Raw genomic sequence first — 57,671 nt, 5'->3', positions numbered from 1 at the left:
CCCGCTCCCACAGGGAGGGGTATGGTTCCAGGGAGCGAGGTCTCAGACGCTGAGCATCAGAAATTCCCGCTCCCAGGAACTGATCACCCGCTTGAAGTTCTCGTGCTCGGCGCGCTTGACCGCGACATACCCACGTACAAACTTGCTGCCCAGGTAGCGCCCGATGGTTGCGCATTCCTCCATCTGCGTCAGGGCGTCTTCGATGGTGATCGGCAGGCGCAGATTGCGCCGTTCGTAGGCACGGCCCTGGACCGCAGCGCTGGGTTCAATGCCTTCGACCATGCCGAGGTACCCGCACAACAAACTCGCCGCAATCGCCAGATAAGGGTTGGCATCGGCGCCCGGCAAGCGGTTCTCCACCCGCATCGAATCCGGCGTGGAGGTCGGTACGCGCAGGCCGACGGTGCGGTTTTCTTCGCCCCATTCGACGTTGACCGGGGCCGAAGTGTCCGGCAGGAACCGGCGGAAGGAGTTCACGTTGGGCGCGAACATCGGCAGCACTTTAGGGATGTACTTCTGCAGACCGCCGATATGGCGCAGGAACAGCTCGCTCATGCTGCCGTCGGCATTGGCAAAGATCGGTTGCCCGCTGGCGATATCGACCACGCTCTGGTGTATGTGCATGGCGCTGCCGGGCTCGTCGCCGATAGGCTTGGCCATGAAGGTCGCCGCTACATTGTGCTTGAGCGCTGCCTCACGCATGGTGCGTTTGAACACGGTGATCTGATCCGCCAGATCCAGTGCGTCGCCATGACGGAAGTTGATTTCCATCTGCGCCGGGCCGTCTTCGTGGATCAAGGTGTCGAGGTCCAGGCCCTGCAGTTCGCACCAGTCGTAGACGTCTTCGAACAGCGGATCGAATTCGTTGGCGGCGTCGATGGAAAACGACTGCCGGCCACTTTCCGCACGCCCCGAACGGCCCAGCGGCGCCTTGAGCGGCAAGTCCGGGTCTTCGCAGCGCTGGGTCAGGTAGAACTCCATTTCCGGCGCGACGATCGGCTTCCAGCCTTTGTCGGTGTACAGCTGCAACACTTTCTTCAACACGTTGCGCGGCGACAGTTCGATGGGGTTGCCGAACTTGTCGAACGTATCGTGGATCACGATCGCCGTCGGCTCGATGGCCCACGGGATCACGTAAACCGCGTCAGAAACCGGCTTGCACACCATGTCGATGTCGGCCGGATCGAGCAGGTCGTAGTAGATGTCATCGTCGACAAAGTCCCCGGTTACCGTTTGCAGCAGCACACTTTCCGGCAGGCGCATGCCTCGCTCATGCAGGAACTTGTTGGTCGGTGCGATTTTGCCGCGTGCAATGCCGGTCAGGTCGCTGACGACGCACTCGACTTCGGTAATCTTGTGATCTTTCAGCCAAGTGAACAGCTGATCGAAAGGGGCATTCATAAAGACCTCGTTATTGGTTTTGTAAACGCCGGGGAGGGTGGTTTCATCCACCACACACTTCCCCTGTGGCGCGTTGACGACTATCTTGGGCGAGCCTTGCAGTTCCATCTATCCACTTTCAGCAGCACCAAAGCGCACCAAACGAGTGCGTAAGGTCACCCATGACAGCGTGCAATCCGTTACAAGTCCAAGCCTTCAACACCGCCGACGTGGCCGAACAGATCCGCGCCACACCCGGTTGGGTCCAGCACTACCAGCAGATGTCCCCGGGACATTTCACCGGGCGCGTGCGCTATCTGGACCTGCAAGGCGTGGAGATCTACGAGGAACACATGAACACCCGGGTCGAGCAGAATTTCAGTGCGCCCAAGGGCTCGCTGGCATTCTGTTTCGATCGCAGCGACAACGCGCTGTATGTGTTGAATGAAGAGAGCCGCAACATCTGGATCACCCCGGAGAACTACCAGGAAATCGCCGTGGTGTTCGGCCCGGCGTTCGTTCAGCGTCACGGCCTGAATGTTGCCCGGCTCGAAGGGCTGTTCATGGCGCCGCTGAACTCGGGGCAGAACGCGCTGTTCAGCCGCTGGCTGAGCGGGACCCTGACCCGGCTGACACAGACACTCGATCCGCCGAGCAAGGAGGCATTGACCCAGCAGTTGCTGGAGGACTGCCTGTACATCCTCGACAACGCCTGCGTCTGCCTCGATCGCGGAGGCCTGCGGCGCCGCGCCGAAGAACGCGCAGTCATGAAGCGTATCGGTGAATGGGCCGCCGACGTTCCCGAAGAAACCCTCAACCTGCTGGAGCTTTCCCAGGTGGCCGGGGTGTCCCTGCGTCAGTTGCAGCAGGCGTTCAAGGCCTACACCGGCATGACGCCCACCCATTGGCTACGCTTGCGCCGGCTCAACAGCGCACACCGTGAACTGCTCAAGCGCTCGCCCATGGAGACCACGGTGGCCGAAGTAGCGATGCAGTGGTCGTTCTGGCATCTGGGCAGGTTTTCCAGCAGCTATCGGGCGTTGTTTCAAGAGTTGCCAAGTGAGACGCTCAAGCGTAGCTGCCGCTAAAATAAAGCTAACCAAGGTGAGCCTTATCCAAAATAATACTCACCGTGGTCGCTATTAATACCTGAGACTCAAACTTAATACGTGCTATGGTGAACCTTATGAAGGATAACGCTCATCATGGTGCGCATTATGAAAGACTTTTTCCCGGTTGCCTGTGCCGACACCCTCAGCAAAATCGGGCTTCTGGTCAAAGCCAGGCGCTTGACGTCGGGCATGCGCCAAGCGGATTTCAAGTCGACGCTCGGCATCTCCGAGCACACGCTGCGCAAAATCGAGAACGGCTCGGAATCCGTCGACCTGCGATCTTTTATGCTGGTCCTGTGGCGCCTTGGGCTCAACGAGTCGATTTTCGCCTCATTGGACGGGATCGAAACCACCTCGCAGATCACCCGGTATGTCACTGATGAGGACGCACACCAGAGCATTGCCTCCAAACGGGTGCGGTTGCGCAAATCCAAAGCGGAGGACTTCTGATGTCCCGTGCCTATATCTACATGGAGCATCCGGACAGCGGAGAGATCCTGACCCTTGGCAGACTGACCTTGCAGGGGCGGTTCGGCGAATTCATTTATGCGCCTGACTATGTAGAGCGTGGCACCTGGGTGCCCGACCCGATCAACTATCCGTTACGCGCAGAAGCCTATACCGGCATTGCCAAGAACCGAGGCATACCGGGCTTTATCAACGACGCCATGCCGGACGGTTGGGGAGAGCGCCTGCTCCAACGCGCCTTCGGCCAGGTGCTGGCACCCATCGAATTCTTGCTCAAGTCGCCGAACAACGACCGCGTCGGCAATCTCATGGCAGGGACTGCCACTGTTCCTGCCCATGGCCTGGGAGACAGTTCGGTCCCGACTTTAAAAGGTTTGGCCAAATTCATCGAAGCCTGCGAAGCGGTCTATGACGGACAACTGGATGAACAGTCTGTCGCGATGCTGAACATCCGCCAGCAACGCTCTTCGCTAGGCGGTGCGCGACCAAAACGAACACTGCAGGACCACGGGATGCTGATTCTGGCCAAGCCCCGAGACCGCTTTGACCAGTATGATTTCCCTGCCATCGAATATGCCTGCATGACCTTCGCCGCCTCCAAGGGTTTGAACGTGGCCAAGACCGCCTTGCATGCCGAAACGCCCTCGACGTTATTGATCGAACGCTTCGACCGCACCCCCTTGGCCGAAGGCGCCAGGCGCATCCCGATGCTCAGTGCACTGACCTTGCTCGATGCGGAATGGAACGAGCAATACCACCGTGACTGGCGCTACGCGGCGGTCGCCGATGAGATGCGCCGGCGCGGAGTGCCGGACGTGGACCTGCAAGAGCTGTTCAAACGCATGTGCTACAACGCCTTGGCGGGCAACAGCGACGACCACCCGCGCAACCACTCGATCATCTGGCTCGCAGGGCAGTGGCGCCTATCGCCGATGTACGACGTGCTGCCGATTGTCGATGAAGGTCCGGCCCAGACCCTGGCCATGGCAGTGGGCCGGGACGGCAATCAAATCAGCCGGGGCAATATGCTCAGTCATCACAGCCACTTTGCGCTGACCCGCGAACACGCCGAGCACTTGCTGGATGAAGTGATTGGCTGGGAGGAGGAACTGAAAGACTATTACGCCCTGTGGTTGCAAGGCGAAGAATTGCAGATGGCGCGCGCCGCGGTGAGTAGTGCGCGTATGCGTAAGTAGAAGTTCCGGGGCCTGGATCAGTCAGTCGATGCACTACATTCAACGTGAAACGAGTGCTCGGATTGGGTAGGGGAGTTGACTCTGATACAGGAGAATAAATGGGTGGATATATAACTCAACTAAATAGATGTTTAGTTTAATTATAATTACTGGTTATATTTCTGATCACTGAGAGGCGGCTTGTCCCATGGCGCAAAACAGACGCGACAACCAAAACCCCAACGCTCAAGCCGTGGTCGCCGCACTCAACCTGGAGCCCCACATGGAAGGTGGATTCTACCGCAGAACCTTCCAGACCGATCATTCGACACTCGAGACTGCTGCCGGTCAACGTTATTTGATGAGCTCCATCTATTATCTGCTGACCCGCGATGCGCCGATCGGACACTTTCATCTGAACCGGTCCGACATCGTGCATTTCTACCATCTGGGCGACGCGATTCAGTACAGCCTGATCTATCCGGACGGCACGTTGAAAACTGTGGTGATGGGCAGCGACATTATCGCAGGCGAATGTCTGCAGCTGCACGTGCCTGGCGGAATCTGGAAAGCTTCGCAGCTGCTGGATGGGCCGACGGGATACGGATTGATCAGTGAAGCGGTTTCACCAGGGTTTGATTATGCGGATATGGAGATGGGTAGTCGGCGCAAGCTTGGCGAACAGTTTCCGGAGCATTTGATGGTGTTCGAGAAGCTGGCACGTGATTGAGTGATTGAAGGTTTAGGGTTGAGGGTTGAGGGTTGAGGGTTGAGGGTTGAGGGTTGAGGGTTGAGGGTTGAGGGTTGAGGGTGAATCATCTCCTCGAAATGTGCGTGCAACCGGGCTGATCCTGAAATACAGCATTACGTGTAATGTATATTATGTTAAATCATGTACTAGTCATAGACGCTCATAAGCTGCCTAAGCCACTGAATCAACAAATCCGTTTCTGACGTCCACTCTCTCAACGGGCCATGTCCTTCGAGTTCATGGCAAGTCAATCAATGATGTGGCTGCCGATGAAACTGATTCAGAGCCGTTTCTCTTCAGGTCTGCGTGTGCAAGCTGAGACGTTGCCCATACTCGTTCCGTTCATCTACGAACAACTCAAACTCAGACACCTCGCATACGACACTGCCGCAGCGCACCTGCGCGCGATCCCCGCGCGATCGTCAACACTCAACCAACCTGGCTAACATCGAGGGGGTATTTGCAGATGTCGCCGACGTCATTTTAACGACGCTTTGAGCGTCATATCATCAATGTACGTCCCGACCACGCTCGTTACCGCAGTCTGACAGATACGATCATTCGCACACTGATTCGCCCGGGCGCTGCGGAGAATCCGTTTCTGGAACGATTGCAGTTACGCAATTGGCTAATGATTGAATTGCTGCTGGAGACCGGTATCGTCGCGGAGAGCTTCTGAAGCTCTACACCACGGATATCAATCAGGGATCTCAGCATGCCTATGTCAGCATCAATGATCGCGAACATGATCCCGGCGACCCGCGTGCTGAAGAGCCCGCGCTGAAAACGCATGTACGGACCGTTGGTATCTCAGCGCAGTTGTATGAGGTCTACGAGCGTTATATCCAAGGCTAGCGACGCCCTCTGCGTAATGGCAAACCAATGAAATTGCTGTACCGCTATCTGTTCATCTCTGACCGAGGCCGTCCGCTGTCGATCCGCGCGTTGTCGAACGTCCTTGATCGGCTGTTTCTGACCATTGAACTGGCTCATCCGGGGTTGTTGCCTACACTTTCCGCGCATGACTTTCGCCACACCTTTGCCGACCGGTTTTTGGCTTACTTGGTCGAGAAGCTTGGGTATGACCTCGAACAGGCCACGGACGAACTCCGACGAGTTTGCGGTTGGTCTGACACTTCGACGATGCCACGCCGTTATGCAAGTCGTTATCTAGCCGAGTCGGCCAACCTCCACAACGCCCAGCGTGCCTCGGCAGCCTGGAGCTGACTTGACAGTTAAGAAGGTTCGCCGTGACCAAATCAGCCGATCAAGAACAAGCTTCACCCTCCTCCTCTTTTCCGGCCTACGTGTTCGAGGGCCCGGCTCAGGTTGCGATTCGAACTCGCACTAATGACCAGCCAAGGTACGTCGATAATCGATTGAGCGTTTGGACGTGGTACGACGGCGGAACGGCTATGAAAATAGATTGGGCTTCGCTCCACCTGAATACTAAGCGGCGTTGTTCAAGCAGAGCGAGCTACGGCGGGCATACTTGTAACCACGTCGTCCTTCACTCGGGGAGCGCGAGAGCTTGAGAAGCAGCTGTCCCATCAGATTAGTTTAAAGGATTACATGGATATTCAAGATTGGCTCAAACACGCCTTACGGATCTGAGTGTAGAAGAACAAGCCTCAGGGCAATCGCTGAAATCTTGCGTTCTGACAGCTAAGGATTTTGGCCAAAGATGGGTACGAGAAACTCTGCCGTTTTCGCACAGCTACATCATGGGGTCACTTTACCCTGCACACTGCAGGTCGAGTCGTGAGGACGATGCTTCTGCCGGCTAGCGCCTGAGCAATTGATGCATACAATCAACCGTTGATTGTTGTCCGTCGTGTGCCGTCCATGGGTTTTGAGATAGGAGAGGTCTCAAACGGCTGGCAAGCCACGTCACAGCTGGCTGCGACAGCTTTAATTCTCAGAGTTCAAATGATACGTGTTACGCTCCTATGAGCTTTTCGTAAATTTTGTATTTTTCGAACCAGTGTCAAGCGTAGAAAAAATATTTGAAAAAGAAGTATTTTGCGAGCTGAATGCTTTAGCTTCCGGCCCCTAACTCGCGCTCCGTCGCTGTAACAGCCATAGGTACGCCCAAGGAAAGGATATGTATAGACCATGGATCAAGGGTGCAGGCATGGTTGCACAATGGGCTATGGGAGAGAGTGGAGCAGATAAACTGATCGGAGATAAATTAAAAGAAATGATTAAAGATAATGATTAATTCCGAGACAATAAAGACAGGTGGTTGGGCAGTTTTTTTTCTGCTGGCGTTATTCATGGCTTTTGGCACCCTCATGCTGGGCAATAATTGGTATGTTTACTTTTCTTTGTTGGCTTTCATGCTCTCATGGACATTGTATATAGTCTACATATGTGAGAGCTATATTACCTATATATGGTCGCTCTTGATCTCATGCGTCGGAGGATTTACATTGCCTGCGTGTGTTGTTGCATACGGTTTGGCTGCAGATGCGTCGTTCGATTTAAGTCTATACCGTTTTCTGATTGGTCTCGCGCCAGCTGCTCTAGTTGGTATTGTTTACATAGTGGTGACTAACACTAGGCCAGTATACCAACCCTTTGAATATAACGGAAATAGGATCCAGACTCGCCAAGACGTTAATTCGAAGCCGTCTATGAATTACAGTATTCCTCTGATTGGTGGGGTGACTACTCTTGCCGCTAGCATTTTTTTAAAATGGGCAGGAATGTTAACAGGCGCGCTCGTAGGTATGACAGTTATGACCGGTGGCAGCATCTTTATACTGCTCTACGGCCGTCATGTCCTCCGCGGTTTGCGAGCACTCCGTATTCAAGAGCGGAGCATGCCCGTCCCATATACCTTCATGCAGCTAGACGAAATTCGCGAAGCACGCAGCCGTTGGTGGCTTGGCAGGTTATTCAAATGGATAGCATCTTGGCGCAAGTCGTCGGGGGCTTGATTTACTGAAGAAATTACAGGCAGACCGTCCCTGACGATCTGTTAACAGCGAAGGAGTATTTGAAGCAATGGATCTTTCCTTTTTGTTTACAGCGCAAAATAGATGTCTTTTCTAGCTTACGATGGCTCTCTCAGGCGAACAGGCGTTATTGCGCGTCCCCAGTAAGCCGGCTAGTGTGCGCCTACCCTAGCCGATCACTTATTGCCGTTACCACTGAATCAATTTTTGAGGCGCGCCCAAATGCCATGCGCCTGAGGCGTTGCTTCTTCCTGTTTAATACCAGATTTGGCTTGGATACTCACCGATTCGGCTTACCGCTCATACCTCATCCCAAACCTGGAGTGCATATCACCAATCTCTGTCCTGGATTGCTGGCATGGCTGGGCCGCCTGTCCCACCCCAAATATTTTCACCACACCAGCACTGGAATCCCTACAGTGATGCACCTTTAATTAGCGGTAAATTTGTTGTTGGTTTTATTTGTCATGCTATCAACAAACCAAATTGTGCTGCCGTCACTCAGTACTTTATTGCATTCCTTACCGTATTTTTGGTAAGTAATGCAGATTATGTCCTCTGTGATAACCCAATTACCTGATTGCATGGGCTCGCTGGAAATCTGTATCTTTGCAGTTCCATCGGCGCTTAATGTTTCAGAAAAAGGATACCCGGTCGACGTTACGCTGGAGTGTTTTCGACCTATGACCGTTGAACTTATTTCGCTGCCACTTAGTTGTTTTGCGTTTGCAGGCGCATCGGCATGGGCGTCAATGGCAGCTTTGTTACCAGAAGATGAGCAACCAACCATACATAGCATGACCGCTGCGGAAAGGATCAGCTTATTCATAACCTTCACCTTTTTTATCGTGAAAAACAATATGATTGCAGGTCTGATACTAGTCAGGCGACAGGCCGACATTATAATAAATCACGATAACCTTAATAGCACCGCACGACTCAACCTAATTATGTTTTAACGCAGAGAATGGTTAGAGGCCTCCAGTCTGGAAGCCATTTTTTTAACCTCGTTGATATCGACAGGACTCAACGTGGTATAGGCGCTGCCGACGCGGAAAGTTGCGGGGACGCCCACCTTATAAAATTCGAGGCGTTTTTCATTACCTACTGCGAACCATCCATCGGAGAGCAACGCTTTCTCCAGAGCCTCCCGCTCTTCAGGTTCAAATTCCATGCGAATGGATCGGTAGGTCAGTTTCTCCAGTGCCACACCCGCGATCTTGCCGCCTCCCATAGGATCTGCTTCGCTGGAAAAGTTATCTGTGACATCCAGTGTTATTTCCGCGCTACTGGCCGTTGCGCCAAAAATGTCCATTGGCTTGTTGCGCGTGCAGGACAGGTAGTTAAAGAAATCAACGCACTCTGTGAATCCTAGCGATTTCCCCAGAGTTTGGGTACCGGGGACAAAGAGCCCCGAAACCTGGACGGTGGTCAGGCGTTCAGCAGATTGGACAGTACCTGCTACCAGTAGAAGAAAGATCGCTGCCAGCTTGTTCATAACACGACTCCCTCACATTTATTGAGTTTGAAATGAGTCATGGATCGCCTGCCCCGACCTCTAGTGCTCTACTCGCTTTACCGTGCTGGCAATTCCCTCACGAGGGGATGTTAGCTGTTGAAGTTACCTACCGGGGTTACGTGACACATTAGTTCAGAATCTTCACCGCCAACACGCAATACCTGGGTTTCCTGGATGCCGCCCTACCCCGACCGGAGAAACGCCGCCTGAGAAAGACGTGAGCGTGCAGGTACCAGACGAGCACAGTACCGTTCATTGTCCAGAGTCTCTCGAGGACCCGACCGCGTGGCGCGCTGAATCCTGTGGGAGCGATTTCATCGCTGGCGTTGGCGGGCAGTGTTCGTGCATCGGAATCATCTTGTACGCCCACACATTCCAAAGGTGTTCGAACTCGTCAGCAGCGGGCGCTGCGATCCTCTGATGGTAAGCCCCACCGTGGTCTCGCCCGCTGAGGCCACCGAAGCGCTGCTTCAACCGCTTGCCAAGTGCATCATGGTGCGAGAGCGCATCACCTGATTTCAGACCCGCTTCCGTGAGCGCCAGCAGCTTGAAACGACGGCGCTCCAGGGAGCGGCTGAAACACACCAGGTCCTGATCGATCAAGTGTTTGAGAGGTCGATGTAACGCTTGCTTGCTGATGCCTAATGTCATCGCCAGATCACCAACATTGATCTCATCTGCCGGGCGATGATGTATTGACATATCGATAAATCTCGATATCTTATGCTTATGGAATTGATCGAAATATTCAAAGCCCTCTCAAACCCTACACGCCTTCAAATTTTGAAAGGTTTGAAGGATCCCGCAAAGAACTTCCCTCCGCAGGATGAAGGTGACGTTCTCACGGTAGGGGTCTGCGTCAGTAGTATTCAAGAAGGTATCGGGCTGTCGCAGTCAACGGTGTCTGGTTACCTTGCCACTCTGCAACGAGTGGGCCTGGTCGAAGTCAGGCGCATCGGTCAGTGGACCTACTACAAGCGCAATGAAGCAACCATCAGTGCGCTTGCCGAGATCATAGGGAAAGATCTGTAATTTTTTACCGTATGATATCGAGATATCTCGATATCCCTTTTTATCGATACGAGGATTCACAATGAAAGCGATGATGCTTAGATCATTTGGCGGCCCGGAATCGTTCGAACTTTGCGAGGTGTCCAAGCCCGTGCCAGGTGCGGGACAAGTCCTGGTACGGGTACACGCAACCTCCATCAACCCCTTGGATTATCAGGTTCGACGTGGCGATTATGCCGACCTGGTGCCGCTGCCGGCGATTACCGGACACGACGTATCGGGCGTTGTCGAAGAAGTCGGGCCGGGTGTGACGGCTTTCGTTCCCGGCGACGAAGTCTGGTACACCCCGCAAATATTCGACGGCCCCGGAAGTTATGCCGAGTACCACGTTGCGGACGAAAGCATCATCGGGAAGAAGCCGCCATCACTGAGCCATCTCGAGGCGGCAAGCCTGACCCTGGTGGGCGGGACGGTGTGGGAAGCACTGACCGTGCGAGCGGCGCTCAGAGTGGGGGAAAGCATTCTGATCCACGGCGGCGCGGGAGGCGTAGGTCATGTAGCGATCCAGGTGGCAAAAGCCATCGGTGCGCGGGTCTTCACGACCGTGCGCAAAGCAAACTTTGAGTTCGCACGCAGCATGGGGGCCGATGTGGTCATCGATTACGAAAAAGAGGATTACGTCGACGCCATCAATCGGGAAACGGATGGCCGCGGAGTCGATGTGGTGTTCGACACCATCGGCGGCAACACGTTGGCGCGCAGCCCCGACGTGCTCGCGCAACTGGGCCGCGTGGTCTCGATTGTGGACATTGCCCAGCCACAGAACCTCGTTCAGGCCTGGGGCAAGAACGCGAGTTATCACTTTGTGTTCACCCGACAAAACCGCGGCAAGCTCGATGAGCTGAGCACATTGGTAGAGCGCGGTCAGCTACGCCCGCACGTTGGCGCGGTCTATTCGCTTGCCGACCTTGGACTCGCCCATGCGCGACTGGAAAGCCCCAACAACGGCCTTCAAGGAAAAATCGTGATTGCAGTCGAGTCATCGCTCATCCCGTAAGTACGCACTTTCTAACCGTTTGATTCATTTTCGAGGAATGTCATGATTTATGAAATCGCTCTGCTCCCGGTTCACAAAGAACGCATTGAAACGTTCCGAAGTGCATTTGACAAGGTCGCTCCTTTGCTCAGCCGCGCCAAAGGTTACGGCGGCCACCTGCTCGCGCAAGGGATCGAAAGCCCAGAGATGTTCAACCTGATAGTAAGGTGGCAATCACTCGAAGATCACACGCCGGGCTTCGAAGCGAGTGAAGACCATCGGCTGTTCATGATGGGCCTGGAGGAATATTTTTCCGACGAACCGAAGGTCTACCATATTGAGGGGGGCGCTTTTATAACTGACGAACACGTCCAGTCCTGAAACGGGTCTACAGCTGTTTCACCCAACCACCGGCGCATGCTCGGCCATCAATTCCATTACCCAGTCGATAAATACCCGCACCTTGGCGCTGACATGGCGATTCGGCGGGAATGCCAGATACATCGGCATTGGCGCCATGTGCCAGTCCTCAAACAGCGGCAGCAGCTCGCCGCTGAGCAGGTGCGGTTTGGCCATGTACTGCGGTAGCCAAAGCATGCCCAGACCCGCCAGGCCGGCGGCGAGGTACGCATTGCCGTCGTCGACCGTCAGTTGCGGGCGGCCCTGGGCCTCGATGCGCTCCTCGCCCCGCTGCATCGCGTAGGGCAAGGATTTGCCTGTACGAAACCAGAGGAAGCCAACGGTACTGTGCCTACCCTCCTCCAGCTCACGGGGGTGCGCCGGCGTACCGAAGCGCTGCAGATAGCCGGGCGCGGCATAGATGCCGAGGTTCAGATCGCCCACATGCCTTGCCACCAGGGACTGATCGGTGATCTCGCCGCCGCGCACCACGCAGTCGACGTTTTCGCCAATGATGTCGACGATGCGATCGCTCACGCCCAAGGTCAGCTGGATTTCCGGGTAGCGTGCAAAGAACCCCGGCAAGGCGGGTATCAGCAGCATTCGCGCCAGCGGACTGGGTACATCCACCCGCAGCCGCCCGCGCGGTGTCATCGACGCGCTGGACAAGCTGGTCTCGGCGTCGTCCATATCGACCAGTAGCCGGATGACGCGCTCATAGTAGGCCGCGCCATCGGCGGTGACGTTGACCTTGCGCGTGGTGCGGTTGAGCAGGCGCACGCGCAACCTCGCTTCCAGTTGCTGAACGAGCTGCGTCACGGTGGTCTTGCTCATGTGCAGGGTGGCTGCTGCCTTGGTGAAGCTGCCGGTTTCCACCACTCGGGCAAAGGCCTGCATTGCATCGAACCGGTCCATTTCACGCCTCACTCGGGTCTGGATAGTTTGGATTCTACAAACAGTCATGACCAGAGTTGCCTGTTTATTCCGGTGGGTCATCTTTTTACAGTGGCTCCACCGTAAACAGCGGGCCGCGATGGCCCCGAAGGAAGTATGCAATGACCAGCAAACGTGATGTCGTTTTCCCGCCTGACCGCCATGCACTGTACGAGCTCCACCGCTACTCGCCGGCGATTCGCTCCAACGGTTTTCTGTTCGTATCCGGTCAGGTCGGCAGCCGCAAGGATGGCTCGGCCGAGCCGGACCTCGCGGCACAGGTTCGCCTGGCCTTCGCCAACCTCAACGCGATCCTGGCCGAGGCCGGCGGTAGTTTCGAGGATGTGGTCGACACGACCATCTTCATGGTCGACCCCGACTCGACATTCGAAACTATCTGGGAAGTAGCGGCCGATTACTGGGGTGAAGCTCCCTTCCCGACGGTGACCGCTATCGGCGTGACCTGGCTGTCCGGCTTCGACTTCGAGATCAAGGTGATCGCCAAGCTCCCCCAATAGACTCGGTTCAGTCCTGCTTCGACCGCCAAAGGGAACCCGCTTGTTTTTTCTGGAGCGACCCTTGCTACCGAGCGTTCTCTGCCTGCTTTGCCGCGCGCAGAGACACTGGCGAAGCTAGGTCCCAGGCCGAACAGAAAGAGGATGCCGGTCACCCCGTGATCGGTGTAGCCCGTCAACTCCGTCATCTTTGCGCTGCATAAAGCGATCGGCCCACAGCAACAGCAGCGCTGACAGTCCCATCAGTGCGCCACCGATCGACTGGTCCAGTTGCGCGCTCATGCCGCCAGCCGTCATCTCCATCCCGTGCAGGTGCGCCATCGGTTGGACGGGCATTGGATACAGCGGCGGACTGAACAGCAGCATCAGCCCCACCAGCAGCTGCGGCAGCGCAACGGCAAGGCTGAACGACCACTGCTTGTACGAAGGGATATACGCGCGCTGGCAGTAGCGACCCATGACCCGACAGAGCCACAGCCCGCTTACCGCCATACCCCATTTCATCAGCGCATACAGCGTGGCATCGTCCATCAGTCTTTGATGCAGTTGTGGCAGCATCCATACACCACTCATTGCCCCGAAAGCCACGACCACCCACACTCGCACTCCCCGCCTCTCCTTCCCGATGCCCGCTTGGCTGACTGGCTCCCGAGCGCCTGCAAACAACAGAAGCAGGGGCGCCAGGTGATGAATCAACGCGCTTTGCAGGCAGTGCAACCACACGCTGTGACGCGCAGCCAGGTCCAGCGCTGGCTGCATCCCCAGAAAAAACACCAGCGCGGCTCCGCCCAGCAATAGAGGTTGACGGTTCCACCCCTTGGGTCCCCCGCTCACCCAGCAAACAAACACGGCCGTCGTCACCAACTCCAGCCAGGCCCAACCCGATAATTCAGACATGACAACACCCTCGGCCCAAGCGCCGGAGCACTTGGGCATTCATCGATTGAGGCCTGATCAGGCGTTGTGTTTGCAGCAACTGGCGGCCTGGCCGTCCTGGACACTGGCGTGGTCCCTGCTCGCCGGCAAATCCATGGCCGGGTTACCGTTGAAGAAGTTGTTGGGCTTGAGCTTGAAGCCGACATATTCCACAGGCATCACCGGAAAGTCCTCCGGCTTGCAGATGTGGGTGTGGCCGAAGGTGTGCCAGACCACCAGGTCCTGGTTGTCGATCTGGCGATTGTTTTGCGTGTACACCGGCAGTCCGTCACCCCGGTGCTGATTGGGGTAGTCGCCCGAGCCGTAACGCTCATTCGCGGCGTAAGGCGTCACCCACAAGTGCTTGCTGGCAAACCCGGCGCGGCGACCGAACGAGCTGTCTGGCTGGGCGAGCATGACCGGATTGTGCTCTGCCATCAGCTTGTAGCCCGGATGATTGCCTACGGCGTTCCTGACGTTCGGATTGATGATTTTCCAGAAACGTCCGGACTGGCCGTTGGCCTCCCGTGCCGCGTCCAGTTCATGGGTAAACGTGGTGGTGACACTGTCGAAGACGTTACCCCAGGTGTTGCCCTCACCTTGCGGGCGTGATTGGAAATTGGTTTCGGTAACGGAGTTGTATTCGCCATCTACCATCATGTGCAAGCGCGCACTGAAGAAATGCTGGTGAGTCGGGCCGTAGAACTCTGGGGTGACCATGCCGCCGCCACTGCCCGGGCGTTGACCGGGCGCCAGCGCAGCGGTCTGGATGATCCCGGTCAGCTTGGCTTCAAGCTCGATGGTGCCGTCCTGGTAGAGGTACCAGAAAAAGCCGTAGTCGTAGTTGGCCACGGTGCAGAAGAAGCTGATCACCAGACGCCGGGAGCGCCGCATCTCGAACACGCCGGTGCGAAACTCATAGTGCTTCCACAGTGTGCCGTAATCTTCCTCATGCATGCAGATGGCGTTCTTCATCACAAAGGGTTCGCCTTGGTCGTTCACCGAGGGCACATCGAAGTAGCGGATCGCGCCCAGGCAGTCACAGCCCAGCTCCAGTTGGTTGGCCAGCCGACCGAGCCCGTATTCGCCACCGTCGAAGGCGCATTTCCAGTAATGATTCAGCTCGTTGTCCGAATAGGGCACGCCCATGTCGGTGACACTGGCGCGATACAGGATCGGCCGAACCACCTCGCCGTCCTTGTAGCCCAATTGATGCAGGACCAACCCTTCGCGGGGGGTGAACCCGACGCGAAACTCCCAGTTCTGCCAACTGACCTTCCAGTCGTCCACGGTGAAACTCACGCCTTCGGGCTGGGTGATGTGCAAAGGCTTGAGCCCCTCGCGCGGTTGGCCGAGGGAGGCGGAGTCGTAGTTGATCGTGGCTTTGGGGATCGGCGTCAGGCGACCGTCATCGAGCAGCTCGATAACCTTTCCGGCATTCAAGTCAATGATCGCAACCAACCCTTCGATCGGGTGGGCGTAGCCATTGTCGGTGAGCTTGTCGCGGTAAAAGGCGACACCGCGCATCAGGCGCTTGCCTCGATAGCGTTCATCGTCGCCGAAATGGCCGAATGACCACGGATCGATTTGCACATTTTCAATATCGGCATCGGTCAGGCCACGACGTTTGACCGCGGCGCGCCAGGCCGGATCTTTTTGCACGGCCTCCACGCACAAGTCGAACTCCTCGATCATGATGGGGGCATGCCCTTGGGTGTCGAGGTCGAGCGGCTGCCAGCTGACCAGGGTCTGGCTGTTGAGATCGACCAGCGCCTCGAATGTATGCCCGGTCAACTTATCCAGGACCAGTGCAAACGCGCGCCGGGGAATGGGTTGGCCCGGGACATGGGCCAGCACTTGGTGTTTATCTGGCTCAGCCAGATGCAAATAGGGAAAGCGACATTTATCGCCAAGGTTCTTTTCCCGCTTGAGAATACTACTCGCCAGAGCAAGTTCCTGGAGTGACAGTGGATCAAGGGGGTGTGATGCGCTCGTCAAATTTAAATTCACGGTCATGTTTCGTACTCTTCCAGTCAAATGGGTTGTTCTCTTAAACAGCGTGCGCACTCTGATAACTGCGGTAATGACGACACATGGAGGCTACGGCCAACGTGTGCAGGCGCATTAACACAAACAGGCAGAAACGTAGGTGGCGAAACCCTGGTGTTACAACGTCCGACAGACGTTTGTATCAAACAGGTTTTGAATGGCCTTTGATCAGGCCGTAGAAGAACAGCACCAGCAGAAGAATTGGCGTGCCATTCACCCACACCGATTCACTTGCGGTCAGCAGGCCGTAGTTTGCGCAGATCAGGTAGACCGCTACGCTCAGCCCGCCTAACGCAAAGAGCGGGCTGATCAATATTCTGAAATAGCGCCGATCACTGACTTTCTTGAAGTGGGCAATGACCGCCAGCGAAACAAACGCCTGGAGTCCAATCAAACCAATCGTTCCCAGTGCCAGGGTGACCGGAAAAAGAAACACGAACGGGTCATAACCCAATGACGCTGGAACGGCGATACAGATCGAAACCAATACGGTGACGAACAGACTCGCGTTGGCTGGAGATTTTTTTTGCAGATGGGTGTTCGCCAGAACGCTTGGTAGATGTTTGTCCCGGGCCAGTACATGCACGTAACGAGTGGCGGCGTTATGCAGTGACAACAGGCAGGCAAAGTTGCTGGTACACAACATGATCGAGACAATGGTTGCAACCGTCCCGCCCAGATGCCTGGAGAACAAGTTGATTACCAGTTCGCCCTGAGCTGTTGCGGCCTCCTCCTTGATCGTGTCGACACCAATATCGCCCACGACTAACCAGATCACCACAAAGTAGGTCGCGGCGACCAACGCCACGGCGAGTCGAGTGGCGCCCGGAATGGATTTTTCCGGGCGCCGGGCTTCCATTGCGTAGAGCGCAGCAGACTCGACACCCAGGAACGCGGCCAATGCGATCATCAAGCCGACGCCCATTCCCGGGGCTGTTATGGCACTGACCGAAATTGCCTGCAACGGCAGCGCGGCGTTGCCCTTATCCATGACAATGGACAAGCCCAGGACAAACAGCATGAAGAACTCTGCCAGCACCAGCGGCACCAGAACCTTGGCGGCAAAATCGATGTTGGCCCGGCCTAAATACGCCGTCAGCGCGATAACCAATACCGTCCAGGTTTTCCAGCCCCAATTGATGCCCAGGGACTGCAGGGTCAAATCAGTGAAATAGCCGGTGACGGTCGCCAGAGAGATCGCTATCGCCAGGTAAGATGCCAGCGCCACCCACGCCGCGCCGGCGCCCACTCTTGCGCCAAAGACCACCGACAGATATTTGTAAAAAGCACCCGCACCGGGAATCGCACGAATAAGTTCACCATAGCCAACCGAAAAACACAGCATCATCAAGCCCGCCACCAGGAACGCGCCCGCGAGCCCGGGCCCGTTGCCGACCATGAAGCCGATAGGCGCCGCACTCACCACCGCCCCTAAAGGCGCTGCGGCTGCGATCACCAACAAGGTGATTTGAAAAATACCCAGATTACCGCGCAGCGCCACGGAAGTTGGAGGCTCGGTGTTACTCAGTGCGCCAGTTAACTCTGTCATGACAGATGCTCCACGCTATTTATTGTTATGGATCAAACGGACCGGATCGAATGAAAGAGCGTCCTTGCCAAGTAATGAACGCCGGTCAAATACCGACGCTGACGGTTTCGGTAATGCTGCTGGCACCGTCGATCACAATTTGCGCGCCATTGATGTAACTGGACTCTTCGGACGCCAGGAATGCCGACAGCTCACCGATTTCATCCGGCCTGGCCAGGCGTTTCATGGGAATCGCCTTGGCCAGTTCAACCAGCACCGACTCGGGATCGTCCGGGTTGACCTGGCGTGCGACCTGATCGGCCATCGGCGTCAGCACAAAACCCGGGCAGATGGCATTCACTCGAATGTTGTAGGGCGCCATTTCGACCGCCAGCGCTTTGGTGAAACCGATCAGGGCCGATTTCGACAGCGCGTAAGCCACTTCACCCGGGTCTGCGGTCATGTCGCCGGTGATGGAGGACATGACCACCACGGCGCCGCCGCCGGACTCGATCATGTGCGGGAGAACCGCACGGGCGGTATGCCAAGCGCCCTTGATGTTGACGTTGATGTGCAGATCAAGCTCGGCATCGCTGGAGTCAAGAAACCGGGCGAAACGACACACACCGGCGTTGCAGACCAGCGCGTTCAACTTGCCGAAGCGTTGCATGCCCTTGTCGGCAATCAGCCGCATGGCTTGCGGATCGGTGACATCACAGACCTGAGCGAGCACTTCCACGCCATATTGCTTTTGAATATCCGCGGCAACTTCGTGAACTGACTCATCCAGATCAACCAGGATCAAGTTAGCGCCGTACTTTGCATAGATAGTGGCATGTGACTTACCCATGCCTTTCGAGGCGCCCGTAATCAAGGCTACCCTTCCCGTCAACTTGCTCATGGTGTTCTCCGGTTTTTTGGGCAAACGTAGCCCTTCACACGCCCGGGCTATATGTCCTGGCCTGTTGTTTACAGCTGATGTGTTAAATGACTGGCGTCGAACGATAGACTTTCAGCGTTTCCGAAGGTCGTTCGCCAAACAGGTGTTTGTAGTAGACGCTGAACATGCCCATGTGCCAGAAACCCCACTTGGACGCGACGTCACTGACCAGGGTCGATTTATCGCTGGCAATAAGGTCTGCCCGGACGCCGTTCAGTCGCACATAACGCAGATACGTCACCGGGCTGATACCCAGCACTTTGTTGAATGCGTAATGCAGCGAACGATGGCTGGTGCGCAGGCCTTCACACAAATCGGTGACCGTTAACGCTTCACTTTTTCTTGAAAGAATATAATCACGCGCACTGTCGACAACATGTCGGTGAATGAATTGCTCTGAGTAAATGTTCTTCGACAGCGGCAAGTCCGCAGTCATGCTCAATAGCAGGTGCATGATATCGAACGTCAGTTGTTTCCTCGCGGAGGCGGACTGAAGAATAAGCGGGTTGGACTCGACAGCACGGAAGAAGCTATCAAAGCCAAGTCTGAACGCAGCGCACTTCTGTGGTGCCAGCACACTGACTTCTTTGGTTCTGCCGATGACACGTCTGTCCTCAAATTCATCATTCAAAGAGTATTGACTGAACGCCTCGACATCAACGGAGGCGCCATAGATATCCGAGTAACCAGGGGTTTTGAACTTAAGTTCGGAGTCCGGACGAAGAAAGAACACGGAATCAATGCACTCAAGCTCTTTGCCACACCAAAAACCCCGGCCGCGCAGCGCAACTGGAATGCCCAAGGCAAACTTGCCCGGCAAGGTCTGCCCCTGCTGATCAACTGATTGATTGATCACTTCGCGAAAGATCTGCACCACTCCGACGGAAATTTCGCTGACCGAGCCGGCGAACGGCCCCGGGCTGATTTGCAAGTAGTCCTGCTGCCACTCCGGTAACGATTTCGCCAATACATTCGCATCGGTGACGGAAATGCACTGCAAGCCTGCTTTGGCAGCCGAAAGCGGGATACCACCGGGGTGGCTTGCCACTTGATGAGATTTTTGCTGGATCGATTGCGATCTCATGCCATATCTCCTGGGCGCGTCTCTGTTCTTTTTATCATTCGAAGTGCGCTGTTCAGCGCCTGTCGAGCCTGTACCCCGCGTCCTTCGCTCAATGGCTACGGTTTCAATCTACACGATACGAGCCGGACCTGGGGGCGGGGGCCCGAGATTGCGCATTTATTTGATAGCTGGTCGCCGTGGGGACCAAACCAAGCCCTGTGCCGCCCCTAAGAGCTTCCGGACGATCTTTTTGGGATCTGCAGAACCCTGCGAATTTACCGCGCTTAGCTTCGAAATCACTCGCCAGTCGGCGATTAATCTCACGCTCAGGACATGTGCATACGGTTATCAGCCCGTAACCCATTACACTGCGGCGGAACTCACCCCCATGGAGAGCACGCGACATGAATCAACTTTTAGCCATTCGTGTGTTTGCCCGAGTCGTGGAAGCCGGGTCATTTGTGAAGGCTGCGGACTCTATGGATATGCCTAAGGCGACCGTCAGCAAGCTGATCCAGGACCTGGAAAGTTTTCTGCGAGTACGCCTGCTCCAGCGCACGACGCGAAGTGTGACGGTCACCGCAGAGGGGGTGAAATACTACGAACTGACCGCAAGGGTCATTCTGGATCTGGAGGAGATCAATGCCGGTTTTCAAGGCGCGCAGTTCAATCCTCGCGGCAAAATCCATGTCAATGTCGGTGGTTCCGTGGCGACCGCGCTCATCATTCCCGCCCTGCCTGAGTTCTATGCACGGTTTCCCGACATCAAGATTGACCTGGGCGTGAGCGATCGGACTGTCGACCTGATCAGCGACAACGTCGACTGTGTCATTCGCGGCGGTCCCATCGCGCAGCAGTCATTGGCGACAAGACTCTTGGGCAAGGCCTCCTGTACCACCTGCGCAAGTCCTGCGTATCTGCAACGATTCGGTTTACCCGGTCATCCACAGGAGCTGGAAAATGTGCATCGCATTGTCAGCTATCACTCGGCCCGAACCAATCGGCTGATCCCGGCAGCCTTTCAGCGCGGCGACGAGAAAGTCGAGGTGATCGGTAACAGTGTATTGAGCGTCAATGAAAGCAACGCGCACATTGCTGCCGGGTTGGCGGGTCTGGGTGTGATCCATACGTTCACCTATGCCGTGCAGCCCTACATCGAGACCGGGGCGTTGGTGCCCATCCTGCAAGACTGGCGTCCAGCCCCCTACCCCTTTCATGTGGCTTACCCACCCAACCGCCATCTCAACAATCGGGTTCGTGTGTTCATCGATTGGCTGGTGGAGCATTTTTCCACATTGAAGTGATGTTCCCATACCGGCGCCCCGACTCACTTCATCGACATCAGATTTGCGCGGCACCACCGTCAACGAACAGTTCGATGCCATTGATGAAACTGCTGTCATCCGACGCCAGGAACAACACAGCCTTGGCGACCTCTCGTGGATCACCCATTCGCCCCATCGGCACCAGGCTGGCCAGATGAGCGTGCAGGCCATCGAGTTGTTCGGCTGGCACCATGCCTGCCACACCCGGCGTGGCGACCGGGCCAGGACTGATGGCGTTGACACGAATGTTGCGCGGCTTTAGATCCAGCAACCAGGAGCGGGCAAAGTTACGCACAGCGGCCTTGCTGGCACTGTAGACGCTGAAGTTTTCGGTGCCTTTTGTGGCGGTGGTGGACGCATTCAAGATCACCGAACCGCCATTTTTCAGGAGCGGCAGCGCCTTCTGAACGGTGAACAGCAGGCCTTTCACGTTGATGCCGAAAATGTGCTCGAAATGCTCTTCAGTGATCTCGCCCAGCGGCGCCATGTCGCCAACGCCCGCGTTGGCAAACACAATATCGAGATGTCCAGCCTGTGCCGCGATCAGCGAGAACACATGGTCCAGATCAGTCAGGTTGGCCACATCGCCCTTGATCCCGACCGCCTTATCACCGATCAGCGCGACCGCTGCCTCCAGTTCAGCCTGACGGCGCCCGGTGATGAACACCGTTGCGCCCTGTGCGGCAAACTCCTGGGCCGAAGCCAGACCAATGCCGGTGGAGCCGCCGGTGACCAATGCAACTTTACCTGCCAATTTATTGCTCAACGTTGAATCTCCGATTGACTTCGTAGTGGGTTTTTCAGCTCGGCGTTTCAAACCGGCAAACTCACTCTAAGCCGTCGGATTACTGAGAGAAACGGGGAAATCCAATTTGTGTATCCATGTCTGTGGTTAATGAAAATCCGCGAAATGATGAGTGATAACGGCCGGCAGAAAGTGCTGGCGTGCATCACTCCCCCCATGCCGGCAGCGTTTTCCTCCAAAGGCTTCCCCCAGCTTCCCACCCTCCTCGGCTGCCGTTTACACAAAAACATACGGCTTGCATGCAACTTGACATACGGCGCGTATGCAAAATAACATGAACACATACGTAGCGTATGAACTACCAACAGCAATGGACAGACCCATCTCCGTCAACAACGCCAACAATGCCAAGCAATCAGGAGTTTTTATGATCGACCGCCTCACCGGATACCAGTCGCCGTCCATGATCACCGACACGGCAACCCGGGAATCTCTCAATGCGTTTATCACGAAGGTTCTGCAGGGGTTTTCCACCCCTGGCTCGGACGTCGCCAAGTACTTCGCCGATCCTGACGTCGCGATCGCCGGTTCAGGCCTGGACGAGTACTTCATGGGAGCCGAGGCCGTGCAGAATGGAGTGACTTGGGTGACCACCTTGAACATCCGCTGGGAACCGCGGCTTGTGGTGTCCTGGATGCGGGGAGACATTGCCTGGGCACAAATCCGCATCGACGGTCACACGATTGAAAACGAAGAGCCAACGGTCGTCCAATATGTTGCGACCGGGGTCTTCCAGCGCAAGGGTGACGGCTGGACCTGGCTGTATTGGGGTGGCAGTGAGCCGCAGAAAGATGCCCGGCTGTAGTCAGCTTGACGCTGTTCATCAACCCGTCATCAGGATTGCACCGGAGGCCAACGATGCCTTTTTTCAGAACGCATGCCTTTCATCTCGACGGTGCTTCTCTCGAGAAGTGCCGACCCGCCGATTTTTTTGCCTGCGATACCTTGATCCAAGAGGATGCTGGCGTTACGGAGTTCAATGAACTCCGCGAATTACCGACATCCCCTGCTCGCCCTCAACAATGTTCACCTGTGGCGTCCTCTGATTGCTGCTGAACGATAGCGGGAAGTTCCGCGCACTCAGTGGAACTCGATGGACCAATTCTTCATGTCCCCGGCACCTACGTTGCGGTGCCGGGGTGGGGCTGCTCCCGCCTATGTGCAACGTACGATCGAGACCGGTGTTTCCAAGCGCTCTCTTGTCAGAGAGCCTTGGCCCAGTCGCGCAGCAAATACTTCTGAATCTTGCCCGTCGAGGTTTTCGGTAACTCGCGGAAGACCACTGTCTTGGGCAGTTTGAATCCCGCCAGATGCTCACGGCAGAACTGAATGACGTCGGCCTCTCGTGTGCCCTCATGTCCGACCTTAAGCGTGATAAACGCGCAGGGTGTTTCACCCCATTTGTCATCCGGGCGCGCAACCACCGCCGCTTCCAGGACCGCAGGGTGGCGATAGAGGACGCCTTCGACTTCGATGGTGGAAATGTTCTCGCCGCCCGAGATGATGATGTCCTTGAGACGGTCCTTGATTTCGACATAGCCGTCAGGATGACGCACCGCCAGGTCGCCGGTATGGAACCAGCCGCCCTTGAAGGCTTCGGCTGTAGCTTCGGCGTTTTTCAGATAGCCCTTCATCACCGTATTACCGCGCATGAAAATCTCACCCATGCTGGCGCCGTCGCAAGGTACGGGTTCCAGGGTTAGCGGGTCGGCGACCATCAGCCCTTCGAGGGTCGGGTAGCGTACGCCCTGGCGTGACTTGATCTTCGTGCGTTCGTTCAGCGGCTGTTCATCCCAGTGCGCATGCCAGGCGCAAACCGTCACCGGGCCGTAAACCTCGGTCAGGCCGTAGACGTGCGTGATCTTGATGCCCATTTCCTCGACCGCACCAATGACCTTCGCTGGCGGTGCTGCACCCGCGACCATGGCATTGACCGGATGATCGATGGCGGTCTTCGCCGAGTCCGGCAGGTTGACCAGCGCATTGAGGACAATCGGCGCGCCACACAGGTGGCTGACCTTGTGCTCGTGAATCAGTGTGAGAATTTTTTGCGGGTCGACGACGCAGGAACACGTGAATCCCGGCCAACGCGGTGACGGTCCACGGGTAGCACCAGCCATTGCAGTGGAACATCGGCAACGTCCAGAGATACACCGGGTGGTTGCCCATGGCCCAGGTCATCTGATTGCCCAGGGAATTGAGGTAGGCGCCGCGGTGGTGATAAATCACGCCCTTGGGGTTACCGGTGGTACCGGAGGTGTAGTTGAGGGAAATAGCTTGCCACTCGTCGTCGGGCCATTGCCAGGCGAATTGCGGGTCGCCCTCAGCGAGAAACGCTTCGTAGTCCAGCGCGCTGACGGCACTGCCTTCGCCGTACTCCGGATCGTTCACATCCACCACCAGCGGCGGATTGGACAGTCCACTCAAGGCCTCACGGATCACCCCGTGGAACTCACGGTCGGTGATCAACACCTTGGCCTCGCCGTGCTCCAGCATAAAGGCAATGGCCTGCGCATCCAGGCGTATATTCAGGGTATTGAGAACCGCGCCGATCATCGGCACACCGAAGTGTGCTTCGAGCATCGCCGGGATGTTGGGCAGCATGACCGCCACCGTATCCCCCTTGCCGATGCCCCGCCCGCTGAGCGCACTGGCCAGGCGCATGCAGCGTTCATAGGTTTGTTGCCAGTTGCGCCGCACAGCGCCATGGATCACCGCCGGATACTGACCGTAGACAGAGGCCGTACGCTCGATGAAGCTCAGGGGAGAGAGGGCAATATGGTTGACTGACGAGGGCATCAGGCCCGTTTCGAAAATAGACATGACGTTTTCCTGTGGGGAAGTCGCCAGCCGTGTAGCGATGCTGGCAACCTCCGATGGCTGATTGTTAGCTCTGATCAGGTTTCGATAACGTCCCCGCCTCATCGGGGGACGCTGCAACGGCTCAGGCAGTCTGCTTGTTGTTTTTGCGCAGGTACGAGCGCCAGGTCATTGCCCAGTGTTGCGGGTCTTCCAGCGGCGCGCTTTTCATCCGGTGAATAGCTTGGTTATGCGGCGAGGTCTTGACGATCTCCGGGTTCGAATAGGCCTCGTCCGAAATGTGCGCGAGCACGGCGATCCAGGTATCCAGCGCCTCCTTGCCATACATTTCGCCCGCCTCGGGCGTGAAAGGCTCCGGCACCAACCACGGATGATGGCTGCTCCACATCGGATCAATGCCGAAATCGCTCATGCGATTCTGCACGTCGTGGACGTCGACCCCGGTGTCTTCCTTGAGTTGCTCAAGGCTGTAGCGCGTCATCTCCATTCGCGGACTCGTGGCTTCGGGGTGGGAACGGGTTACGCCGCGTATCGCCAGCAGACCTTTTTCCATGTAGTTGTTGGCCAGCACCGAGATATCGGACGCTTCGGCCATGCCATCCGCGCCCATGGCGCGCGACCAGGCGTAGGCCTTGAGGATGACGGGAACGTTGCCCCAGAACTCACGTATCTTGCCGGCGCTCTGCGGCCGATCGTAATCAAGGCTGTAGCGCTCACCGTCGAACGCCACCACCGGTGCCGGCAGGAACGGCGCGAGTTCCGCCGAACAACCATAGGCACCCACGGCCGGGCCGCCTACTCCACTTTTCGGTGCGCCGAATGTTTTGTGCAGCATGAACATGCACGCATCGAAACCGAGTTCGCGAGCACGAATCTTGGTCATCGCGCCGTTGAAGTTGGCGTGATCGTAGAAGCACAGGCCGCCTGCCTCGTGCACCACCCGCACCCACTCGCGTATTTCCAGGTTGTAGACGCCCATGTCATCGGGATTGTTCACCATCAGCGCTGCGGTGCGATCAGACACGGCGGCCTTGAGGGATTCGAGCGACGGGTAACCGTTCTCCTCGATCATCAACGTGATCACCTTGAACCCGGCCGCAGCGGCGGTCGCCGCACTGCTCGGGTGGGTCTGGATCGTGGTGATGATCTCGTCACGCTGTGCCAGTTCGCCACGGGACGCGTGGTAAGCACGTGTCACGGCGCAGTTGGTGTACGCCGCGTCGGCACCGCCACCCGCCTGGAAGATGAACTGATCCATCCCGGACAATTCGCGCAGGATCGTGTCCATGCCATGCACCACTTCCAACGCGCCTTGCAGGGTGTCCTCATCCTGATACGGATGCACATGAGTGATTTCCGGCCGCCAAGCCATCGCCTCGTTGATCTGCGCGTTGTACTTCATGGTGCAGGTGCCGAACAGGCTGATGTTCATCATGCCCAGAGTCTGCTGTGACAGGCGCAAATAGTGATACAGCACCTCGGGCTCGGACATTTCCGGCAATGCCGGTTTGCGCGTGCGGCGCATATTCGCGGGAATCAAGCCGTCGGCACTCCCGACAGCAGCTTGAACATCGGCTTCCACGTCAGAAAAAATCACTCCGCGACGGCCGGGATAGCCCATCTCCAGAATGACCGGTTCGCTCCAGACGGGAGCGTGGTATTCCTTGAGTGTTGTGTTCATTGTGCGATTACCTTTTTGAGTGCAGCGGTCAGACGCTCGAGATCTGCTTGAGTGTGAATCTCGGTGACGCAGTAAAGGGCGCTGGCGCCCAGCTCCGGGAAGTCCTGTGTCAGGTCTTTGCCGCCGAAGATCCCGAGTGCGAGAAGCCGCTTGTTGATGTCCTTCACACTGAGTCCGGTCGCGTCAAAATTCACCACGAATTCCTTGAAGAAACCGCTTGGAAACGTCACGCGCACGCCTGGAATGTCAGCCAGCAACTTCGTCGCATAGTGAGCTCGTTGCAGGATGACATTGCCCACGTCTTCAAAGCCCTGGGGACCCATCATTGCCATGTACACGGCATTGGCGATGGCCCACATGTACACCGAGTGTCCGGTCCAATCGTTTCCTTTATCACGCAAGCCGTATGACGATTGCTCGAACAGGCTCAGGCCAAAACCATATTCACCAGGTTTGGTGGTTTCGCCGATGCTGATGAACAGCGTTGGGTACTGGTGGGCATAAAGTTCTTCGTCGCGCGTCGCGATGAAACCGCTGACGCCGCCACCGCAATTCATATGCACCCCAAGCGGCTGCGTGGTACCCACCACGATGTCCGCTCCGAAATCGATCGGTGCGGCCAGCACGCCCAGCGAAATAGGGTCGACACCGACGATCACTTCGGCACCGGCAGCATGGGCAATGGCGGCAATCTCGGCGCCTTGCTGTTCGATCACCCCGAAGTAGGACGGCGTTTCGAAATAGACGGCAGCCGTTTGCTCGCCGATCGAGGCGCGAAGGTGATCAAGATCAAGCAAGCCGGTTGCCGGGTCATAGTCGACGAGGCGTACGACGATGTGGCTCGGCATGTCGATCGGTTCGCAGTAATTGCGAATGATCGACAGCCGCTCCGGGTCAATGGCGCGGACCACCGCCACCTCGTTGCGCCCGGTGATGCGCGTGGCCATGCGAATGGCGTGGCCCGCGGCGCAGCCCCAACTGCGCACGGGCAGCCCCACCAGGTCCATGTTCAGCAGCTCGCCGAGCTGGCTGCAGAACTCGAACCAGGCCTGGTTGCGGCCATGGTCGGAGCTTGGCTCGCCGAAAACCGAGGTCAGCCACTCGTTGCGGCGAACAACCTCGTCGCACGCGGCTGGAACGTGGTGCTGCCAGCAGCCGGCGCCCAGAAAGTTGAGGTTCTGCTCACACGTTTTGTTCTTCGACAGGGTTGTGACGAGATGCCGACGCAGTTCACTTTCGTTCAGTGCCGGCGGCAGGTTGATCGGACGTTGCAGGCGATGGCCTTCGGGAATTTGCTGGAACAGTTCCTCGATGCTGTCGACACCGATCGAGTCGAGCATCTCCTGTTTGAGTGCGGGAACAGAGTTCGCCATGTAGGGGTGGGCGACATGATTACTCATGGGGTTATCCTCGTTTTTTTCGGATGAAACAAATGATCAGGATCGAACCCTGAAAAAGACGGACCGGTCGGGTCCTGTGTGCACGCGTATATGGCCACTGAGCATGGCGTCGACTTCGGCGTCACCGGTGTCAACGCGCAGACAGCCGGCGTCGAGGGAAATGAGCTTGTCCATCGTGGCAATCACGATGATGTTTTCGCGCCCGGTGCGGCGGATCACCTCGGCGCTGATCTGCTGATTACCGCGTCCGAACAAGCTGCCATGGCCGCCAAGAACGCCGACGACGATCCGGGTCTCATGGCCTTCCATGAGGCAGATCAACGCTTGTTCGTTGAGGTCCGCGCCAACAAGCGCGCCGTCCATGACCGCGTCGACGCCAAGCAGGGTCGACGGCAAACCGAGTTCGGTCATCACCCGCCGCGTCGTGGTGCCGGGCCCCACCAGGTAAAGGCAACCTGTTTGCATCTGGCGGACGACCTGTCGGGCCACGGCGTCTAGCGCCAGGTTTTCATTGGGGACGGAACCGGCCTTGGCGTTTTGCACCAGGTGCCGCTCATGCGGACTCAGTGCATAGCCATACAGGCGCGCCGACGTCTGATCGCTGCGCATGGCTGCCTCATCGATGTCCATGACCTCGGCCTCGCGAAAGCGCACCTTGGACTCGCCGGCAATAACGCGTGCCGCGAGGCTCCCAGCGTTCTGCGGATTGGTCGCGAAGACGGCGGAATACATTTTCACGCCCGTCGGGATGCCGAGGATGGGTACTCGATCGCCGACCATTTCCAGCACGTCACGCGCGGTCCCATCGCCCCCGGCGAAAAGCAGCAGATCGACGCAGGCGTCTGCCATGACGAGGGCCGCCTTGCGAGTGTCTTCGGGGCGGCTCGATCCAGAGGATGGTCGGTATACGACGACAGGGTCGAGACCGGCGGCGCGAGCGACGTCTTCGCCCAGGTCCCCGGCGCCGGTTATCAATCGAAATGGCGTAGCCGAAGCCGAAGCCGCCAGACGCTTGAGCGCGAGAGTGGCCCGTTCGCTTGAGACCGGCGCGCGCCACGGCGTATCGCTCCTGCAGAACTTCAGGACCATCGGTGCCCTTCAAGCCCACACGCCCGCCCATGCCGGCGACAGGGTTGACAATCAGCCCGATGGTTTTGCCCTGGCTGGCGCCAAGGCGTGAGATATCGGAGTCGCGCTGCTCACCCATTGCTCGGTATCCTGTGCTGAGAGACGGCGTTTCAGAGCCAGAGCAGCACACTGCCCAGAGACATTGCATACGCCGCGTATGTCAGTCACAATACGACATACGCAGCGTATGTCAACTCACATACGTCGCGAATGTTAATTTTTTGATAAGGAAGAGGATCGATGGCGCAGAAGCGTGCGGACATGATTACCGAGACCCGCGGCAAGCTGATCAAGGCGGCGCGGGACGCATTCGCTGCGAAGGGCTATGCAGACAGTTCGATGGATGATCTGACCGCTAAAGCCGGGCTGACCCGTGGCGCGTTGTACCATCACTTCGGTGACAAGAAAGGTCTGTTACAGGCTGTCATCGCACAGATCGATGAAGAGATGTTGGCGCGACTGTCGGTCATCATCGCCGAGGCGAGCACGACCTGGGACGGCTTTATCGATGAATCCATCGCTTACATCAAGATGTCCCTGGAGCCGGAAATCCAGCGCATTGTGTTCCTCGACGGCCCGTCGGTGCTGGGCGACCCATCACAATGGCCAAGCCAGAATGCCTGTATCCGCAGCACTCAGCGCAGCATCCAGAAGCTGATCGATGAAGGCACGATCCGCGCGGTCAACACCGAAGCGACGGCACGCCTGATCATGGGCGCCCTGCTCGGTGCTTCCTTATGGATTGCCAATGCCGAGGATCCGCAAACGGCCTCCGAGCATGTAGCCGAAAGCTTCCTTGCATTGGCTTGCGGATTGCTGCTGGAGAACAAAACGGCGCGCGACGAGATCATCCGGCATTCAACCGGGCCGTGAAATACCGTGATGCCGCAGCTTGCGATAGAGCGTATTGCGGCTGATCCCCAGGCGGGCGGCAACATGGGCGATATGCCAGTGTTCCGCCTCAATCACGTCAGCCAGCGTCTGCCGCTCGGATACGCCAAGCGGATTCTCGGCCTGCGCGGCTGTCACTGGCGCTGCCGGCAGCAACTCCGCCAGGTCATCCAGAGTGACACGCCCCTCCAACGCCAACGCTACCAGTGTGCGCAGACACGTCCGCAGCTGCCGGACATTGCCTGGCCAAGGCTGCGCCAGCAAGCGCTCTCTGACGCCCGCCTCCAGCCGAACCCTGGTCCCTGCTGCCTCCTCGCGCAGCAACAGGTCGAGCAAACGGCCCTTGTCTGAACGCTCACGCAGCGGCGGGAGTTGCACGGCGAACCCGGCAATGCGATAGAACAGATCTTCGCGAAAGCGCCCTTCGGCCACACAGGCGGGCAGATCCTGGTGGCTGGCGCTGATAAGGCGTACGTCGAGCGGACGGGCCGTCGCGCCGCCTAACGGCACCACCTCACGTTCCTCCAGCACACGCAGCAGGCGAGTCTGTAACGCCAGTGGCATATCGGCGATCTCATCGAGAAATAGAATGCCGCCATGGGCCTGCTCCAGCTTGCCGATCATCCCGTCCTTGCGTGCGCCGGTGAAGCTGCCGCCGCGATAGCCGAACAGCTCGCTCTCGATCAGCGTTTCTGGAATGGCCGCGCAATTGATCGCCACAAACGGCTGGCTCGCTCGGGAGCTGGCGCGATGCAGCGCCGCCGCAAAAGCTTCTTTGCCGGTACCGGTTTCGCCCTGTAAAAACACCGGAACGTCACGCTCCAGAACGCGCAATGCGCGAGCAAAGCCGCGTTGCAGGCGCGGGTCTTCCAGGCACACGTGCACGTCGGTGATTTTGGGGATTGCGGGCGCGACTGAAGGCACCTGGCGCAAGGGTTCTCGCAACTGGCCGTAGAGCAGGCGTCCGTCCACCAGCCGCATTGGCCAACAGACACTCGGCTGAGCGCTGGCCTGACTGATCACTTGATCGATAGGTGTTTCCAGCAGCATCGTCAGGGATTGCCCAACCAACTGGTCACGGCTGAGGCCCAGCAGACTCAGCGCAGCATGATTGACTGAACAGATACGGGCGCTCTCGTCAAAACTGAGCAGACCTTCGCCCAACAGCCCGACGAAGCCGGCCTCCGGGTGGAAGCGCAGCAAGTACCGCTGCGGATCCTGCCCCAGGAAATAACAGCTCTCGATCAAATTGGCTGTCAGGTTGGTCAACGCCATGGCTTTGAAGTGCTGCTGCAGACTTTGTTCCTCTCGCACAGAAGAAAGGTTAAGCACCGCGAGCAACTCTCCGCTCGCATCAAATATCGGGCTGGCCGAACACGTCAAGCCGACGTGCTTGCCACGGAAATGTTGATCACGTCGGATGGTTACATGCTGTCGCTCGACCAGGCAGGTGCCGACACCGTTGGTGCCCTCGCAATCCTCGCTCCATACCGAACCAAGCCACAGTCCGGAACGCTGGAACTCGGCGCGTTCGGATTCGTTGAACACACTGTCGATCGCCACACCGCGGGCATCGGTGAGTAGCACCACGTGGCCGTCACGCCCGAGTTGCTGGTGCAAACTGCTCATCTGCCAGTGCGCCACGGAGATGATGTGTTCCAGTGGCGCGCGGTGATCCTGTAACCGTGGGTGCTCAACTACATTAGGCGCGCGGCGGCTGGCGGGATCGAGCTGATGCTGATCCAGGCAACGGCGCCAGGACCGTGTGATGGCCAGATCGGTCGTATGGCCAGGGCTGGCGAGAGTGCCCTGCACGGCTTGCAGCACTTGTTGTGCATGGGCGTTGATCAAGGCCGGCTTCATGGTTCTTGTTCTCCGCTACGGTCAGGACACGGGGCTGTTCGCAGCTTATATGAAAAACCTGCAAGCAGCGCTCTTTGCGCTGCGTGACACTCTGTCACCCGCCATTCTCGGAATCGTGACACAGATCCGAGTCATAGCCTGAGCAGTACTGCCGCAGCCGCTCTGCAACAGGGCTTTCACGAACATGGCCCGGGCTTTGCTCTAGGGCAAGTTGTGACAAAAACAACAAGAACGGAGAAGCCCCATGAACATCGCTATCGAAACTCCTCTGCAAACGCCAACTGAGCAGCTCGCGGCTTGGGTCGAAAACCTCAACGCGTGTCTCGCCCAACGTGATCTGGACGGCGCACTCGAACTATTTGCCGAAGAGTGTTACTGGCGCGACCTGCTGCTGTTCAGCTGGAACCTGGTGACCTTGGAAGGTAAGCCTGCCATCCGGGACATGCTCGAAACACGCCTGGACCAGACTCGTCCCGAGCAATGGAAAGTGGAAGGCGAGGCGACGCTGAATAACGGTGTGCTCGAAGGTTGGATCAGCCTGGAAACCGACGCGGCGCGAGGTAAAGGCTACGTGCGCCTGAAGGAAGGCCTGTGCTGGACGCTGCTGACGACCATGCGTGAACTCAAAGGTTTTGAAGAACCTAGTGGCCGCCGCAGGCCGATGGGTGCCAGTCATGGTCACGCCCACGCCGACAAACGCAACTGGCTGGAGCGTCGACGCGACGAAGAAGCTTCGCTGGGCATCACCACCCAACCTTACTGCCTGATCGTGGGCGGCGGCCAAGGGGGGTTGGGGCTCGCTGCGCGACTCAAGCGAATGGGCGTGCCAACCCTGATCGTCGACAAGGCCGAGCGTCCGGGCGATCAGTGGCGCGGTCGCTACAAGTCGCTGTGTCTGCACGACCCTGTCTGGTATGACCATATGCCTTACCTGCCCTTCCCCGATCACTGGCCTGTCTTCACCCCAAAGGACCAGATTGGCGACTGGCTGGAAATGTACACCAAAGTCATGGAGCTCAATTATTGGCCGCGTACCGAATGCGTGAGCGCCAGCTTTGACGAGCAAAGTGGCACCTGGAAGGTTGAAGTGCAGCGCGATGGCGAGCGTGTGACTTTACGGCCGACCCAGTTGATCCTCGCCACCGGCATGTCCGGTGTACCCAATGTTCCCGCTTATCCGGGTGCCGAGGGATTCAATGGCCAGCAGCATCATTCCAGTCGCCATCCCGGCGGAGACGCCTGGAGTGGCAAGCGCGCGGTGGTCATCGGTGCGAACAATTCGGCTCACGATATCTGCGCCGACCTGGTGGAGAACGGCGCCGAGGTGACCATGGTGCAACGCTCGAGCACCCACATCGTGCGTTCCGACAGTTTGATGGATCTGGTCTTCGGCGGGCTCTACTCGGAAGACGCGCTGGAGACGGGTTTGACCACGGACAAGGCCGACATGCTGTTCGCCTCGATCCCCTACAAGGTCTTGCCGAGCTTTCATCAACCAGTCTTTGAAGCGATCAAGGAGCGTGACAAGGACTTGTACGGCCGCTTGTCCGAGGCCGGCTTCATGCTCGACTTCGGTGACGACGACTCGGGTCTTTTCATGAAATACGTGCGCCGTGGCTCTGGGTACTACATCGACGTCGGTGCCTCGGAACTGATCGCCAACGGCACGATCAAGCTCAAGAGCGCGCCTGGCCTGGGTGTCGACCGCATCGAAGCCGATGCCGTCGTACTCAACGATGGCAGCCGACTGCCGGCAGATTTGATCGTGTACGCCACGGGCTATGGCTCAATGAATGGTTGGGCGGCGAAGCTGATCTCCCAGGAAGTGGCTGACAAGGTCGGCCGCTGCTGGGGCTTGGGCTCTGGAACCACGAATGACCCTGGCCCCTACGAGGGCGAACTGCGGAACATGTGGAAGCCGACACAGCAGGAAAACCTCTGGTTCCACGGTGGCAACCTGCATCAGTCACGGCATTATTCGCTGTATCTGGCGCTGCAGTTAAAGGCACGCTTCGAAGGCATCGACACATCCGTCTACGGCCTTGCCGAGAGTCACCACACTGGCTGAGTCAATTGGCGCCCAGCCTTGGTTGGGCGCCTCTCCACCCTGCCCCGGAGGCATTCCGGACGAAGTGCTGCAGGCGCTTGGACGGGATGTCGGCGACACTACGGCGACAAATCACCCCTTCGATCCTGCTAACGGTCTATATCTACGGCTATCTCAACCGCATCAAGGCCGGCGCAGCGAACTTCGCCTACAGGGCAGCGAAGCACTTTATAGATCTCGGAAACCACCTGCATCGTTGCGTCTTCGATCGTGCCCTCATTACGGCATAAAACCCAGCCGTGATCTGCAATCGCTCGCTCGAACGCCTCGGTACAAGCGACCTGTTCTTCCAGGTTATGGATCACCGTACTGCCCAACCCACGAGAGCGTGCCGTGGCCCTCGCCCATGATATTTCAGGGGCGGTGACAACCCCGACATGCAGGTCTGGCACTCGCACGTTTCGATCGATGTTCAACTGCAGGATCTCTGCGAACGGGACTATCCGGCGAAACGCGGCATCAGACGGGTACCAGCGATCGATCAGGATGATGCTGTCCGTTGGCTGTTTAACCAATACGCGCTGGGAAATCCAGGCACGGCTATCAGCAAAGCGCTCACAAACTCTCAACTCCAACGCCCGGCTGGGATTTCTGACGAGTGTGTTGACGAGGGCCATTGTTTCACCCCTAAAGGGATCGCTTTTACTCTCGCAAAGGCGGATCACCTTGTTGTTGTCTGCCCTCAGAACTTTGGTAACGGCCTCCAACAGTGTGGTTTTGCCGGTTCCCTTGGGCCCATCCAGGGAAACAAACAGCGGGCGATTCATTCTTCAAACAACGATTGGCATATGGTTTTACCAAGACTCGATTCGTTCAATAGCATCTTGTTTCCTTAACCAGGAGGGAGGGCTCTTATGAACAGACGATGATGAACATTCTAACCTGAAGGCACGCCCTTCCAGCGATTGCTGGATGCGATATGCCATCCCAGCTCCCCCGTTCTCCATCGGCAGCCGTCAACTCGTGCGTATAATGCGTTTCCTTTCAATCGCTTAAGCTGTCCAATGAAAAAACTGCTTGCCGTATTGGCACTGACCCTCTCGATCATCACCCCCGCTTTTTCAAGCCCTCCATCGACCTTTTCCGAAGCCAAGGTCGTCGCAAAGCAAAAGATCTACCTCGACCAGGCGAACAGTGCCTTTGGCGAGTTGTATTGTGGCTGCAAGTGGACATGGGTAGGTAAGTCGGGTGGCCGGATTGACGCTGAATCCTGCGGCTATCAAACCAGGAAACAACAGAGCCGTGCTGAACGCACTGAGTGGGAACACATCGTTCCTGCCTGGACATTCGGTCATCAACGCCAATGCTGGCAGAACGGTGGTCGAGAGTACTGCGTAGACGATGATCCGGTTTTTCGGGCAATGGAGGCCGACCTGTTCAACCTCTATCCATCCGTTGGCGAGGTGAACGGCGACCGGAGCAATTTCAACTACGGTATGGCTTCCGGCGTGGCGCCGCAGTATGGGCAGTGCAAAACACGAGTCGATTTCGACCAACGATCGGCGGAACCGCGTGACGAGGTCAAGGGGCTGGTCGCCAGGACAACCTTTTACATGTTCGACCGATACGATCTGAACATGTCTCGTCAGCAGCAACAGCTCCTGATGGCCTGGGACAAACAGCACCCCGTTTCGGCTTGGGAGAAAGAGCGTGACCGGCGCATTGCGGCAATCATGGGGTATTCCAACCCGTTCGTAACCGGTGACCGTCGATGGACGCAAGGATACAAGACGGTGGGTGATGGAATGGTTAGCGCCATTCCTGTGAATCCCCCGCGAGCAGCAGCCCCGCCGTCCCTGGTGAGCACAAGCAGAGCAGGTGCGATCATTGGCAATCGGAAAAGCCAGATCTATCACCTTTCAATGGGGTGCCCTGGTTATGCTCAGGTGTCGGCGAAAAACCAGATAGCTTTTGATTCTGAACCTGCAGCCCAGGCGGCGGGGTATCGGAAAGCGGGCAACTGTAAATAGCTGCAGTAGCGTTTCGGGAATCCGCGGAGTGTCCGGCGTCACGCCGAGCCGGGCCTCAGCGGCTCGTGCGCAGATAAGACGGCGCCGACTATCGCAGCCCGGCTCATCACTAATGCGACGAGACATAGCTTGATGGCGTGGACGATGCAGGCAACGCATAGGTCGCCTTCATCCATTCGACCTCGGATGGTGAAGTGGCCCTGAATTGGGCGCTGGAAGGCTACTCATGGCAATGAGCGCCTATCGATCGAGTTGCACCTCCGGTTCGCAATGGACGATTTGCAGCCGTTCCATGTTGCGCCGCTGGCACTCATACTCCGCCTCTGCTCGGGTCTGATAGGTGGTCTGCAGCCGCAGCTTTTTCTCATTGTCGTAGAGGTTAAAACCTACGCTCGCGTTTTTACAGTAAGAGCGCGTTCCGTTTCGCATGGATTCCGTATCCGTGGGCAATGCAGGAACAACACCGAATCTCAAGGCCATCTTCACGTCCTCTTCGAACTCACCGTCGAGTTACTCTAACTACTAACTAATAACTATTAGCGGCTACGGGCAACTACAGCAAGTAATGTCCCTGCTGATCCGATGAATAGCTCGAGCTTGCGCATATGGCCTCGACGGCACATGAAAAACTCAGATGCGAAAATAGCTGTTCTTGTACCCGGCTTGCCTTGACGACCCTATGAATGGCGGTTAGCACGTACCTGAATGCCCATCATCGGAAGGGCTCGACACCCGGATCTCAATATTGGCCGGCAATATCGAAATCAAGCCCCGAAAGATTCGGGGCTTGATAGGGTCAGACGGCATCAGGATTTGCGTCCTCCACCGTCGCTCATCCCACCATCCTTGCGTCCCATTTCAGAGGAATTATCGCGGTCATCGGCGAGATTGCCGCCGCTCCCGCTTCCTTTCCCACCGCTGGACGATTGGTCAGCCTTGTTGGACTGTTGTCCGCCGGAAGCCTGGCCACCTTTTTGGCCTGGTTTGGACATGTTTTCTTTATCGTCGGCAAATTCCCCTCCGCGATTCGTACCCTGCCCGCCTCCGGACATGCGATCGCTATCGCGCGATTGTTGTCCGCCGGAAGCCTGACCACCTTTCTGGCCTGCTTCAGACGCGCGTTGTGGATCGTTGGCAAAATTTCCGCCAGAGGCTTCTCCACCTTTCTTACCGGCTTCGGAAGCCTTGTCTGGGTCATTGGAAAAATTGCCTGGATTTTTGTTTCCTGTATTGGCCATTTTCGTTCACCTCTACATCGTTGGCACGAGCATGGGCTCGTCTAGTTCGGAGGACGCACAAAACAGAAAGTTTGAACGGAAATATTGGACTCGCGACGAGTGGATTCGGGCATTTGGTTCCATTGCAAATGCGCGCATTCGATGGACGGCGGGAGCGTCATGGAGAGGCTGCTTACGTCGGATTTCGGATCAAATGATCGATGTTTTACTACACTGAATAACTCGTAGAGTCCTCCATGCATCACACCCAGGAGGTCAATCGATGACTGAACACATCGTGCATTTCCATTGCCAGATCGATCAGGGAACGACCGAGCGCTTCCGGGACTGTTGCCTGGAAGCCATCGATCAAGGCGCCACCTCCTTGCTCCTCAATCTGTCTACAAGCGGGGGTAGCACTAACTTTGGCTTCACCCTCTACACGTTCCTGAAGTCATTGCCGGTACCGCTATGCGCGATCAACGCGGGCAACATCGAGTCCATGGGCATCATCATGTTTTTGGCGGCAGGCCGACGTATCACCTCGCCCCACTCACGCTTCCTGATTCACCCGATGAATTGGTACTTCAGCCAAAAATCAGTCGACCATCAGCGCCTGCGTGAATACCTGTCGAGCCTGGACAACGACCTCGCGCGTTACGTGCAGATTTTCACACTCGAAACAGCTGACGCAGAGACCAAGCTCGATATTTTTCATTGCCTTTCAGCGGAGGAAAAAGTCATCGCAGCACATGAGTCTCTGGCTTATGGCATTGCTCATGAGATGAAGCAGATGATGTTTGCAGATGATGTCAAACATTGGAAAGTCAGCGGAGGATGAACCGAGCCCATTTCGTTCCTGACTCAGAGGACGTGTCGAACCGCTCCGCTAAATGTTCATATAAAAACGATTTGAAGAAAGGAGAAGCCAACGTGAGCACCTTGAAACTTCACCCTGCACTGGACAATGGTCTCCAACCCGCTGCCGCGAACTTCACCGGTGGCACCCTGCAATGCCTGTGTGCGACCGACAAGGTCGAGGTCAGGATCGACGCACAAACCCTGCATAACCATGCGTGCGGCTGCAGTAAATGCTGGAAACCGCAAAACGCGATATTCTCCGTCGTTGCCGTCGTCCCTCGGGATAAGGTCAGCGTCACGGCCCACGGTGAAAAACTGCAAATCGTCGACGAAGCCGCCACCATCCAGCGCCACGCCTGCAAGCAGTGCCATGCCCATCTCTTCGGGCGCATCGAGAACAAGGACCATGCGTTTTATGGCCTGGACTTCGTCCACACCGAGCTCTCTCCCCAAAGCGGATGGGCGGCGCCGGGCTTCGCGGCGTTCGTGTCCTCCATCATCGAGACCGGCACGCCGCCAGCGCAAATGAAGGCGATCCGTGAACGCCTGCGCTCGATCGGCCTGGAGCCCTATGACTGCCTGTCGCCGGACTTGATGGATGCTCTGGCGACCCATGTCGCGAAACAGAAAGGCCTGCTCCCCTCCTCCTGACGGGCAGATAAAAAAGCCCCGCAACCGAATGCGGTGCGGGGCAAGGATGGGTTGGTTGCGGCCAACCAAAGGAGCTCTATGCAAAGCCTTTACGTTGCGGGCTCAGATGCAATCCTGGGCGGCACGTTCGAAACTTGAAGGCAGGAAGTTCGTGGCCAGCAAATGCCGCTCGTAGATGAACACCTTGCCGCCGTTCCCGGCCTTGTAGGCTTCCAGCACGTTGTCCGCGGAAATTTTGCTCGGCACCACGATCCGGTAGCTGCGCGGGGTCTGCGAGACAGTCGGGTTCAACGCACTGCCCTGCAATTTCGGTACGACGCAGTCGGCGTATTGGGCGGGCGTCTTGCTGGTCTGCAAGGTCAGTGTCGGATCGTTCGGCGCGGAGGCACAACCGGCAAGCAACACAGAGGCAAACGCCATGGCAGGTACGATTAAAGGGCGCATCGGTCTCATCCTGAAAAAAAGGTTCGGTTCATCCCGCAACGGAACTGCATCATTCGATGGCCGCGATTCTCCAACTATTACCGACAAAGCAGAACTTGTGTTTCGTAATGGTCACTATCACTTCCAGCAATAGTTGCGCGCCGTGCAGACGGCGTGCGCAAAAATCGCGAACAAGGAGCCTGAAATGATTGTGTGCGAGATAGAGAAAACCCTATCTCGCCACACGGGTGTCGGCGCCACCCACTTTCAGCCCTGGGCTTTGCTCATTTTGGTGAACAGTTCGGTCGGCACTTTCTTGCCGTTGCTGGTGAACTGGTTGGTGCGGAATTTGTAGACCTCGCCTTCGGAGAGGAAACCGTCGTTGTTGGTGTCCATCGCCTTGAATTCCCCGGCGCCCTGGGGGGCCACGGTCAGCAACTCTTTCAGGGACACGCGGCCGTCGTCGTCGGTGTCGGTACGGGCGAAGGACGCGTCGCCGCATTTGCCTTCACCGCACTTGCCTTCGCCGGCCTTGGTGACCTTGGCCCCGGTTTCGCTGGCGCCGCACTTGCCTTCGCCACACTTGCCTTCACTGGTCTTTTCCGCCGCGGCGAGTTGGTAGCCTTGGGGCAGTGCGTCAGCGGCGAAGACGGACGATGCGAGGTTCATGCTGCCGACCAGTGCGACAGCGATCAGGCCGATACGGGATTTGTTCGAGATAGAGGACATGGATATTTCTCCGGATACTGTGTGCGGTGAGGCCGCTCAGGGTCATGCCGCCAGGGCGATAAGCCGTGGTGCGAGGTGCGTTTGCTTTCTCGCTGAGGCCAGGCTATTTGACTGCCGCCATGTATCCCGGATGTATCCGGATCGAGGGGCATTTGTACGCCAGCATCCGTACAGGGGGTTCAGATACACAGCGATACACATGTCCCGCTCTTTTTAACCTGGTGGCCTGAGCGACTTCTCGATCCGATGCAACTTTCATCGCGATACCCTGCTGGCATTGGCCGAAATGCTCGCATCCGCAGGCCTTGAACGGCTCGCAATCAACCGCCGAGCATTTGTGGCCGCTACGCTGTCCTGACCTTCAATCGAACCCCTCCCGACCAGATAGGTCTGTTCCTGTATACCTTCTTTGGAATTAGACCCTATGTCTGTGCAACAGAGCCTTGTCGTAGTCGCACGAAGTGGTTATGCCGCTCGAGGCGCTCTTTATCTGATCATAGGTATTTTCGCTCTGCTGGCGGCTATCGACTCGACCAAACCAAAGGATAGTCACAGGAGCCTGGAAGCGTTGCTCAGCCAGCCGTTCGGCTACGTTTTGGTCGGACTGGTGGTGGCTGGTCTGCTCGCCTTCGCCGCTTGGCGAGTGTTGCAGGCAACACGCGACGTTGATCATCACGGTAACGAAATGAAGGGGTTGGTCATCCGTGCAGGTTTGTTGGCGGGTGGTGTAGTCAACGGCGCGCTGGCGTTTTTTGCCTTGGGCCTGCTCATTAGCGGTATCAGAAGCTCGGGCAATTCCGGAGGTGGGCAAACCAAGGATTTACTCGCGTTTCTGTTGTCCTGGGAACACTCGAATTTACTGGTGTACCTGGTCGCACTCGTACCACTTGGCGTCGGCATTGCTCACATCATCAAGGGCTGGAAGGCGACATTCGAGCAATATTTCGAAGCTGACGAAGATGTTATGCGGTACGTCCGACCGGTGTCTCAATTCGGCCTGATCGCCCGTGGCGTCGTCTTTATCCAGATTGCTCTGCTGCTGATGATCAGCGGCTCGAAATACAAAGCCATGGATCCGCCGGGCATGAAGGAGGCTCTCGATGCTCTCCAGAACCTGCCGGCGGGAGGTTTGATTTTAATGGTGATGGCCTTGGGGATGATCGCCTTTTCGGTCTACAGCTTTTCCGAAGCTGCTTGGCGCAAGATCAACATGGATGTACCTGGAGTATCGAGCTCCAGGAAATGACGACGGCGAGGACTGCAGGTCGTCCGAGAAGACAGAAACACGCCATTCGCCGTAGCAAATCCCGTTCGGACAAGTGCCTCTTCACCGGCGAAATCGGGTTGGAACTTTCAAGCGCCGCTGACTCCATACAAGCAGCCTCAAAAAAATTGGATGATCGACTCTGCGCATTGCGGCACAGCTTCGCAGTGGCAATTCGGTAATCCATAACCCGCGTCATGCTTGATCCGAAGCTGCCCTCCCGCCAGCTTCTTCGATACACAAATAATTCACATTGCCAGGGCATCATGGCCAGGGTCGATCACCAGTACGGTGCGTTTCGACATTTGATGCCTGCTAATAGCGCATTTTAACTACCTTTTTCTGGTGGTCGAAATGAGGCCCTGAAGAATAAAAAAGATCAAGCCAAAGGGTGCTGCAATGAATGACACGGGAAAGTCCCCTCAACGCATAACCAGTCTCAACCTGGATCTCAAACCCTCCAATAACGTCCGGGCATCGATTTTGCTTGAGCGGTCATGGGCGTCTGATTGAACAGAGGATTGGATCGTTATGTATAAAATTACTACAGGCTATGCCCGCGTGCTGGTGAATACACTGTCGGAGCAAGGATTGGATGTCGACCGCCTGTGCCAAGAGGCTGGGTTTGATCTAAAGCTCACAGCCATACCGGGATCCTTCTGCGAGCGAAGCACTCTCTACCGCCTATGGGATCTGGCAGCTCAGGCCTCCGGCGATCCCAACATTGGTTTGAAGTCCGCCAAAAACTTTCATCCGGACGTTTTTCAGGTCGTCGGCTACACCATGATGTCCAGTTCGCACCTGAAACAGGCATTCGAACGACTGGTTCATTTCAACCCATTGATCGGTACGGGTTTCACCCTGTTTGTTGTCCAGGAACAACAGCATTACCGCCTGGTTACGCTCGATCACCATCAGCGCGGCTCGTTCAAGCCCCGACAGTACTCCGATGCCAGCCTTGGAACGCTGCTGGGTGCCTATCGCTGGCTGAGCGGTGGCACATCGCTGAGACCGCTGAGTGTGGAATTCAGCTATCCCCAACCGGAAGACATCCACGAGCATCAACAGCTGTTTGGCTGTGAGCTGCAGTTCGGGGCGGCCTATGACAGCATCCTGTTGGATGGTGAGGAGCTGCTGCGTCCGTTGAGCACAGCCAACGAAGGGTTGGCCAAGCTCCATTACAGCTATGCCAATGCTCAGCTTGACCTGTTGAATGACTCCACCATGGTCTGCAGGATTCGTGCGCTGATCACCAAACGCCTGAGTCAGGCGCAAAGCCAGGTACCCTGCGATATGGAATCGATTGCGGCCGCGCTGAGCATCAGCAAGCGAACACTGCAACGGGCACTGGAGAAGGCAGGCACGCAGTTCACGGATATCCTGAACCATGTGCGTCAGCAGTTAGCCGACTTCTACCTGCGTCATTCCCATTTCAATGTGCAGCATGTGACTCACCTGCTCGGCTTTCATGACCACAGCAGTTTCCACAAGGCTTGCCTGCGCTGGTTCGGCATGACGCCCGGTGAGTATCGAGTGATTCAATCATCGCAAGAAGCCAAGGAAACCAGGATTTTGCGAGTCCGCTAGGGATTGAGGCGGCCTCTCAGTCATTTGAGGCGCGAGGGATCAGATCAATCTCGTATGAAGGTGCATTGAACACGTAGCCCTTAAATCGATTGGCTATTGAGTTAGAAAAATTCGTTTCTACAAGCCCGGGAGAAGTGACTAGCCTTTGCACTCTCGGCCTGAGCCGTTTCCACGACCCTCGATACGGTTCAAGGTCCTATCCGCTTGACTGGAGGGACCGATGGAGCCTGCTGAACACCCGTCCGATAGCACGGGCCGCCCCCCCAATCGCGGCTTGACGCCCGAGATCGTCGCGCCCAAAGGCGGCGGTGCCCTCAGCGGGATGGGCGAGAAGTTTGCCGCGGACCCCGTCACCGGGACGGGCTCGATGTCGGTGCCTATTGCTACGTCTCCCGGGCGCAGCGGATTCGGTCCCCAGCTGTCCATCAACTACAACTCCGGCGCAGCAAACGGGCCCTTCGGTTTCGGCTGGAACCTGTCGCTTCCCGTTGTCTCGCGTAAAACGGAAAAGGGCTTGCCGCAGTATGGGGCGGCGCAAGAGCCCGACATCTTCATGCTCTCGGGTGCCGAAGACCTGGTGCCGGTGCTGCTGCGCGTCGACAACGACTGGGTCCGCGAAGTCCTGCCGCCGCGCACCGTGTATGGACAGCCGTACAGCATCCAGCGGTATCGACCGCGCGTCGAAGGGTTGTTCGCGCGCATCGAACGCTGGGTGAACACCGCCGACGCGGCGGACACGTTCTGGCGGTCGATCTCCAAAGACAATGTCACGACCTGGTATGGCCGGACTGCGCAGAGTCGGATTGCGGATCCCCTGGACCCCCGGCGGATTTTCAGCTGGTTGATTTGCGAAAGCCATGACGACAAGGGCAACGCCGTGTTCTACGACTACAAGCCGGAGGACTCGGCGGGCGTCGACCTGTCCCAGGTCTCGGAGCGCAATCGCAGTGACTTGACGCGATCGGCCCAGCGTTACGTCAAGCGCATCCGTTACGGCAATCGCGTGCCTTACTTGCCGGACCTGACTGCCACCGCACCGCCGCCGCCACCCGTCGACTGGTGCTTCGAGGTGGTATTCGACTATGGCGAGCACGACCTGCTGGCCCCGGTCCCCCAGGAAACCTCACAGGCATGGGCCTGCCGGCCCGATCCATTCTCGAACTATCGTGCATGCTTCGAGATCCGCACCTATCGCCTGTGCCGGCGAGTGCTGATGTTTCATCATTTCGCCGGGGAATCGAACGTCGGCCGCGATTGCCTGGTGCGCGCCACCCACCTGGAACACGCATCCGCCCCACCCGTCGATACCACGCAGCCTTTTTACGCTTTTTTGCGCGCCGTCACCCAGACGGGCTACGTTCGCGATGGCGCCGGCTACCGCGCGAGTTCGCTGCCCCCGCTCGAGTTCGACTATACCCAGGCTGACATCGACGAGTCCGTGCGCGACCTCGACGCTGTCAGTGTGCGCAACCTGCCGAGCGGGCTCAGCGACGCCCGCTATCGCTGGGTGGATCTGGAGAGCGAAGGCGTTCCCGGTATCCTGACCGAACAGGGCGGCAGTTGGTATTACAAGTCGAACCTGAGCCCGGCCAACCGGCAGGTCGTCGCCGGCACCGAGGTCTCCGTGCCGCGTTTCGGGCCGATGCAGCGCGTAGCGCGGCAACCCTCGCCGGCTTCCTTGCACAGCGACCGCGTGCATCTGCTGAATCTGTCGGGTGCCGGCGATCTCGCTGTGGTGGCATTCGACGGCCCCTCCCCCGGCTTTTTCGAGCGCACCGAGGAGCAGGACTGGCACCGCTTCAAGCGGTTCCGGTCGATCCCTGTCCTCGACTGGGGAAACCCGAACCTCAGGTTCATCGATCTGACCGGCGACGGATTCCCCGATCTGCTCATCAGCGAGGACCACGCGTTCTGCTGGCATGCCTCCTTGTCAGTCGATGGTTTCGCGACCGCGCAGCACCGGCCCCAGTCACTGGATCAGGAAGCAGGACCGCAACTGGTGTTCGCTGATGGCAGCGAGTCGATCTTTCTCGCCGATATGTCCGGGGATGGCCTGACCGACCTCGTGCGCATTCGCAACGGCGCGGTCTGCTACTGGCCCAACCTTGGTTATGGCCGCTTCGGCGCCAAGGTCACCATGGCGCAGTCGCCCCGCTTCGATCACGCCGACCTGTTCGACGGCAACCGCCTGCGCCTCGCCGACATCGATGGGTCCGGCACCACGGACATCCTTTATTTCACGAGTCACGCGATCGATGTTTATTTCAATCAATCCGGCAATGCCTGGGGGAGTCGCCGCCGCCTCGCACATTTCCCGGCTGTCGAATCGGTATCGTCGGCCACGGTGCTGGACCTGCTCGGCAACGGCACGGCCTGTCTGCTCTGGTCTTCCCCCTTGACCACGAGCGCATCGCGCCCGATGCGCTACATCGACTTGATGGGCGGCCAGAAACCCCACCTGTTGGTGCGCTCGCGCAACAACCTGGGCGCCGAAACTGCCGTCCGGTACGCGCCCTCGACCCGGTTCTACGTAGCCGACAAACTGGCGGGCACCCCCTGGCTGACCCGGCTGCCGTTTCCGGTGCATGTGATCGAACGCGTGGAAACCTATGACTACATCAGCCGCAATCGCTTCGTCACCCGCTACGCCTACCACCACGGCTATTTCGACGGAGTGGAGCGCGAATTTCGCGGTTTCGGCCGCGTCGATCAGTGGGACACCGAAGAGATCAGCGCCGTCTCCCAAGGCGGCGCGTTTCCAGGGGCGAACAACCAGGATCCGGCCTATTCGGTGCCGCCGGTGCACACCAGGACGTGGTTCCACACGGGGGGCTATTTCGGCGAGTCGAGCGTCTCCAGGCAGTTCGCGCAGGAGTATTACGACGAAGGCGACGACAGCAGCTTGATCGCGGGGTTAAGCGACGCAGAACAGCAAAGCCTGCTGCTCGACGACACGCTGTTGCCCGACACCGTGCTGCTTGCCGATGGCAGTCGCCTGTCATGGAACGGCTCAGCCGATGAAATGCGCGAGGCCTGTCGCGCATTGCGCGGTTCGATTCTGCGCCAGGAAATCTACGCGCTCGACGGCTCTGACGCCGCCGACCGCCCTTACAGCGTCAGCGAACGCAACTACAGGATCGAAGTCCTGCAACCACGGGGCGCAAACCCCTACTCGGTGTTTTTCGCGTTCACCTGCGAGGCGATTGACTTCCATTACGAGCGCAAGCTGTACAAAGTCCTCGGCAACCAGCTGGTGGATCAGGCTGCACCGCCGCCCGGCGCCAAGGATGCCGCCGACCCGCGGGTGTCTCACGCACTGACGCTCAAGATCGATCCCTTCGGCAACGTGCTGCAATCGGCGGCGGTCGCCTACGGGCGCCGTTATCTTGATCCCACCCTGACGCCGGACGATCAACGCAAACAAACAGCCCCGCTCTGCACCTATGCGCAGGCTTCCTACACCAACGCGGTCCTCGCCGAAGACGCGTACCGAGCGCCGTTACCAGCGCAATCGAGCAGCTACGAATTTATCCAGCTCCCGCCATCGAGTGCGCCGCCCGGCATTACACCGCTGCTGGGGTTCACGCAATTGGCCAGTGCCATTCAAACCGCGGCGGACGGCGCCCACGACATTGCCTTCGAAGACCTGAATCCCTCGGGTCTCCAGGCAGGGCAAACGTATCGGCGATTGATTGCGCGGGCGAGCACCTGCTATCGGCCCGACGATATGGGCGCTGCGGCCGCCAACGCCAATGCCCTCCTCCCGCCTGGCACGCTGGAGGCGCTGGCGCTGCCAGGCGTCCAGTATCAACTCGTATTCACCCCGGGCCTGGTTTCACAGGTCTATCGGCGGGACGGCGCTGCGCTGCTGCCCGTGCCTGCCGACGTGCTTGCCAGCGTCGCCGCGGATGGCGGTGGTTATGTCGACTTGAATGGCGACGGCCATTGGTGGCAGCCCTCCAGCCGGGTTTTTTACTCGCCCAGCGCCACCACGCCTGCCGCCGAAAAAACCGCGCGCTCGAGCATTTCCTATCTGCCGCGCCGCGCCGTGGATCCCTACGGCAATGGCGCGACGGCCACCTTCGACGTGCACGATCTGGTCCCGGTGCAGACCACCGATGCGCTCGGCAACTCGACGACGGCCCGCCACGACTACCGCGTGCTGTTGCCGGTACTCGTCACCGATCCCAACGGCAATCGCAGCGCGGCTGCCTTCGACGCGCTCGGCTTTGTGGCGGGGACCGCCATCATGGGTAAAGCCACCGAAAGCCTGGGGGATTCACTCACCGGCTTTGCCGCCGGCCTGACACCTGCCGAGATCGATGGTTTTTTCACGGCCGATGATCCCCACGACCTGGCCGGCGCGCTGCTGGGCACGGCGACGATGCGCATCGTCTACGACCCGCTGCGCTTCTTCAATTCGCGTCAGGCCTCCCCGGGCGATCCAGCGCAGTGGTTACCGGCCTTTGCCGCCACTATCGTGCGCGAGACGCATGTCAGCGACCTTGCACAGGGTCAGACGAGCAAGACCCACCTTGCTTTCGGGTACTGCGACGGCTTCGGCCGAACCGTGCAGAAGAAAGTCCAGGCCGAACCGGGGCCGGCCGTCGCGGACGGCCCGGTCATCGATCCGCGTTGGGTCGGCAGCGGCTGGACCATCTGCAACAACAAGGGCAAGCCTGTGCGGCAATACGAGCCGTTCTTCAGCCAGTTGCCCGCGAAGGGGCACCAGTTCGAATTCGGCGTACAGGCGGGCGTCAGCGCGATTCTGATCTATGACCCGTTAGGCCGTGTAGTCGCCACGCACCATCCCAATCAGACCTACGAGAAGCTCGTGTTCGATGCATGGCATCAGCACTCCTGGGACGCAAACGACACCGTGCTGGTGAACGATCCTGCTGCCGATGTGGACGTGGGCGGCTACCTCGGTTTGCTGCCCGCCAGTGATCTGTCACCGACCTGGTATGCACAACGCATCAACGCCAATCTCGGCCCGCAGGAGCAGGATGCCGCGGTCAAAGCAGCCGCCCACGCCAACACGCCCGGTGTAACCCACCTGGATGCGCTGGGGCGCCCGTTCCTGACCATCGCCGACAACGGCGCCGCCGGCCGCTACGCGACCCGCGTCGAACTCGACATCCAGGGCCTGCTGCGCGCCGTCAGCGATGCGCTCGACCGCAAGGTCATGGTGTACGACTATCACATGCTGGGCGGCAGTATTCATAAGTCCGGCATGGAAGCCGGGCAACGCTGGAACCTGGACGATGTCACCGGGAAAACCATCCGCGCCTGGGATTCCAGAGGCCACAATCACCGCAACGAATACGATGCACTGCGCAGGCTGACCGGCTTGTTCGTGCAGGGCACCGACACCGTGAATTCCGATCCCCGGACCCTGACCGAAGTGCAGTACCACCAGATCGTTTACGGTGAAGGACAGCCAGACGATGCGATGCTCAATCTTCGCACCCGTGCCTATTCGACCAGCGACACGGCCGGTGTCGTCACCCACCTGGCGCTCGACCCGGTTACCGGGCTGCCACAAGCCTACGACTTCAAGGGCAATGCGCTGGGGGTCCAGCGGCAATTCATCGAGGACCATCAGCTATTACCGAACTGGTCTGCAGCGCCAGTGCTTGGCAGCACCTTCATCGGCACTACTCAATACGATGCGCTCAACCGTCCGACCGCGGCCACCACGCCCGATGGAAGCACCACGCGTACCACCTACAACACTGCCAATATGTTGGAGACCGTCAGCATCAATCTGGCGGGCGCGGCGGCGCAAACGCCCTTTATCACCAACATCGATTACGACGCCCAAGGCCGTCGCACGCTGATCGACTATGGCAACGGCGCCAGGACTCGGTACGCCTACGACCCCTACACCGCCCGTTTGACGCGGGTGCTCACCCGACGCAACCCGGCCGGCTTTCCCGACGATTGTCCGGCGCCACAGGACACGGACTGGCCCGGATGCCAGATCCAGAACCTCCTCTACACCTACGATCCGGTGGGCAACGTCACCGCCGTTCGCGACACCGCGCAGCAGACCATTTTCTTCCGCAACCAGCGCGTGGAACCGAGCAATGACTATACCTACGACGCCCTCTATCGCTTGACGCAAGCCAGCGGCCGCGAGCTCCTTGGACTGGGCGCCAACGACATCCCGCTGGCACCGGCCGCGAGTTCATACAACGACGCGTCTCGCGTTCGCTTGCCCAGCCCCCATAACGGCAAAGCCATGGGGACATACACCGAACACTACGACTATGACCCCGCCGGCAACTTCCTCAAGTTGATCCATCAGGGCAGCCAGCCGATCCATGCGGGATGGACGCGTACTTATCTCTACAACGAAGCCAGTGCGCTGGAACCGGGAAAGGTCGGCAATCGCCTGTCCTCCACGCTTGTCACCGGAACCCAGGGCCTGACCGAGGGGTACGGGTACGACCTTCACGGCAACATGACGTCGATGCCGCAATTGCAGGCGATGCAGTGGAATTTCCATGACGAGTTGTCCATGTCGCAGCGCCAGGCGGTGAATGCCGACGATGCCGATGGCGCGCTGCACCAAGGCGAGCGCACGTACTACGTGTACGACGGGACCGGCCAACGGGCCCGCAAGATTACCGAGTCGCCGGCTGGCATCAAGCGCAAGGAGCGGTTCTACCTGGACGGCTTCGAAGTGTATGTGGAGTACGACAACGCGGGCGCCCTCACCCTGCAACGCGAAACGCTGCACGTGGCCGATGACCGGCAACGCATCGCGCAGGTAGAGACGCGGACCCAGGGCAACGATGGCTCTCCCGCGCGGTTGGTGCGTTATCAGTTCAGCAATCACCTGGGTTCGGCGGTGCTGGAACTGGACGATGCGGCCCAGGTGATCTCCTACGAAGAATTTTGTCCCTATGGCAACACTTCGTACCAGGCCGGACGCAGCGCGGTGGAAGTCAGCCGCAAGCGCTATCGCTTCACCCGGATGGAGCGCGATGAGGAAAGCGGGCTGAGCTACCACGGGGCCAGGTACTACGCGGCCTGGCTGGGTCGATGGACGAGCTGCGATCCAACCGGATTGCAAGGCGGCCTCAACTTGTACGAATACGTCATGTCCTGCCCCACTGGCCTGACCGATCCGGCCGGGACTGATGGCCGCCCAAGTGACGAGGACATCGCAAAGATCGAGGCTCGTGCAAAAGAAATCCGAGACATGCTGACCCCGGACCTGCCTCGCTGGAACTCCGAGGGCCCGCCGATTACGCCGACGCAGAGGGGGAAGATCCAGGGTCGGATCGACATGCTGCGCACCCTCATACCCAAGCTGAACGACGCCGGCGACACCCTCGACGCCTCCATCATCGTGCACATGATCGCCGACATGCTTCTCGAGATGAAGTTGGGAGAGAAACAATGGAATGCCCTCTCGGACGCGAATAAACGTTACTGGGGCATGAAACTCGACCACCCGGAATGGGCGGTCAAGCCCAACGCCTTGAACATGATGACCGGTGCGATCATGACCGAAAGCATGAGCACCGACGTGCAGGTTTTCCAGGGTATTGCCATGGGCTTCCTGACGATGTCGGCCATGCCCGCCAAACCCAAGGCCCCCGTGCCCGGCGCGAATGATGTCAGGGGACCGCACAATTACCTTGCGGTCAAAAACGGCCCGCTTTATCTGGCGGACTCCGAAGGCGTCCTGGCGAACCTGACCAACAATCGCTGGTACTCGAGGTGGATACGCGGGGGGACTCAACTCATCCTGAGCCGAGGCCCAGTGACCCAGGGCGGCCTGTTGAATGCGATACGCCGTTTCGGCCGCACGGGGCGAAGGCTGACGATTCTGTCGGGCCCCCATGGCGACGAGACAGGGCGAATGTTGACGCAGACCGCCGATGATCTTGATCCCAATATTGGAGGACAGCGGCATTTCCTGAACGCGGACATCAATGTCATCGGCCGCAACGGACATGCGCCCGGCGTGCGCGTGCTCAATGCCGAGCTGTTGTCGGACATGCAGCTCAAGACCGTCCTGACCTCTGGCGATGACGTGTATGCAGCGTGGTGCCACAGCGGTGTTTGTGCCCAACTCAGTCGTGCTTTTGATCGACTCTCGCAATAGACAGTTTGATTCACGGAGGATGCTCCATGCCTATCGAACTCACACCAGGCGCTGCCGGCGACGGCCAGGGCAGCGTCCAGGGAACCTTCGTCGACGCGGACGGCGCCCCCATCGCCGGTGCGCGCATCTCCTTGTTGGCGCAGCGGGTACGCGATCGATCGGAACTCGCCTCGGCGGCCACGGATGAGTCGGGCGGGTTCCTGTTGACCTATCGGCGCACCAAAGCCGTCAACCTGATCGTGCAAGCCCTCGACGCCGACGGCAAGGTCATCGCCCAATCCGAGGTCCTGTTCGCGGCCGATGCGCATGTCGACATCGACCTGACAACGGCAGGCGTCGGCCGGGTGCCTGCGCCGTCGGCCCACACGCTGCTGAGCAGCACGGTCGCGAGTCAATTGCTGAAGACGCCCTTGGTGAAGCTGAAACAGAACAAGGATCATCGCGAACTGGATTTTGTCGCCAAAGCCGGCGGCGTGCCGTTTGCCGACGTGGCCCGCTTGTACATCGCGCGACGCCTGGCAGTGCCGGGCAAGCTGGATGAACGCACGCTGTACGGCCTGTTCAGCCGGGGCATTCCGGCGCCCCTCGACACGGCGCTGGGGCAATTGCCCGATGCCGGCATCGACGACGCGTTCGTGGCGCAGGTGCTGACGGGGGTGCTGGCCCATTCGGACGCCTCGCTCGCGCAAACGCTCGACGCCGCAGTCGCGGCCAATGTGCTGCCCGCCACCTATGCGGTAAAACAGAAAGATGAATTGGCGCAGCTGCGCGCATTGCGCACGCAGCGAGTCGGCGCGACGCCTTACATCCGCGGCAAGACACCGCTCAACGACGTGTTGAGTGCCGCTGGCGTCGAGGCTGCGGTGAGTGCTGCCTTCACCCAGGCCTACGCCGCGTCGGGTAAACGTCTGCGCACCACATGGAAGCTGCTGCGTGCCGACCCTGCGTTGACCAAGGAACAGCTGGCGACGCTCAACACCGCACTGAACGCCAGCGAACTGCTCGGCGGCAACCTGGTACTCGTCAAAGACACCCTGCAGCGCCTGGCCCGAGGGGAACTGGCACGCGTGCAGAATCTCGCCCTGCTCGATGAAGCCGACTGGGTCGCAAGGATCGAGCGACTCGATCCGCAGGCCTCGACGATTCCCCAGGTGTTGCCCGACGACACGCCGGCACAGCGCATCGCCCGTTTTGCCAAGGCCTTGGCCGAACGGTTCCAGTCGCGCTACCTGACAACGACCTTTCTTGGCAGCCTGGGCAAAGCTGCGGGATCCGCCTTCGCCGCCAGGGAGGAATTGGTGTCGGTGCTGGCCGCGAACCCGCGACTCAATCTGCGCCGTACCAACATCGACCGCTACGTCGCCAGGAACAACCTCGAGCTGTCGACCGAGGCCCTGGGCTCACTGAAGACCCTGCAACGGCTGTCCTTTCTGTCGACGCGCTACGCGACGGTAGAAGCCCTTGCAGGCGCGGGTTACCACTCGGCGCAAGCCGTCTATTTCAGCGGGCGCGCGCCCTTCGTCGCGCAAATGGCGCCGCTGCTCGGCAGTCAACCGCGAGCCGAGGCGGCCTGGTTGCGTGCGCAAGCGCGCTACGCCAGCGCGTTGTCCGCTTTCGGCCGCTACAACCTCGCGCTCAATGGCACCACCGTGGCGTTGATGGCCTCCCCCGTGCCTGCTGCGGACTCGCTGGCCAACCTGCCGGACCTGCAGGCCCTGTTTGGTTCGCTCGACTACTGTGAATGCAGCGAATGCCGCTCGGTGCTCAGCCCCGCGGCCTACTTCGTCGACTTGCTGCAATTTCTCAAACAACGCGGCGCCCTCGATGCCCTGCTCTCCCGTCGGCCCGATCTGCCCTTCATCGCCCTGGGCTGCGACAACACCGACGTCACGTTGCCCTACATCGACTTGGTCAATGAATTGCTGGAGTCGGCGATAGCACCGCCCGCTGCACCGCTCACGCTGTTCGCGACCACGGGCTCCTCCGCGGAGCGGCGTGCGTTGCCCCAGCACGTGTCGCAGGCGGCGTACGATAAAACCGCAGTGGCGGTCTTCCCGTTGACGCTGCCCTTCGATCTGTCCTTCGCCCGGACTTCGGCGTTTCTGCAGGCGATGGGCACCCGACTCGACCAGGTGATGCGCCTGTGCGGCAGCGGCAGTGCGGCGGCGCGTGCTGCCGCGCAACTGGGCCTCAATCCCGCCTTGCAGGCGTTAATCAATGGGACCGACCCGCACCCGCCTTGGGAGCGCTGGGGGTTCGAGGCCCAGGCCAACCCGGCGAACGTATATGACCCCAAGACGAGGCAGCCGCTGAGCCCGGCACCCGCCGACTGGGTCGCCGCCTTATCCAGGGTGCCCGTGCTGCTGGGGCGGGCACATCTGGACTTCGCCCAGTTGTGCCAGTTGCTGGAAGTGGCCTGGGTGACGGGCGGCAACGTGACCCTCAAGCTGGGTTTCACCGTCCAGGACACCCTCAACATCGCGAGCTGCGACACGGCGCTCATGACCTTCGAGGGGCTCGATGCCGCCGTGCTGGATCGGGCCAATCGCTTCCTGCGACTATGGACGGCTACCGGGCTGCAAATGTGGGAGCTGGATTGGGCGCTTGAATCGGCGAACGGCAACCTGGACGACGGGTTCCTGGTGTTCATTGCCGATGCGCTGGCCTTGCGCGAGCGATTGAGCCTGCCGCTGCAAGAGCTGCTGAGTTTTTGGGGGCCGATGCCCACCCATGGCGTGAACAGTCATCTGGGCGAGGTGGATACCCTCGTTGCATCGACATACGACCGGGTGTTCCGCAGTCCGACGTTGCTGGCGTCCTGGTCCGGGGTCTTTGTCGACGCCGGAGCCTTGCCGGGAGGGCCGATCGATTCCAATGCGCTCAAGGCGGCGCTGGGCTTGAGCGCCGACGATCTCGCCGCGATTGGCGCCGCGACGGGCGTCACCCTCGAGTTGTCGCTCGACGGCCTCAACCTGTTGCTCCGACACGCCCGGCTCGCCGCCGCTTTATCCCTCACCGTCCCCGACCTGTTGCTGTGGATGACAGTCTGCGATGCGCTGCCTGCCGGGTCCGCTGCCGCGTTCGGCGGCACACCGGCCGACACGGCCGAGTTCCTGCGCAGACTGGCGTTCCTGCAAGGGACCGGCATCAAGCTGGCCGACCTGGACTACCTGCTGCGCAACGGATCGGCCACCCGCAGCGAGATGACGTTTACCACGGCAGAGGCGACGGCCGTGTTGCAGGTGATCGCGATGCGCTCGCCAAGCTGGCGCCGGCGGACCCCACTGCTGTGCAAACCTTGTTTGTCAGCGCCTTGGCCGCGGCGACTGGTGTCAGCGCAAACGTCGTGGCGCCCGCGCTTACCAGCACGGGCATCCTGCCACTGCCTGCCACCACCATCACGCAATTGCTCGGGCAAACCAATGGCGTGGACCCGACACCCTTCAAGCCGCTGGTGGACGGGATCACCCGCGTGGCGAAGGCCGCCGCGTTGTTCAATGCACTAAGACCGACCGTGTCGAGCTTTGCCTTCCTGATCCAGCACGCGGCCTCGTTCAACTGGTTGAATCCGGCCGCGCTGCCGCTGTCCCCGCCTGCGGGCACTGTCTATCTGCCCTTCGAACGCCTGCTGCAGGCGCTGCAACTCAACCGCCGCCAGACGGCGAGCGCGCCCAGATTGTTCGATGTGTTGGGCCGTTGGGTACAGGTGTTGCCCGCAGACCTGGCCGGCGCCATCGGCGATGAAGCCGGCGCCCTGGCCACCGCCCTGAATACCGGTGTCACTGACCTGACCGTGCTGGCCAACGCACTGGCGGCGACGACGCCCACCCTGGATGCGGGCACCCAGGCCGGCACGCTCGCCGACATGGGCATGCTCACGGCGCTCGGCACGGCGCTCGACGCCATGGCGCAATATCACATCGGCGCGGCTGCGCTGCTGCAACTGGCGGCCGCACCGCCGACCGTCGAGTCCGCCTCTGCCGCCATGGGCACCTTCCAGTCCCGCTACGCCCCTTCGGCCTGGCTGGGTGCCGTGCAGCCGGCGGAAGACAAATTGCGCGAAATGCGCCGCGATGCCCTGGTGGCCTACCTCCTCGGTCCAGGCCCGGCCGTCGCGCTGACCCCGCCGCTGCGCAGTAGCGACGATATTTTCAATGGCTTTCTCATCGACCCCGGCATGTGCGCGTGCGGCATCACCACGCGACTGCTGGAGGCTTCGCTGGCGGTGCAGCAATTCGTGCAGCAATGTTTCCTCGGCCTGGTCCCTGGCGTCCCGGTGGATTCGACCGTCGACCCAGGCTGGAACCAATGGGCGTGGATGAGCCAGTTCAGGCTCTGGCAGGCCAACCGCCAGGTCTTCCTGTACCCCGAGAACTATCTGCTTCCGGAGTTGCGCAGCGACCGCTCGCCGTTCTTTTCCGACCTCGAGAACGAACTCAAGCAAAGCAACTGCGACACCGACGCAACCACGGCGGCGTTGAAGAACTATGTGCGCAAACTGGTGGAAGTCAGGCACCTGACCGTCGCCGCGCACTACCGCGAGACTCGCGCCGACGGATCCCGGGTCTTGCACGTGTTCGCGCGCACCCGTGGCGCGCCGCCGAAATGGTACTACCGCAGCCGGGCCGAGGGTTCGCTGAGCAGCGGCGTCTGGAGCCCCTGGCAGGCGCTGAACCTGGATATCGCTTCGGATCAGCTCGTGCCGCTGGTGTGGGACCAGCGACTGCATCTGGTCTGGCCGATCTTCAAGCAGATTTCGGAGAAGGCCGGCACCCAAAGCATACCGACCTCCAATAACGGCGCGCCGACACCCAATACCGCAGCGGCCGCGAGGAAATTCTGGTCCATCGAATTCGCGATGAGCGAGTTGAGTGCCGGGCAATGGCAGGCCAAGCGCACCTACGCCGAAAAAAGCTATGTCCAGACCGATAACCCGGCGCTCGACTTTACCTTCCGCGCGTTCGCGGACGCCCAGTCGACGTTGCAGCTGGAGATCTACCTGAGTGTGCATTGGCTCAATTACGGCACCTGGTCCAGTGTCCTGGTAGGCACCGGCCAGTTGCCCATGCCGGATTCAGCGCTGGCCATTTATTCGCAGAACTCGCTGCCCGCCGCCTCTGCCGTCGATCAGTCGCAGGAACCCAGCTACGCGCTGATCACGCTGAAGTACCAGTTCCCCAACACCTTGGTGACGGCCGCCAACTACAGGTTCCGCGGCCAGGATCTGTGCAGCTACGGCCCCCATCCGGGCCCGGTCAACCCGTTGACGGTGCTGGCCCTGGCCGGCAGCCACAGCGCCCCGGCGGCATTGACCCTGCTGGGCACCATTGACAACCAGCGTGTGGTGGTGCCGATGCAGGACCGGGTGTTCGATTCCGCGGATCCGTTCTTCGCCGCCGATTCGTCGCCGGCACCTTCTTTGTCTGCCCGCATTACTACACCGTATCCAGCTCGCCGCAGGAGCTCGACGATCTCGCCTACATCCCGCAGTGGACCACGAGCTATGCCTTTACCCCGTTCTATCACCCCTACGCGCGCACCTTCCTGCGCGAACTGGAGATGGGCGGTACCGACCGCCTGATGTCGCGCCAGCTGCAGACCGATCCGCAATCGGTACGCGGCCAGGGCAACTTCGACTTCGCGACAACGTACCAGCCGCAACCCCCGGTCATGACACCCTATCCCCGGGAGGACGTCGATTTCAGCGTATCGGGTGCCTACGCCCTCTACAACTGGGAGCTTTTCTATCACGCGCCGATGTTGGTGGCGACGCAGCTGATGCGCAACCAGCAACACGAGCCTGCGATGCAATGGCTCAAATACGTGTTCGATCCGACCGACCCGAACCCCGCGCCGGTACCTGGGCACTTCTGGCGCACACGGCCGTTCTACGAAATGAATGCCGACACGTGGTTGGCCCAGCAGATCCAGCACATCCTCGCGACGCTGGCGGCCAACGCACAGCAAGGCACCGCGGACCTGGACACCGCCGCCGCGCTCCAGGACTGGCTGGCGCATCCTTTCGATCCGCACCGCATCGCCCGGTTGCGCATCGGCGCGTACGCCAAGGCGACTGTCATGAAGTTCCTCGACAACCTGATTGCCTGGGGTGACTCGCTGTACGCCCAGTACACCATGGAAAAGGTCGCACAGGCCGAGCAGCTCTATGTGCTCGCGAACCTGATCCTCGGTCCCCGGCCCGAACAGGTGCGCCTGCGCGACGCCGATTTCGCCACCCGGCCGGACGCCACCACCTACGCCGCCATCCAGGACGGGCTGGACGCATTCTCCGATGTGCTGGTCGCCATCGAAAATGTGATCGCGGCGCCGACCCCGGCGCTGGACGCCCAAGACGCCGTGAGCGAAGCGCCGGACCTGCCGCAGCTGTCCACGCTGTTTTTCTGCATACCGCCCAACGATCAGCTGCTGGCCTATTGGGACACGGTCGCCGACCGCCTGTACAAGATCCGTCATTGCCTCAACCTGCAGGGCGTTGCCCAGCCATTGCCGCTGTACGCCCCGCCGATCAATCCTCTGCAACTGATGGGCGGACAAGCCGCCTATGGCACCGGAGCGATCGGTGCCGCGGCGCCATTCACCCCGGTGTACCGCTTCCCCGTCTACCTGGAGCGCGCCCTGGAGTTGACCAACGATGTGCGCGGCTACGGCGCCAGCGTGCTGGCGGCTCTGGAGAAAAAGGATGCCGAGGCGCTCGGCGTGTTGCGCGCCAACCAGGACATCGACATCCAGACCCGGCTGCTCGACATCAAGACCCGGGCCGTTGCGGAAGCCGAGGGCCAGGTCACGGCCCTGCAGAACCAGAAAACCACGGTGCAGATCCGCCACGACTTTTATGCCGACATCGATTTCATGAACCCGTGGGAAGTCGCGGCGAGTGCGCTGCAGATCCAGGCCGCGATCATCAATGGCCTGGCGGTGCCCCTGGACCTCACCGCCAGCGGCGCCCACCTGATTCCGGAAATGACCTTCGGCGCGACGGGTTGGGCCGCAGTCCGACCTCGCTGGTCAAAGTCAGCGGCGACCAGGTGGCGGCCTCGCTCGCGTCCTCGGCC

At 58.9% G+C, this 57,671-nt stretch carries 42 protein-coding genes and 3 pseudogenes; 24 read left to right on the top strand and 21 right to left on the bottom strand.

Annotated elements, in window-relative coordinates; genetic code table 11:
* Positions 1 to 42 precede the first annotated feature (42 nt).
* Positions 43 to 1,401 carry a glutamine synthetase family protein gene (locus BZ163_RS20500; protein WP_128872360.1) on the bottom strand — a complete coding sequence of 453 codons (1,359 nt, stop codon included), beginning with the start codon at positions 1,399 to 1,401 and terminating at the stop codon, positions 43 to 45.
* A 161-nt stretch (positions 1,402 to 1,562) separates the two neighbouring features.
* Between BZ163_RS20500 and BZ163_RS20495 the strand changes: the two genes are divergently transcribed.
* From BZ163_RS20495 to BZ163_RS35830, 7 genes are all read left to right on the top strand, one after another.
* The gene (locus BZ163_RS20495) at positions 1,563 to 2,468 is read left to right on the top strand and encodes a helix-turn-helix domain-containing protein (RefSeq protein ID WP_128872359.1); all 906 of its coding nucleotides are present in this window, start codon (positions 1,563 to 1,565) and stop codon (positions 2,466 to 2,468) included.
* 129 nt (positions 2,469 to 2,597) lie between these two features.
* Positions 2,598 to 2,942: a transcriptional regulator gene (locus tag BZ163_RS20490; RefSeq protein ID WP_128872358.1), complete on the top strand. Its 345-nt coding sequence runs from the start codon at positions 2,598 to 2,600 to the stop codon at positions 2,940 to 2,942.
* A complete protein-coding gene (locus BZ163_RS20485) occupies positions 2,942 to 4,156 on the top strand; it encodes a type II toxin-antitoxin system HipA family toxin (RefSeq protein ID WP_128872357.1) in 1,215 nt (404 codons plus the stop codon). The genes BZ163_RS20490 and BZ163_RS20485 overlap by 1 nt, the downstream gene beginning before the upstream one ends.
* A gap of 187 nt (positions 4,157 to 4,343) precedes the next feature.
* Complete coding sequence (locus BZ163_RS20480) at positions 4,344 to 4,865, top strand: cupin domain-containing protein (protein WP_128872356.1); 522 nt, start codon at positions 4,344 to 4,346, stop codon at positions 4,863 to 4,865.
* Between the two features lie 903 nt (positions 4,866 to 5,768).
* The gene (locus BZ163_RS35835) at positions 5,769 to 6,113 is read left to right on the top strand and encodes a hypothetical protein (protein WP_256579073.1); all 345 of its coding nucleotides are present in this window, start codon (positions 5,769 to 5,771) and stop codon (positions 6,111 to 6,113) included.
* A 219-nt stretch (positions 6,114 to 6,332) separates the two neighbouring features.
* Positions 6,333 to 6,500 carry a restriction endonuclease gene (locus BZ163_RS36540; RefSeq protein WP_128872385.1) on the top strand — a complete coding sequence of 56 codons (168 nt, stop codon included), beginning with the start codon at positions 6,333 to 6,335 and terminating at the stop codon, positions 6,498 to 6,500.
* Between the two features lie 599 nt (positions 6,501 to 7,099).
* Positions 7,100 to 7,828: a hypothetical protein gene (locus BZ163_RS35830; RefSeq protein WP_256579072.1), complete on the top strand. Its 729-nt coding sequence runs from the start codon at positions 7,100 to 7,102 to the stop codon at positions 7,826 to 7,828.
* Between the two features lie 448 nt (positions 7,829 to 8,276).
* Here BZ163_RS35830 and BZ163_RS20455 read toward each other — a convergent pair whose 3' ends face one another.
* The 3 genes from BZ163_RS20455 to BZ163_RS20445 form a co-directional block, all read right to left on the bottom strand.
* Positions 8,277 to 8,675 carry a hypothetical protein gene (locus BZ163_RS20455; RefSeq protein ID WP_128872355.1) on the bottom strand — a complete coding sequence of 133 codons (399 nt, stop codon included), beginning with the start codon at positions 8,673 to 8,675 and terminating at the stop codon, positions 8,277 to 8,279.
* Between the two features lie 126 nt (positions 8,676 to 8,801).
* Entirely contained in the window at positions 8,802 to 9,344 is a 543-nt protein-coding gene (locus tag BZ163_RS20450; protein ID WP_128872354.1) for a hypothetical protein, read from the bottom strand.
* A 273-nt stretch (positions 9,345 to 9,617) separates the two neighbouring features.
* Entirely contained in the window at positions 9,618 to 10,067 is a 450-nt protein-coding gene (locus tag BZ163_RS20445; RefSeq protein WP_128872353.1) for a MarR family winged helix-turn-helix transcriptional regulator, read from the bottom strand.
* Positions 10,068 to 10,094: 27 nt separating this feature from the next.
* On the opposite strand from BZ163_RS20445, the gene BZ163_RS20440 reads away from it, so the two are divergent.
* The 3 genes from BZ163_RS20440 (at position 10,095) to BZ163_RS20430 (ending at position 11,793) form a co-directional block, all read left to right on the top strand.
* Entirely contained in the window at positions 10,095 to 10,397 is a 303-nt protein-coding gene (locus BZ163_RS20440; protein WP_128872352.1) for a helix-turn-helix transcriptional regulator, read from the top strand.
* A 61-nt stretch (positions 10,398 to 10,458) separates the two neighbouring features.
* Complete coding sequence (locus tag BZ163_RS20435; RefSeq protein WP_128872351.1) at positions 10,459 to 11,433, top strand: zinc-dependent alcohol dehydrogenase family protein; 975 nt, start codon at positions 10,459 to 10,461, stop codon at positions 11,431 to 11,433.
* A gap of 42 nt (positions 11,434 to 11,475) precedes the next feature.
* Entirely contained in the window at positions 11,476 to 11,793 is a 318-nt protein-coding gene (locus BZ163_RS20430) for an antibiotic biosynthesis monooxygenase (RefSeq protein ID WP_128872350.1), read from the top strand.
* Between the two features lie 18 nt (positions 11,794 to 11,811).
* Here the strand turns inward: BZ163_RS20430 and BZ163_RS20425 are convergent, their stop codons facing one another.
* Positions 11,812 to 12,726 carry a LysR family transcriptional regulator gene (locus tag BZ163_RS20425; RefSeq protein ID WP_128872349.1) on the bottom strand — a complete coding sequence of 305 codons (915 nt, stop codon included), beginning with the start codon at positions 12,724 to 12,726 and terminating at the stop codon, positions 11,812 to 11,814.
* 140 nt (positions 12,727 to 12,866) lie between these two features.
* Between BZ163_RS20425 and BZ163_RS20420 the strand changes: the two genes are divergently transcribed.
* Positions 12,867 to 13,262 (top strand): RidA family protein, encoded by a 396-nt coding sequence (locus BZ163_RS20420; RefSeq protein WP_128872348.1) that lies wholly within the window; start codon positions 12,867 to 12,869, stop codon positions 13,260 to 13,262.
* 114 nt (positions 13,263 to 13,376) lie between these two features.
* Here BZ163_RS20420 and BZ163_RS20415 read toward each other — a convergent pair whose 3' ends face one another.
* From BZ163_RS20415 to BZ163_RS20395, 5 genes are all read right to left on the bottom strand, one after another.
* Complete coding sequence (locus tag BZ163_RS20415) at positions 13,377 to 14,156, bottom strand: cytochrome c oxidase assembly protein (protein WP_168187389.1); 780 nt, start codon at positions 14,154 to 14,156, stop codon at positions 13,377 to 13,379.
* A 57-nt stretch (positions 14,157 to 14,213) separates the two neighbouring features.
* On the bottom strand, positions 14,214 to 16,190 hold the full coding sequence (locus BZ163_RS20410; RefSeq protein ID WP_128872346.1) for a primary-amine oxidase: 1,977 nt from the start codon (positions 16,188 to 16,190) through the stop codon (positions 14,214 to 14,216).
* Between the two features lie 175 nt (positions 16,191 to 16,365).
* Positions 16,366 to 17,772 carry an APC family permease gene (locus tag BZ163_RS20405; protein ID WP_128872345.1) on the bottom strand — a complete coding sequence of 469 codons (1,407 nt, stop codon included), beginning with the start codon at positions 17,770 to 17,772 and terminating at the stop codon, positions 16,366 to 16,368.
* 85 nt (positions 17,773 to 17,857) lie between these two features.
* On the bottom strand, positions 17,858 to 18,652 hold the full coding sequence (gene ucpA / locus BZ163_RS20400; RefSeq protein WP_128872344.1) for an SDR family oxidoreductase UcpA: 795 nt from the start codon (positions 18,650 to 18,652) through the stop codon (positions 17,858 to 17,860).
* A gap of 82 nt (positions 18,653 to 18,734) precedes the next feature.
* The gene (locus BZ163_RS20395) at positions 18,735 to 19,775 is read right to left on the bottom strand and encodes a helix-turn-helix domain-containing protein (protein ID WP_128872343.1); all 1,041 of its coding nucleotides are present in this window, start codon (positions 19,773 to 19,775) and stop codon (positions 18,735 to 18,737) included.
* Positions 19,776 to 20,158: 383 nt separating this feature from the next.
* Between BZ163_RS20395 and BZ163_RS20390 the strand changes: the two genes are divergently transcribed.
* Entirely contained in the window at positions 20,159 to 21,058 is a 900-nt protein-coding gene (locus BZ163_RS20390) for a LysR family transcriptional regulator (RefSeq protein WP_128872342.1), read from the top strand.
* Between the two features lie 37 nt (positions 21,059 to 21,095).
* Here the strand turns inward: BZ163_RS20390 and BZ163_RS20385 are convergent, their stop codons facing one another.
* A complete protein-coding gene (locus tag BZ163_RS20385; protein WP_128872341.1) occupies positions 21,096 to 21,845 on the bottom strand; it encodes a glucose 1-dehydrogenase in 750 nt (249 codons plus the stop codon).
* 406 nt (positions 21,846 to 22,251) lie between these two features.
* Here BZ163_RS20385 and BZ163_RS20380 point away from each other — a divergent pair, with 406 nt between their 5' ends.
* Positions 22,252 to 22,689, top strand: a complete 438-nt coding sequence (locus BZ163_RS20380; RefSeq protein ID WP_168187388.1) for a nuclear transport factor 2 family protein — start codon at positions 22,252 to 22,254, stop codon at positions 22,687 to 22,689.
* A gap of 397 nt (positions 22,690 to 23,086) precedes the next feature.
* Here the strand turns inward: BZ163_RS20380 and BZ163_RS20375 are convergent.
* The 4 genes and pseudogenes from BZ163_RS20375 to BZ163_RS20360 form a co-directional block, all read right to left on the bottom strand.
* Positions 23,087 to 24,707, bottom strand: a pseudogene (locus tag BZ163_RS20375) (acyl-CoA synthetase).
* 121 nt (positions 24,708 to 24,828) lie between these two features.
* Positions 24,829 to 26,385, bottom strand: coding sequence for an aminomethyl-transferring glycine dehydrogenase subunit GcvPB (gene gcvPB, locus BZ163_RS20370; RefSeq protein ID WP_128872339.1), 1,557 nt, complete (start codon positions 26,383 to 26,385; stop codon positions 24,829 to 24,831).
* Positions 26,382 to 27,785: an aminomethyl-transferring glycine dehydrogenase subunit GcvPA gene (gene gcvPA, locus BZ163_RS20365; RefSeq protein WP_128872338.1), complete on the bottom strand. Its 1,404-nt coding sequence runs from the start codon at positions 27,783 to 27,785 to the stop codon at positions 26,382 to 26,384. The genes gcvPB and gcvPA overlap by 4 nt, the downstream gene beginning before the upstream one ends.
* A 36-nt stretch (positions 27,786 to 27,821) precedes the next feature.
* Positions 27,822 to 28,874: an ATP-NAD kinase family protein gene (locus BZ163_RS20360; RefSeq protein ID WP_256579070.1), complete on the bottom strand. Its 1,053-nt coding sequence runs from the start codon at positions 28,872 to 28,874 to the stop codon at positions 27,822 to 27,824.
* 279 nt (positions 28,875 to 29,153) lie between these two features.
* Between BZ163_RS20360 and BZ163_RS20355 the strand changes: the two genes are divergently transcribed.
* Positions 29,154 to 29,786 (top strand): TetR/AcrR family transcriptional regulator, encoded by a 633-nt coding sequence (locus BZ163_RS20355; RefSeq protein WP_128872337.1) that lies wholly within the window; start codon positions 29,154 to 29,156, stop codon positions 29,784 to 29,786.
* On the opposite strand, the gene BZ163_RS20350 is transcribed toward BZ163_RS20355, so the two are convergent.
* Complete coding sequence (locus tag BZ163_RS20350; protein ID WP_128872336.1) at positions 29,772 to 31,667, bottom strand: sigma-54-dependent Fis family transcriptional regulator; 1,896 nt, start codon at positions 31,665 to 31,667, stop codon at positions 29,772 to 29,774. The genes BZ163_RS20355 and BZ163_RS20350 overlap by 15 nt on opposite strands.
* Positions 31,668 to 31,911: 244 nt before the next feature.
* On the opposite strand from BZ163_RS20350, the gene BZ163_RS20345 reads away from it, so the two are divergent.
* A complete protein-coding gene (locus BZ163_RS20345; RefSeq protein ID WP_128872335.1) occupies positions 31,912 to 33,735 on the top strand; it encodes an NAD(P)/FAD-dependent oxidoreductase in 1,824 nt (607 codons plus the stop codon).
* A gap of 128 nt (positions 33,736 to 33,863) precedes the next feature.
* Here BZ163_RS20345 and BZ163_RS20340 read toward each other — a convergent pair whose 3' ends face one another.
* Positions 33,864 to 34,541, bottom strand: coding sequence for a dTMP kinase (locus BZ163_RS20340; RefSeq protein WP_128872334.1), 678 nt, complete (start codon positions 34,539 to 34,541; stop codon positions 33,864 to 33,866).
* 237 nt (positions 34,542 to 34,778) lie between these two features.
* Here BZ163_RS20340 and BZ163_RS20335 point away from each other — a divergent pair, with 237 nt between their 5' ends.
* Complete coding sequence (locus BZ163_RS20335) at positions 34,779 to 35,744, top strand: endonuclease (RefSeq protein WP_128872333.1); 966 nt, start codon at positions 34,779 to 34,781, stop codon at positions 35,742 to 35,744.
* A 240-nt stretch (positions 35,745 to 35,984) separates the two neighbouring features.
* Here BZ163_RS20335 and BZ163_RS20330 read toward each other — a convergent pair whose 3' ends face one another.
* A complete protein-coding gene (locus BZ163_RS20330) occupies positions 35,985 to 36,224 on the bottom strand; it encodes a hypothetical protein (RefSeq protein WP_128872332.1) in 240 nt (79 codons plus the stop codon).
* 596 nt (positions 36,225 to 36,820) lie between these two features.
* A pseudogene (locus BZ163_RS35825) lies at positions 36,821 to 36,982 on the bottom strand (general stress protein); the annotation flags it as partial.
* Between the two features lie 262 nt (positions 36,983 to 37,244).
* Here BZ163_RS35825 and BZ163_RS20320 point away from each other — a divergent pair.
* Entirely contained in the window at positions 37,245 to 37,802 is a 558-nt protein-coding gene (locus BZ163_RS20320; protein ID WP_046817303.1) for an ATP-dependent Clp protease proteolytic subunit, read from the top strand.
* Positions 37,803 to 37,894: 92 nt separating this feature from the next.
* Positions 37,895 to 38,473, top strand: a complete 579-nt coding sequence (gfa, locus tag BZ163_RS20315; RefSeq protein WP_128872330.1) for an S-(hydroxymethyl)glutathione synthase — start codon at positions 37,895 to 37,897, stop codon at positions 38,471 to 38,473.
* A 102-nt stretch (positions 38,474 to 38,575) separates the two neighbouring features.
* Here the strand turns inward: gfa and BZ163_RS20310 are convergent, their stop codons facing one another.
* Entirely contained in the window at positions 38,576 to 38,917 is a 342-nt protein-coding gene (locus BZ163_RS20310) for a hypothetical protein (protein WP_128872329.1), read from the bottom strand.
* 246 nt (positions 38,918 to 39,163) lie between these two features.
* A complete protein-coding gene (locus BZ163_RS20305; RefSeq protein ID WP_128872328.1) occupies positions 39,164 to 39,625 on the bottom strand; it encodes a hypothetical protein in 462 nt (153 codons plus the stop codon).
* Between the two features lie 424 nt (positions 39,626 to 40,049).
* Between BZ163_RS20305 and BZ163_RS20300 the strand changes: the two genes are divergently transcribed.
* From BZ163_RS20300 to BZ163_RS20280, 6 genes and pseudogenes are all read left to right on the top strand, one after another.
* Positions 40,050 to 40,871: a DUF1206 domain-containing protein gene (locus BZ163_RS20300; protein WP_128872327.1), complete on the top strand. Its 822-nt coding sequence runs from the start codon at positions 40,050 to 40,052 to the stop codon at positions 40,869 to 40,871.
* 549 nt (positions 40,872 to 41,420) lie between these two features.
* Positions 41,421 to 42,476 carry an AraC family transcriptional regulator gene (locus BZ163_RS20295; RefSeq protein ID WP_128872326.1) on the top strand — a complete coding sequence of 352 codons (1,056 nt, stop codon included), beginning with the start codon at positions 41,421 to 41,423 and terminating at the stop codon, positions 42,474 to 42,476.
* A 220-nt stretch (positions 42,477 to 42,696) separates the two neighbouring features.
* Positions 42,697 to 50,598: a SpvB/TcaC N-terminal domain-containing protein gene (locus tag BZ163_RS20290; protein WP_128872325.1), complete on the top strand. Its 7,902-nt coding sequence runs from the start codon at positions 42,697 to 42,699 to the stop codon at positions 50,596 to 50,598.
* A gap of 26 nt (positions 50,599 to 50,624) precedes the next feature.
* Positions 50,625 to 54,104 carry a Tc toxin subunit A gene (locus tag BZ163_RS20285; RefSeq protein ID WP_128872324.1) on the top strand — a complete coding sequence of 1,160 codons (3,480 nt, stop codon included), beginning with the start codon at positions 50,625 to 50,627 and terminating at the stop codon, positions 54,102 to 54,104.
* 359 nt (positions 54,105 to 54,463) lie between these two features.
* On the top strand, positions 54,464 to 56,179 hold the full coding sequence (locus tag BZ163_RS35820; protein ID WP_371916825.1) for a neuraminidase-like domain-containing protein: 1,716 nt from the start codon (positions 54,464 to 54,466) through the stop codon (positions 56,177 to 56,179).
* Positions 56,158 to 57,671 (top strand): annotated as a pseudogene (locus tag BZ163_RS20280) (hypothetical protein); the annotation flags it as partial. The gene BZ163_RS35820 and the pseudogene BZ163_RS20280, both read left to right, overlap by 22 nt.

Origin of the sequence: Pseudomonas sp. VI4.1 (assembly GCF_002029345.1) — a bacterium.
Lineage (GTDB): Bacteria > Pseudomonadota > Gammaproteobacteria > Pseudomonadales > Pseudomonadaceae > Aquipseudomonas.
The sequence above is the reverse complement of the archived record's forward strand: the minus strand, read 5'-3'. Positions and strand labels throughout refer to the sequence as shown.

Excerpts from the sequence above, each read along its gene's own strand:
- BZ163_RS20500 (WP_128872360.1), bottom strand. The coding sequence starts at position 1,401 with ATGAATGCCCCTTTCGATCAGCTGTTCACTTGGCTGAAAGATCACAAG.
- BZ163_RS20495 (WP_128872359.1), top strand. The coding sequence starts at position 1,563 with ATGACAGCGTGCAATCCGTTACAAGTCCAAGCCTTCAACACCGCCGAC.
- BZ163_RS20490 (WP_128872358.1), top strand. The coding sequence starts at position 2,598 with ATGAAAGACTTTTTCCCGGTTGCCTGTGCCGACACCCTCAGCAAAATC.
- BZ163_RS20485 (WP_128872357.1), top strand. The coding sequence starts at position 2,942 with ATGTCCCGTGCCTATATCTACATGGAGCATCCGGACAGCGGAGAGATC.
- BZ163_RS20480 (WP_128872356.1), top strand. The coding sequence starts at position 4,344 with ATGGCGCAAAACAGACGCGACAACCAAAACCCCAACGCTCAAGCCGTG.
- BZ163_RS35835 (WP_256579073.1), top strand. The coding sequence starts at position 5,769 with ATGAAATTGCTGTACCGCTATCTGTTCATCTCTGACCGAGGCCGTCCG.
- BZ163_RS35830 (WP_256579072.1), top strand. The coding sequence starts at position 7,100 with ATGATTAATTCCGAGACAATAAAGACAGGTGGTTGGGCAGTTTTTTTT.
- BZ163_RS20455 (WP_128872355.1), bottom strand. The coding sequence starts at position 8,675 with ATGAATAAGCTGATCCTTTCCGCAGCGGTCATGCTATGTATGGTTGGT.
- BZ163_RS20450 (WP_128872354.1), bottom strand. The coding sequence starts at position 9,344 with ATGAACAAGCTGGCAGCGATCTTTCTTCTACTGGTAGCAGGTACTGTC.
- BZ163_RS20445 (WP_128872353.1), bottom strand. The coding sequence starts at position 10,067 with ATGTCAATACATCATCGCCCGGCAGATGAGATCAATGTTGGTGATCTG.
- BZ163_RS20440 (WP_128872352.1), top strand. The coding sequence starts at position 10,095 with ATGGAATTGATCGAAATATTCAAAGCCCTCTCAAACCCTACACGCCTT.
- BZ163_RS20435 (WP_128872351.1), top strand. The coding sequence starts at position 10,459 with ATGAAAGCGATGATGCTTAGATCATTTGGCGGCCCGGAATCGTTCGAA.
- BZ163_RS20430 (WP_128872350.1), top strand. The coding sequence starts at position 11,476 with ATGATTTATGAAATCGCTCTGCTCCCGGTTCACAAAGAACGCATTGAA.
- BZ163_RS20425 (WP_128872349.1), bottom strand. The coding sequence starts at position 12,726 with ATGGACCGGTTCGATGCAATGCAGGCCTTTGCCCGAGTGGTGGAAACC.
- BZ163_RS20420 (WP_128872348.1), top strand. The coding sequence starts at position 12,867 with ATGACCAGCAAACGTGATGTCGTTTTCCCGCCTGACCGCCATGCACTG.
- BZ163_RS20415 (WP_168187389.1), bottom strand. The coding sequence starts at position 14,156 with ATGTCTGAATTATCGGGTTGGGCCTGGCTGGAGTTGGTGACGACGGCC.
- BZ163_RS20410 (WP_128872346.1), bottom strand. The coding sequence starts at position 16,190 with ATGACCGTGAATTTAAATTTGACGAGCGCATCACACCCCCTTGATCCA.
- BZ163_RS20405 (WP_128872345.1), bottom strand. The coding sequence starts at position 17,772 with ATGACAGAGTTAACTGGCGCACTGAGTAACACCGAGCCTCCAACTTCC.
- ucpA (WP_128872344.1), bottom strand. The coding sequence starts at position 18,652 with ATGAGCAAGTTGACGGGAAGGGTAGCCTTGATTACGGGCGCCTCGAAA.
- BZ163_RS20395 (WP_128872343.1), bottom strand. The coding sequence starts at position 19,775 with ATGAGATCGCAATCGATCCAGCAAAAATCTCATCAAGTGGCAAGCCAC.
- BZ163_RS20390 (WP_128872342.1), top strand. The coding sequence starts at position 20,159 with ATGAATCAACTTTTAGCCATTCGTGTGTTTGCCCGAGTCGTGGAAGCC.
- BZ163_RS20380 (WP_168187388.1), top strand. The coding sequence starts at position 22,252 with ATGATCGACCGCCTCACCGGATACCAGTCGCCGTCCATGATCACCGAC.
- gcvPB (WP_128872339.1), bottom strand. The coding sequence starts at position 26,385 with ATGAACACAACACTCAAGGAATACCACGCTCCCGTCTGGAGCGAACCG.
- gcvPA (WP_128872338.1), bottom strand. The coding sequence starts at position 27,785 with ATGAGTAATCATGTCGCCCACCCCTACATGGCGAACTCTGTTCCCGCA.
- BZ163_RS20360 (WP_256579070.1), bottom strand. The coding sequence starts at position 28,874 with ATGGTCCTGAAGTTCTGCAGGAGCGATACGCCGTGGCGCGCGCCGGTC.
- BZ163_RS20355 (WP_128872337.1), top strand. The coding sequence starts at position 29,154 with ATGGCGCAGAAGCGTGCGGACATGATTACCGAGACCCGCGGCAAGCTG.
- BZ163_RS20350 (WP_128872336.1), bottom strand. The coding sequence starts at position 31,667 with ATGAAGCCGGCCTTGATCAACGCCCATGCACAACAAGTGCTGCAAGCC.
- BZ163_RS20345 (WP_128872335.1), top strand. The coding sequence starts at position 31,912 with ATGAACATCGCTATCGAAACTCCTCTGCAAACGCCAACTGAGCAGCTC.
- BZ163_RS20340 (WP_128872334.1), bottom strand. The coding sequence starts at position 34,541 with ATGAATCGCCCGCTGTTTGTTTCCCTGGATGGGCCCAAGGGAACCGGC.
- BZ163_RS20335 (WP_128872333.1), top strand. The coding sequence starts at position 34,779 with ATGAAAAAACTGCTTGCCGTATTGGCACTGACCCTCTCGATCATCACC.
- BZ163_RS20330 (WP_128872332.1), bottom strand. The coding sequence starts at position 36,224 with ATGGCCTTGAGATTCGGTGTTGTTCCTGCATTGCCCACGGATACGGAA.
- BZ163_RS20320 (WP_046817303.1), top strand. The coding sequence starts at position 37,245 with ATGACTGAACACATCGTGCATTTCCATTGCCAGATCGATCAGGGAACG.
- BZ163_RS20310 (WP_128872329.1), bottom strand. The coding sequence starts at position 38,917 with ATGCGCCCTTTAATCGTACCTGCCATGGCGTTTGCCTCTGTGTTGCTT.
- BZ163_RS20305 (WP_128872328.1), bottom strand. The coding sequence starts at position 39,625 with ATGTCCTCTATCTCGAACAAATCCCGTATCGGCCTGATCGCTGTCGCA.
- BZ163_RS20300 (WP_128872327.1), top strand. The coding sequence starts at position 40,050 with ATGTCTGTGCAACAGAGCCTTGTCGTAGTCGCACGAAGTGGTTATGCC.
- BZ163_RS20295 (WP_128872326.1), top strand. The coding sequence starts at position 41,421 with ATGTATAAAATTACTACAGGCTATGCCCGCGTGCTGGTGAATACACTG.
- BZ163_RS20290 (WP_128872325.1), top strand. The coding sequence starts at position 42,697 with ATGGAGCCTGCTGAACACCCGTCCGATAGCACGGGCCGCCCCCCCAAT.
- BZ163_RS20285 (WP_128872324.1), top strand. The coding sequence starts at position 50,625 with ATGCCTATCGAACTCACACCAGGCGCTGCCGGCGACGGCCAGGGCAGC.
- BZ163_RS35820 (WP_371916825.1), top strand. The coding sequence starts at position 54,464 with ATGGGCATGCTCACGGCGCTCGGCACGGCGCTCGACGCCATGGCGCAA.